Source organism: Nostoc sp. EspVER01 (assembly GCF_034530635.1).
Lineage (GTDB): Bacteria > Cyanobacteriota > Cyanobacteriia > Cyanobacteriales > Nostocaceae > Nostoc.
Map to the genome: position 1 here is coordinate 1 of NZ_JAVRCS010000005.1, position 57,671 is coordinate 57,671.

General features: G+C 41.7%; 51 protein-coding genes, 1 tRNA gene and 2 pseudogenes. 30 read left to right on the top strand and 24 right to left on the bottom strand.

Annotation, left to right across the window (positions count from 1 at the left end; all coding sequences use genetic code 11):
• Positions 1-251, bottom strand: a 251-nt coding sequence (locus tag RMX69_RS05955) for a hypothetical protein (protein ID WP_322636814.1), incomplete at its 3' end; no start/stop codon positions are given.
• Positions 252-611: 360 nt separating this feature from the next.
• Here RMX69_RS05955 and RMX69_RS05960 point away from each other — a divergent pair.
• Positions 612-1,469: an Rpn family recombination-promoting nuclease/putative transposase gene (locus tag RMX69_RS05960; RefSeq protein WP_322636815.1), complete on the top strand. Its 858-nt coding sequence runs from the start codon at positions 612-614 to the stop codon at positions 1,467-1,469.
• On the opposite strand, the gene RMX69_RS05965 is transcribed toward RMX69_RS05960, so the two are convergent.
• The 4 genes from RMX69_RS05965 to RMX69_RS05980 all read right to left on the bottom strand — a co-directional run bounded on the left by RMX69_RS05965 (position 1,455) and on the right by RMX69_RS05980 (position 6,908).
• Positions 1,455-1,793 (bottom strand): hypothetical protein, encoded by a 339-nt coding sequence (locus RMX69_RS05965; protein ID WP_289798597.1) that lies wholly within the window; start codon positions 1,791-1,793, stop codon positions 1,455-1,457. The genes RMX69_RS05960 and RMX69_RS05965 overlap by 15 nt on opposite strands.
• 141 nt (positions 1,794-1,934) lie before the next feature.
• Positions 1,935-4,460 carry a sigma 54-interacting transcriptional regulator gene (locus RMX69_RS05970; RefSeq protein ID WP_322636816.1) on the bottom strand — a complete coding sequence of 842 codons (2,526 nt, stop codon included), beginning with the start codon at positions 4,458-4,460 and terminating at the stop codon, positions 1,935-1,937.
• A 303-nt stretch (positions 4,461-4,763) separates the two neighbouring features.
• Positions 4,764-5,537 carry a Uma2 family endonuclease gene (locus RMX69_RS05975; protein WP_322636817.1) on the bottom strand — a complete coding sequence of 258 codons (774 nt, stop codon included), beginning with the start codon at positions 5,535-5,537 and terminating at the stop codon, positions 4,764-4,766.
• 141 nt (positions 5,538-5,678) lie between these two features.
• Entirely contained in the window at positions 5,679-6,908 is a 1,230-nt protein-coding gene (locus tag RMX69_RS05980; RefSeq protein WP_322636818.1) for a hypothetical protein, read from the bottom strand.
• Between the two features lie 359 nt (positions 6,909-7,267).
• On the opposite strand from RMX69_RS05980, the gene RMX69_RS05985 reads away from it, so the two are divergent.
• From RMX69_RS05985 to RMX69_RS05995, 3 genes and pseudogenes are all read left to right on the top strand, one after another.
• Positions 7,268-7,858: a chromophore lyase CpcT/CpeT gene (locus RMX69_RS05985; protein ID WP_289798593.1), complete on the top strand. Its 591-nt coding sequence runs from the start codon at positions 7,268-7,270 to the stop codon at positions 7,856-7,858.
• Between the two features lie 236 nt (positions 7,859-8,094).
• A tRNA-Cys gene (locus RMX69_RS05990) sits at positions 8,095-8,165 on the top strand.
• A 99-nt stretch (positions 8,166-8,264) separates the two neighbouring features.
• A pseudogene (locus RMX69_RS05995) lies at positions 8,265-8,483 on the top strand (hypothetical protein); the annotation flags it as partial.
• Between the two features lie 227 nt (positions 8,484-8,710).
• Here the strand turns inward: RMX69_RS05995 and RMX69_RS06000 are convergent.
• Positions 8,711-11,521 (bottom strand): beta strand repeat-containing protein, encoded by a 2,811-nt coding sequence (locus RMX69_RS06000; RefSeq protein ID WP_289798581.1) that lies wholly within the window; start codon positions 11,519-11,521, stop codon positions 8,711-8,713.
• A gap of 1,447 nt (positions 11,522-12,968) precedes the next feature.
• Between RMX69_RS06000 and RMX69_RS06005 the strand changes: the two genes are divergently transcribed.
• The 8 genes from RMX69_RS06005 to RMX69_RS06040 all read left to right on the top strand — a co-directional run bounded on the left by RMX69_RS06005 (position 12,969) and on the right by RMX69_RS06040 (position 24,952).
• Positions 12,969-13,334, top strand: a complete 366-nt coding sequence (locus RMX69_RS06005) for a hypothetical protein (RefSeq protein WP_289798580.1) — start codon at positions 12,969-12,971, stop codon at positions 13,332-13,334.
• Positions 13,335-13,752: 418 nt separating this feature from the next.
• Positions 13,753-13,884, top strand: coding sequence for a hypothetical protein (locus RMX69_RS06010; RefSeq protein WP_289798579.1), 132 nt, complete (start codon positions 13,753-13,755; stop codon positions 13,882-13,884).
• A gap of 307 nt (positions 13,885-14,191) precedes the next feature.
• A complete protein-coding gene (locus RMX69_RS06015; RefSeq protein WP_322636819.1) occupies positions 14,192-18,199 on the top strand; it encodes a DUF4912 domain-containing protein in 4,008 nt (1,335 codons plus the stop codon).
• Positions 18,200-18,391: 192 nt separating this feature from the next.
• The gene (locus RMX69_RS06020) at positions 18,392-20,368 is read left to right on the top strand and encodes a DNA cytosine methyltransferase (protein ID WP_322636820.1); all 1,977 of its coding nucleotides are present in this window, start codon (positions 18,392-18,394) and stop codon (positions 20,366-20,368) included.
• 7 nt (positions 20,369-20,375) lie between these two features.
• Positions 20,376-21,686 carry a hypothetical protein gene (locus RMX69_RS06025; RefSeq protein ID WP_322636821.1) on the top strand — a complete coding sequence of 437 codons (1,311 nt, stop codon included), beginning with the start codon at positions 20,376-20,378 and terminating at the stop codon, positions 21,684-21,686.
• Between the two features lie 240 nt (positions 21,687-21,926).
• Positions 21,927-23,957 carry an FAD-dependent oxidoreductase gene (locus RMX69_RS06030; RefSeq protein WP_322636822.1) on the top strand — a complete coding sequence of 677 codons (2,031 nt, stop codon included), beginning with the start codon at positions 21,927-21,929 and terminating at the stop codon, positions 23,955-23,957.
• A 318-nt stretch (positions 23,958-24,275) separates the two neighbouring features.
• Positions 24,276-24,602, top strand: a complete 327-nt coding sequence (gene clpS, locus RMX69_RS06035) for an ATP-dependent Clp protease adapter ClpS (RefSeq protein ID WP_094348337.1) — start codon at positions 24,276-24,278, stop codon at positions 24,600-24,602.
• A 5-nt stretch (positions 24,603-24,607) separates the two neighbouring features.
• Positions 24,608-24,952, top strand: coding sequence for a DUF2103 domain-containing protein (locus tag RMX69_RS06040; protein ID WP_289798576.1), 345 nt, complete (start codon positions 24,608-24,610; stop codon positions 24,950-24,952).
• A 29-nt stretch (positions 24,953-24,981) separates the two neighbouring features.
• Here RMX69_RS06040 and RMX69_RS06045 read toward each other — a convergent pair whose 3' ends face one another.
• The 3 genes from RMX69_RS06045 to RMX69_RS06055 all read right to left on the bottom strand — a co-directional run bounded on the left by RMX69_RS06045 (position 24,982) and on the right by RMX69_RS06055 (position 27,359).
• The gene (locus tag RMX69_RS06045; RefSeq protein ID WP_094348335.1) at positions 24,982-25,302 is read right to left on the bottom strand and encodes a hypothetical protein; all 321 of its coding nucleotides are present in this window, start codon (positions 25,300-25,302) and stop codon (positions 24,982-24,984) included.
• Positions 25,303-26,079: 777 nt separating this feature from the next.
• The gene (locus RMX69_RS06050; RefSeq protein WP_322636828.1) at positions 26,080-26,508 is read right to left on the bottom strand and encodes a hypothetical protein; all 429 of its coding nucleotides are present in this window, start codon (positions 26,506-26,508) and stop codon (positions 26,080-26,082) included.
• Positions 26,505-27,359, bottom strand: a complete 855-nt coding sequence (locus tag RMX69_RS06055) for an FAD-binding domain-containing protein (protein ID WP_322636830.1) — start codon at positions 27,357-27,359, stop codon at positions 26,505-26,507. Before RMX69_RS06055 ends, RMX69_RS06050 begins: the two co-directional genes overlap by 4 nt.
• 104 nt (positions 27,360-27,463) lie before the next feature.
• Between RMX69_RS06055 and bcp the strand changes: the two genes are divergently transcribed.
• The 4 genes from bcp (at position 27,464) to RMX69_RS06075 (ending at position 30,535) form a co-directional block, all read left to right on the top strand.
• Positions 27,464-27,943 (top strand): thioredoxin-dependent thiol peroxidase, encoded by a 480-nt coding sequence (gene bcp / locus RMX69_RS06060; RefSeq protein WP_322636998.1) that lies wholly within the window; start codon positions 27,464-27,466, stop codon positions 27,941-27,943.
• Between the two features lie 70 nt (positions 27,944-28,013).
• Entirely contained in the window at positions 28,014-28,670 is a 657-nt protein-coding gene (locus tag RMX69_RS06065) for a restriction endonuclease subunit R (RefSeq protein WP_322636832.1), read from the top strand.
• 75 nt (positions 28,671-28,745) lie between these two features.
• Positions 28,746-29,372, top strand: a complete 627-nt coding sequence (locus RMX69_RS06070; RefSeq protein ID WP_322636834.1) for a restriction endonuclease subunit R — start codon at positions 28,746-28,748, stop codon at positions 29,370-29,372.
• A gap of 5 nt (positions 29,373-29,377) precedes the next feature.
• On the top strand, positions 29,378-30,535 hold the full coding sequence (locus tag RMX69_RS06075; protein WP_322636836.1) for an IscS subfamily cysteine desulfurase: 1,158 nt from the start codon (positions 29,378-29,380) through the stop codon (positions 30,533-30,535).
• 25 nt (positions 30,536-30,560) lie between these two features.
• On the opposite strand, the gene RMX69_RS06080 is transcribed toward RMX69_RS06075, so the two are convergent.
• Positions 30,561-31,511, bottom strand: coding sequence for a 1-aminocyclopropane-1-carboxylate deaminase/D-cysteine desulfhydrase (locus RMX69_RS06080; protein ID WP_322636838.1), 951 nt, complete (start codon positions 31,509-31,511; stop codon positions 30,561-30,563).
• A 207-nt stretch (positions 31,512-31,718) separates the two neighbouring features.
• On the opposite strand from RMX69_RS06080, the gene RMX69_RS06085 reads away from it, so the two are divergent.
• The 4 genes from RMX69_RS06085 (at position 31,719) to RMX69_RS06100 (ending at position 38,557) form a co-directional block, all read left to right on the top strand.
• A complete protein-coding gene (locus tag RMX69_RS06085; RefSeq protein WP_322636840.1) occupies positions 31,719-33,449 on the top strand; it encodes a diflavin flavoprotein in 1,731 nt (576 codons plus the stop codon).
• 131 nt (positions 33,450-33,580) lie between these two features.
• Entirely contained in the window at positions 33,581-34,093 is a 513-nt protein-coding gene (locus tag RMX69_RS06090; protein ID WP_289798568.1) for a phosphate-starvation-inducible PsiE family protein, read from the top strand.
• A 151-nt stretch (positions 34,094-34,244) separates the two neighbouring features.
• Positions 34,245-35,981: a diflavin flavoprotein gene (locus tag RMX69_RS06095; protein WP_322636842.1), complete on the top strand. Its 1,737-nt coding sequence runs from the start codon at positions 34,245-34,247 to the stop codon at positions 35,979-35,981.
• Positions 35,982-36,757: 776 nt separating this feature from the next.
• Positions 36,758-38,557, top strand: a complete 1,800-nt coding sequence (locus RMX69_RS06100) for an iron uptake porin (protein WP_322636843.1) — start codon at positions 36,758-36,760, stop codon at positions 38,555-38,557.
• Between the two features lie 169 nt (positions 38,558-38,726).
• Here the strand turns inward: RMX69_RS06100 and rpmA are convergent, their stop codons facing one another.
• Positions 38,727-39,023, bottom strand: a complete 297-nt coding sequence (gene rpmA, locus RMX69_RS06105; protein WP_289798566.1) for a 50S ribosomal protein L27 — start codon at positions 39,021-39,023, stop codon at positions 38,727-38,729.
• A 29-nt stretch (positions 39,024-39,052) separates the two neighbouring features.
• A complete protein-coding gene (gene rplU, locus RMX69_RS06110) occupies positions 39,053-39,460 on the bottom strand; it encodes a 50S ribosomal protein L21 (RefSeq protein WP_289800080.1) in 408 nt (135 codons plus the stop codon).
• A gap of 565 nt (positions 39,461-40,025) precedes the next feature.
• Here rplU and RMX69_RS06115 point away from each other — a divergent pair.
• Positions 40,026-40,259: a Nif11-like leader peptide family natural product precursor gene (locus RMX69_RS06115; RefSeq protein ID WP_322636844.1), complete on the top strand. Its 234-nt coding sequence runs from the start codon at positions 40,026-40,028 to the stop codon at positions 40,257-40,259.
• Between the two features lie 294 nt (positions 40,260-40,553).
• Here the strand turns inward: RMX69_RS06115 and RMX69_RS06120 are convergent, their stop codons facing one another.
• Together RMX69_RS06120 and RMX69_RS06125 are read right to left on the bottom strand one after the other, a co-directional pair.
• Positions 40,554-42,770, bottom strand: coding sequence for a tetratricopeptide repeat protein (locus RMX69_RS06120; protein WP_322636845.1), 2,217 nt, complete (start codon positions 42,768-42,770; stop codon positions 40,554-40,556).
• A gap of 4 nt (positions 42,771-42,774) precedes the next feature.
• Positions 42,775-43,233 (bottom strand): hypothetical protein, encoded by a 459-nt coding sequence (locus RMX69_RS06125; RefSeq protein WP_322636846.1) that lies wholly within the window; start codon positions 43,231-43,233, stop codon positions 42,775-42,777.
• A gap of 317 nt (positions 43,234-43,550) precedes the next feature.
• Here RMX69_RS06125 and RMX69_RS06130 point away from each other — a divergent pair, with 317 nt between their 5' ends.
• Entirely contained in the window at positions 43,551-44,645 is a 1,095-nt protein-coding gene (locus tag RMX69_RS06130) for a DNA polymerase beta superfamily protein (protein WP_322636847.1), read from the top strand.
• Between the two features lie 54 nt (positions 44,646-44,699).
• On the opposite strand, the gene RMX69_RS06135 is transcribed toward RMX69_RS06130, so the two are convergent.
• On the bottom strand, positions 44,700-44,996 hold the full coding sequence (locus RMX69_RS06135; protein ID WP_094348316.1) for a hypothetical protein: 297 nt from the start codon (positions 44,994-44,996) through the stop codon (positions 44,700-44,702).
• Positions 44,997-45,165: 169 nt separating this feature from the next.
• Positions 45,166-46,290, bottom strand: coding sequence for a magnesium chelatase ATPase subunit I (gene bchI, locus RMX69_RS06140; protein WP_289798563.1), 1,125 nt, complete (start codon positions 46,288-46,290; stop codon positions 45,166-45,168).
• 412 nt (positions 46,291-46,702) lie between these two features.
• Here bchI and RMX69_RS06145 point away from each other — a divergent pair, with 412 nt between their 5' ends.
• Complete coding sequence (locus RMX69_RS06145) at positions 46,703-47,968, top strand: glycoside hydrolase family 10 protein (protein WP_322636848.1); 1,266 nt, start codon at positions 46,703-46,705, stop codon at positions 47,966-47,968.
• Between the two features lie 112 nt (positions 47,969-48,080).
• Here the strand turns inward: RMX69_RS06145 and RMX69_RS06150 are convergent, their stop codons facing one another.
• Positions 48,081-48,764 carry an ATP-dependent Zn protease gene (locus RMX69_RS06150; protein WP_322636849.1) on the bottom strand — a complete coding sequence of 228 codons (684 nt, stop codon included), beginning with the start codon at positions 48,762-48,764 and terminating at the stop codon, positions 48,081-48,083.
• 373 nt (positions 48,765-49,137) lie between these two features.
• On the opposite strand from RMX69_RS06150, the gene RMX69_RS06155 reads away from it, so the two are divergent.
• Both RMX69_RS06155 and RMX69_RS06160 read left to right on the top strand, forming a co-directional pair.
• Positions 49,138-49,353 carry a DUF2945 domain-containing protein gene (locus RMX69_RS06155; protein WP_094348753.1) on the top strand — a complete coding sequence of 72 codons (216 nt, stop codon included), beginning with the start codon at positions 49,138-49,140 and terminating at the stop codon, positions 49,351-49,353.
• Between the two features lie 9 nt (positions 49,354-49,362).
• Positions 49,363-49,689: a DUF3140 domain-containing protein gene (locus RMX69_RS06160; protein ID WP_322636850.1), complete on the top strand. Its 327-nt coding sequence runs from the start codon at positions 49,363-49,365 to the stop codon at positions 49,687-49,689.
• Between the two features lie 83 nt (positions 49,690-49,772).
• Here the strand turns inward: RMX69_RS06160 and RMX69_RS06165 are convergent, their stop codons facing one another.
• Positions 49,773-50,825, bottom strand: coding sequence for a hypothetical protein (locus tag RMX69_RS06165; protein WP_322636851.1), 1,053 nt, complete (start codon positions 50,823-50,825; stop codon positions 49,773-49,775).
• Between the two features lie 116 nt (positions 50,826-50,941).
• Between RMX69_RS06165 and RMX69_RS06170 the strand changes: the two genes are divergently transcribed.
• The 3 genes from RMX69_RS06170 to RMX69_RS06180 all read left to right on the top strand — a co-directional run bounded on the left by RMX69_RS06170 (position 50,942) and on the right by RMX69_RS06180 (position 52,275).
• Positions 50,942-51,721 (top strand): hypothetical protein, encoded by a 780-nt coding sequence (locus tag RMX69_RS06170; RefSeq protein ID WP_322636853.1) that lies wholly within the window; start codon positions 50,942-50,944, stop codon positions 51,719-51,721.
• Between the two features lie 197 nt (positions 51,722-51,918).
• Positions 51,919-52,062: a hypothetical protein gene (locus tag RMX69_RS06175; protein ID WP_322636855.1), complete on the top strand. Its 144-nt coding sequence runs from the start codon at positions 51,919-51,921 to the stop codon at positions 52,060-52,062.
• 51 nt (positions 52,063-52,113) lie between these two features.
• Positions 52,114-52,275 (top strand): hypothetical protein, encoded by a 162-nt coding sequence (locus RMX69_RS06180; protein WP_322636857.1) that lies wholly within the window; start codon positions 52,114-52,116, stop codon positions 52,273-52,275.
• Here the strand turns inward: RMX69_RS06180 and RMX69_RS06185 are convergent.
• Positions 52,249-52,410, bottom strand: a pseudogene (locus tag RMX69_RS06185) (formyltetrahydrofolate deformylase); the annotation flags it as partial. The gene RMX69_RS06180 and the pseudogene RMX69_RS06185 sit on opposite strands and share 27 nt — an antisense overlap.
• Before the next feature lie 82 nt (positions 52,411-52,492).
• On the opposite strand from RMX69_RS06185, the gene RMX69_RS29395 reads away from it, so the two are divergent.
• Positions 52,493-52,600 carry a hypothetical protein gene (locus RMX69_RS29395; RefSeq protein ID WP_409878171.1) on the top strand — a complete coding sequence of 36 codons (108 nt, stop codon included), beginning with the start codon at positions 52,493-52,495 and terminating at the stop codon, positions 52,598-52,600.
• A gap of 463 nt (positions 52,601-53,063) precedes the next feature.
• Here the strand turns inward: RMX69_RS29395 and RMX69_RS06190 are convergent, their stop codons facing one another.
• Positions 53,064-53,480 (bottom strand): SH3 domain-containing protein, encoded by a 417-nt coding sequence (locus RMX69_RS06190; protein WP_289798559.1) that lies wholly within the window; start codon positions 53,478-53,480, stop codon positions 53,064-53,066.
• Positions 53,481-54,282: 802 nt separating this feature from the next.
• Between RMX69_RS06190 and RMX69_RS06195 the strand changes: the two genes are divergently transcribed.
• A complete protein-coding gene (locus RMX69_RS06195) occupies positions 54,283-55,599 on the top strand; it encodes a M13 family metallopeptidase N-terminal domain-containing protein (protein WP_322636859.1) in 1,317 nt (438 codons plus the stop codon).
• On the opposite strand, the gene RMX69_RS06200 is transcribed toward RMX69_RS06195, so the two are convergent.
• From RMX69_RS06200 to RMX69_RS06215, 4 genes are all read right to left on the bottom strand, one after another.
• Positions 55,547-56,089: a hypothetical protein gene (locus tag RMX69_RS06200; protein ID WP_322636860.1), complete on the bottom strand. Its 543-nt coding sequence runs from the start codon at positions 56,087-56,089 to the stop codon at positions 55,547-55,549. The two genes, RMX69_RS06195 and RMX69_RS06200, sit on opposite strands and share 53 nt — an antisense overlap.
• 172 nt (positions 56,090-56,261) lie before the next feature.
• Complete coding sequence (locus RMX69_RS06205) at positions 56,262-56,450, bottom strand: hypothetical protein (protein WP_322636862.1); 189 nt, start codon at positions 56,448-56,450, stop codon at positions 56,262-56,264.
• A gap of 162 nt (positions 56,451-56,612) precedes the next feature.
• A complete protein-coding gene (locus RMX69_RS06210; protein ID WP_322636863.1) occupies positions 56,613-57,176 on the bottom strand; it encodes a hypothetical protein in 564 nt (187 codons plus the stop codon).
• Positions 57,177-57,233: 57 nt separating this feature from the next.
• Positions 57,234-57,650, bottom strand: a complete 417-nt coding sequence (locus tag RMX69_RS06215) for a hypothetical protein (protein WP_289798555.1) — start codon at positions 57,648-57,650, stop codon at positions 57,234-57,236.
• Positions 57,651-57,671 lie beyond the last annotated feature (21 nt).

The following is a 57,671-nucleotide window of genomic DNA, read 5'->3' on the forward strand; positions in this document are numbered from 1 at the left end:
TATCTGAATGGTTTACTTGCTATTTGAGTGTTTCTGCCAAAAGTGGATGCTCCCACTAATTTGTTGAATGCAGACCCCTTTACTTGGTCATATCCATCATCCAAAGCAGCAACGATACCGTTAATCTGCCACGCTTCTGGTTGAGGCGGTTCTTTCGCGCTTACCCAAGGCAGGGCGAGGAGGAGAGTCAACAGCAGGATAAAGAGAAAAATGAACAAGAGCGATCGCTTTTTAATTATGTGCAGATACATTTGTATAATTCGTAATTTCTTTAGTAATAAAGGCTGTTTCTGCCCTTTCTTTAGTAAGGAAAGAGAGGGGAGTTAGGTTTTTTACTAGTAAATCAGGAACCGCTACAGTTATCTTTTTACCGTCTGATAACTCAACCTAGCTAGAAATGGAATATTAATGTAATTATTACAGGAATTTAAAAAGATACGCCCAGAGTATAATAATGAGCTTGCTTGAGCGATGGTGCGTAGGCTAGCCCGCACTTCGGCTCCTTTCGACTTCGCTCAAGGCAAGCCGCTCAGTGACCATCGTAGACATCGCCTACTCAAACCACTGCACGAGATAATAACAATACCTTGTTCAATTGTTAGCGATCGTTAATGTCTTTTGATAACCTCTGCAAACTACTGTCCGAAAAACATCCTGCTACCTTTGCCAGTTGGGTATTAGGAACACCGCAAACTTCCGTCAAAGTCCTCAAAACCGAATTGAGCATTGAACCAATTCGCGCTGATTATGTCACATTTTTACAATTACAAGGACGCATTCTCCATCTGGAATTTCAAACCAAACTAGAATCTACGCCACCCCTACCCTTGCGGATGCTAGATTATTGGGTACGCTTGTATCGTTTATATCGTCTACCAATAACGCAAGTTGTCGTATTATTGCTTCCCCCTGCACCAGGAACAGTAATTGAAACTGTCTTCTGTGTCGAAACTACCCGTCATGAATATCGCGTGATTCGCTTATGGGAAGAAAATCCTGAACTATTCCTCAACGAGCCAGCTTTGTTACCCTTAGCACCACTAACAGCAACCACGCAACCTCAAGCATTGTTGCAACAAGTTGTGGGCAAAGTTAATCAACTTGAGCCAAGACAACGACCAGAAATTTCCGCGTATACCCAAATCTTAGCGGGGTTAAAATACAATCAAGACTTGATTCGACAATTATTTCGGGAGGGTATGATGCGCGAGTCAGTAATTTATCAAGAAATTCTCGCTGAAGGCGAACAACGCGGACGGGAAGAAGGACGGGAAGAAGGACGAAAAGCAGAAGGGCAATTGCTCATTCTCCGTCAACTTACTCGACGGGTGGGAGAATTACCCCAAGAGATGCTAGACCGAATTGAAACTCTCTCCTTAGAACAATTAGAAAATCTCGGTGAAGCATTATTGGATTTTCAGGCTCAAGCGGATTTAGAAGCCTGGTTTGCCACATTAGAGTTCAATTAACTTGAAGCCCCAAGGTTTGAGAGCCGCTAAAGCTATTTCTTCTTTTACACCCTCATAAGCCTCCCATTCCAACGGATGCTCTTTGGGATGTCCGTCGCCGACATTACCTGCAACTTTAATTATCGGACAGTTGGCGATGCGATCGCGCTCCAACCCTCTGGGAATTGCTAGTTCGATTTTGTGCCCGATAAACTTCGCGGTACTATCATTAGCTACAGATTCACGGATTAAACAAATATCACCAGCAGTCCCCCAAGTCGTTTGGTAAATGTGGAGGAATGATATATAAGTTGCAGGTTTGATGGATCTTTTTAGAACGTGCATTATCTGTAATCCTTACACTATGAGTCAAAAATCATAAATCATATAAGTATTTTCTATCACGTTCGTAGGGAAGAATGTTCTTAAATCACATTTTGCACCTAGTCCAGGCGATTAGAAACCGCCTGGTAGAAGATGTAAAGCTCAAAAGACGATAATCGCCCACATACTAACTCCCAAAGCGATCGCAGCTAGGTGTTGCCCAAGGAGCGATCGCAATGGTTGTTTTGCAATCTTTTGCGTTAATAACATAGTCAGCAATACGGATAAAATTATCGTTGTACCTTGCAAAAAGTCAATCACAGCAGGGTGAGCAACTAATATTGGTAATTGTTCACCACTCAAACCAAGAGTAGCGAAGGTAACAGGTAAAATCCGCCCACCTTCACCTAAACCTAAACGTAGATAGTGAGCCAAATTTCCCCCCAAAACCAATGGTAAATAGCCATAGGCAAGTTCTACAAATGATTTTGACTTCCGGTTAAAATTGAACACTTGGATCAAGCCATAAGCCCCAAAGGTAAGAGCTGCTGGAATAATTAACACTAGCAGCGATAATCCCAAGTGCTGCCAAAAATCAGTTAAATCTAGTTGTAGCCCCAACCAAGATTGCAACTCTGGCAAGCGATGGAGATAGATACCACCCAACAGCAAAAACAATAATGCTACTTCATAAGTGCGGGGTACATGAGTTGTCCACAGTTCAATACCAGGGGGACGCAAGTTGAACTCAACGGAACGATGGGGACAAGCTTTGAGGCAAGTCATGCACAGTACGCAATCTCGGTTATCTTCTAACTGCGCTGGGTGTGAGTATAAAGGACATCCATTGGTTTCCAGCCCTTCGCCCTTTTGCGGCCCACCTTTATAACACTGATATGTGGTGCAACTAGCAGAACATATCCCCTGCTGTGCCCGGAGTTCCGTCATTGAGAGTTTGGCAAATAAACCATTCATCCCGCCGATAGGGCAGAGATAGCGACACCAAAACCGCCGCTCAAAAAGGGCCGAGAAAATCATCGCCCCAGCAGTAATTAACAGCAGCAAACAAGCACTAAGGTAGGCAGTATTTTCTAAATGCCAGAGTTCTTCCCATAAGAAAATTAGGGTAAATAACCCAAACATAAACCATCCGCCCCATTTCTCGCCTTGTTCTCTCGGCCAGCGCTTGAGTTTGCGAGGCCACAGCCACAAAGAGAGCTTTTGGGTAATTTCCCCGTAAATCATGAAGGGACAAACAGAACACCAGACACGTCCCAAAAAGGGAAAGAGAAATAAGAAGAAAGGCCACCACCAAGCCCAAAATAGATTTAATACGAAATTGCGATCGCGGGTTTGCGGCCCAATAAATAACACTGCAACAATAATCGCAAAAGCTGTTGCAGTAAAACCATAATTAATGCGATCGGGCCACCAGTCACTACGTAAAAACCGCCTTAAGGAAGGATAGGCATTTAACAGATTTACCCGAAATCGTTTTTTCTTAGTTTCAGCTGGCCAGAAAATTTCTTCTGTTAATTCATTTGCACCCTCAGCTTGGACAATCGCTCTTTCTACCAGATTTTTCAATTCTTTGAGGTTGCCAGGAAAATCATAAGACTGAAGGCGACGCAGAGCTTCTGGGGTAATGTGCGGTTTCGGAACGCCTCTAGAGCGAATGTAGAGACTAGTATAATATTCAACCTGTGTCTGAATATCAGCTTTCCGCACCCGTAGCGGTGGTACTTTAATAATGTGACCAACAGAACGTTCAATTGTTGGCTGAGTTTTTTCTGAAACAATCAGAATTCTGGCTTTACTGGGACGAGCTTCGGCTACTGAATCTCCAGAACGACTGACGGGGGTATACGTACCAGTTTTGAGCAACTCCGTCACGGCAGGTAATAATTCTTCGGGCAATTCTTGAATATTGTTGAGAACTAGAGTACCTTCTCCCAACCATTCCAACAATCCTGGTTTGCCGCCAGCGCGACCAAATAAATCTGCACCGCTAGTTTGGAGAATACCACAATTTACTTTAATAATTGGTTCTCGCCGTTTGGGAGAACCAAAGTGGATCAAGGCTGCTATATTGTCTTTTTCTAACCCTGGTTCTCCGAAAATATCTACTGATTTGCGATCGGCAGCCGATAAACGAATTTGCTCCCGCAGCCGCACAGCATAGCGACTTGTACCAACAATTCCCCGTTGTGCTTTGGTAACTAAATATGGGCGCAAGGCAATAGAACGTTCTTGTTCATAGCCAAGTGCAGATGTTACCTGAGCTAATTCTTGAGCCAATTGACGCGAAAAAGCCTGAGCAATTTCAGGGTATTGAGTGACTAATTCCCGAAATTTAACAGCAGGTACAACCCACAAGTGACATTCGGTTACTGTAGTAATTGTGAATGGAGTTAATTCATCCAACAGCAATTCTTTGAGTTCAATCACTGCACCGGGGAGAAATCCACAGGCTAAAGCTGGGTTGCTTTGATTGGTGCTATTGCTTTCGAGTTGACCTTGTACAAGAATATAAAGGGCTTCTGGAGAATTGCCTTCACTAACTAAGTCAGTTTCGGCACTCACTACTTGTTCTTCAATTACTTGAGCGATCGCATTTAATACTTCAGGTGAAAGAATTCCTAAACTCGTGCGTTCTTGTAGCCATATAACCGTTTCTGGAGATGTCATATTTAGTTCTCCCTGTAGGCTGCTGTATAACAAGAATTATCCCTGAAAGGGTATGTCAAAATATCTATATTCAGTGGTTGTGCATTAATACACAATGTGCAATAGACTTCTTGCATAAATCAAAAATAAGAAAGAACCCCACCCCGCCAAAGCTACGCTTTGTCTCCCCTCCCGAAGAGCCTACGGTGTACACACAAGTCTATATCTTTCTTTATTAATGAATCTCGCACTGTGTTTTTATCCCGCCTCGGAATGAATTCCGAGTCTCATAGCCCAAGTCCACTGAATACAAAGCTTTTTAGCCTATTTCGTAGCCCCTTCAGCAGATACATTCAAACCTGTTAACCTAGCTACCTGTTCTACTGTCATCCCAGATTCAAGTAAGTTGCGTGCAGTTTGTAATAACTGCAATTCTGCCTTGTCTGCCCTTTGGCTTTCTTGTTCTGCCCTTTGACGTTCCTTTTCTTCAGGGGTTGGCAGCAACTCCCCTGCCAAATTTGCCCAGCGTAACCAAGTAGCATCAATACCTTTATAACTTCCCTGCCACAACTGCAATGCTAACCCTAAAGATTGACTCACCAATTGATTTTGAGCATTTACTGCAATAGGTTGATAAGCTCCTTTTTCATTAGAGAAACCAGCCAAATCATTAGGGTTAAAAGGGTCATACCAGAAATATTCTGGGACACGCATTTGATTTTGATAAATTAGCTTTTTCTCATTTTTGTCTGCTTGGGCTGTGCTGTCAGAAAGTAACTCAATAACTACATCTGGTGCTTTCCCCTCTTCCCAAACCACCCAACTGCGACGTTCTCCTTTTGGGACTCCCAACACAGCAAAAAAGTCTGGCCCTTTAAAGTCTTTGTTTCGCACCTGGGCCAGACTGTAGTAAACAAACATATTACCGCCGATAAACCCATCCTCTCGTTCTTGCAACCAAGGTATCAGAGCATCTATCAGCAAGTCCATCTGGGCTTTATGGCGTGCGCTTTCCATCGGGATACCGTCATCGTCTGGTAATTCTGCTTGGGTGGGTGGGAGTTGAATATCTGGTGCAGCTAGGGTAGTTTCTGACATAGCTTTTCACCTTGTGGGGAGGCGTGACGGGTATTTTTATATTAAGCGATCGCAGAAATTTCAGTTAAAGAAAGACTCAACTGAATTCTGACCGGAGGCGGAGCGTCTCCGGCTCCGCTCCTGACTCCTAAATTCTGTTTGTTAAAAATTTGCTTTCGACAGTTTTGCAATTTGCCCAGTAAAGTATGCTTCTTCATGTTTGAGTTGTTGCGCCAGTTTTAACCCTTGTTGAAAAGCTGTTAATGCTTGAGGAAATTCTTTGCGTTCTAGATGCAATTGCCCAATTTGGTCATAAGCTTGCATCATTCCGTAAAAGTTGGCGGCTTGCGCCTGTATCTGCACCAAAATTTCGCTAGCCTGCAAAGCCTCCTGTGTTTGTCCTTGGGAACGATACAACGCAATTAACTTCTGCAAAGCATCACCAGCCCGAACATACTCCTTTAATTGCCAAGCAGTGGTATAAGCTTGTTGATAATTGTTAAAAGCTTCTAGCAGTAAATTAGGATCTTTCTTAGCTAGAGATTCGTAATCTGAAGCGATCGCTAGCTTTAATTCTGGTATTTCTGTAAGCCGATTTTCATTGACATAAATTTCTGTTAGTTTGTTAAGTACATTCAATGACTGCTGTGGTTGACTTGTCTGCTCGTAAATGTAAGCCAGTTGTTGCAGATATGTTACCTCGTTTACACGATCGCCAAGAGAAGCCGTTAAACTCAACAATTCCTCGTAGATTGGCGCAGCTTTGCGATAATCAAACCAACTCAAATGCAGTTCTCCAAGTGTTTTGAGGGTTTCTAATACCGCTGTTTGGTCTTGTTGTTGTCGCACTACTAGCAAAACTTGGTCATAAGCTTCTATAGCTAATTTAGACGATCGCACATTTTTGTAAGCTTCACCTAGCGATCGCCACAATTCTAGATCGATTGGGGCAGCTTTTTTCTGAGATTGCGCCTGTTTTTGAATTGCTTGCAATCGTTCCGTAATATATTGTACTTCTTGTCCGTCGTTTAGCTTCCAGGCGATCGCGCCAACTCGTGATAATGCTTGCACTTCTGCTAATGAACCTAAAAAGCGCCGCAAACGTAATTCTCGGTTCCAAATTTCAAAAGCTGCAACCTGCTCACCTGCTTGCAGTTTCGCCGCCGCTTCTTGATTTAACGCATCTAACGCTGGTTCTAACTTTTGCCGTTCTTGGGGAGTTAACGGTTGTTTATCCTTGAGCGATCGTGGTGACAGTGGATCGGGTGTGGTAATCTCTAGGGGGCTGGGAGGAAATTTATCAGGTGGTTTCGGCGGTTTACTCTCTGCCAGTGTTAAGGAATTGCTAAAGAGTATAGTGGCAGTAGCGATCGCAATTAAGTGCCTGAGCATGGGTACTTTACTTTGCCTTAAGTGATTTGCATGAGATAATTAGCAATTATCCCCATGCCCTATTATTGACTAACTATTCTCCAGGTTTACAAGAAAAGCCCACCTAAGAGCTATGTGGCTTCAGCGTACAGATGAAAGGCAGTGTGCGGAATTTGTAAAAATAAATGCTTAACGAGTTCTAGTTATTAAGTACAAGATGTAAACAGTTTAACTTGTACTGAAGCAGCCAAATTTTCTCCAGTCAGAGCAGCTATCGTAGATATAATTTAAAAATTGCGATCGCAACCATGATTTTTGAGTCAGGGGAGTGTCAAAATAATCCTACGATAATATTTAAACAACTAGTTGATAGTTTTGTAATGACTCATTCTACTGATATCGCCACCTTAGCCCGCTGGATGGCAGCTGACTTTAGCAATCAAGAACAAGCTTTTGAAAATCCGCCTTTTTATGCCCATATCCGCGTGTGTATCCGTCCCCTTCCCTTAGAGTTGTTCTCAGGGGTAAGTTTGTTTCTCGAACAAGCTTATGATTTTATGCTCAATCAACCCTACCGGATGCGGGTAATGAAGTTAATTCCGGCAGAAAACCACATTGCTATTGAACACTACACCGTTAAAGAAGAAGAAAAATTTTACGGTGCATCTCGTGAACCCGAACGCCTCAAAGAGTTGTCTGTTGATCAATTGGAAAAAATGTCAGGCTGCAACATGATTGTAGAGTGGACAGGTAAGAGCTTCAAAGGCAGAGTTGAACCCGGTAAAGCTTGCATAGTGGTTCGTGACGGCAAAAATACTTATCTGGATAACGAATTTGAGATTGACGCTAAAGAATTTTTCAGCCTCGACAGGGGAAGAGATTTAGACACCGATGAACGTCTCTGGGGTTCTATCGCCGGCCCGTTTCACTTTCTCCGCTGGGGTAGTTTTGCCGATGAAGTAAAGGTGTAACAAGTCAGGAGTGAAGAATTACAACTCTTTTTAATCAGCTAAGAGTTGCTTGTGCTATGGTCAACCTGCAATCGAAATTTTCTAGCGATCGCCTAAAGACTACCAAAAACATCCAGTTAACCTACTATCTCTACCTCAGAATCCTATGCTATCATGGTTTAACTAGCACCCGATGACTACTAAATGGCTACTAAGATACCTTAGCAACATTAAAGTAGTTCAGCGAATCCTGCTGTGGCGGCATAGCCAAGTGGTAAGGCAGAGGTCTGCAAAACCTCCACCCCCGGTTCAAATCCGGGTGCCGCCTTTAAATAAATATAACCATTACAGAGCTTTGAAGCCCTTCAGTACTAAGGGGTTAGCCCTCAAAGATGGAATCGTAATTCAACTTGTAAAACAGGGCGTAGTCAGCGAATATCGCAAACCGTATCAATGCAGACATACTTTTATTACTCTTTGCCTGGAAGCTGATATTGATGCGAAGGATGTAGGAAGGTGGGTTGGCAACTCTCCAGAAATTATTTACAAGCATTACGCAGGTAATAAACGTAACCTACAGGAACGAGTGCCAAAAACTTGTAAAGTTCCGACTTTAAAACTCATTGGGAACTTACTGACTTACTGATGGGGGATGGCGCACAGGGTAAGCGCGTCTCAAACGCTATTGAGAAGCGATCGCTCTTGCAGGAGATGGGCAACTGCTTGATCTTGGATACATCGCTTCGCCATTTGTACTGCATAGAGTAATTATTCTACCACGTGGTTTAATAATTCCATTAATGAATCGAATGCGAGGTCCTTAATAGAACACCTCGCATTCTGAAGATTTCTATTTGACTGTGGGGTTGAGGATTAAACAACTAGAACGTTATTTTGACTTAGTGACACTCCACCAGATAGTTGTGCAAATTGTACCTGAGCAAATCCACCCGCACTACCATCTTGGTCAAAATATAGCGCGCCTGTAGTATTGTTATAGATAAATCGCTGATTGCTGGTTGTTGCAGATGTTCCAAGGGTAAAAGAGCTGGCTGAGAGTAAACCTAATGATAAACCGCCACCAAAACCAGCAGCCGATACCTGAATCAGTTCATTAGTCGCGTTGAAGTTGTAAATACTATCAACGCCTTCACTGAAGCCATTGAAAACAAAGGTATCAGTACCAGATCCTCCATAAAGGTTATCATTACCTTTACCACCTTTGAAGGTGTTTTTACCAGAAGCGCCAGAGGCTGTAAGAGTATCATTCCCATCGCCTCCATCCAGTAGATTATTGCCTGATGAATAGTCAACAATCAAGCGATCGTCATTAGCACCACCATTGAGCGTATTATTCCCAGAGACAGTATAAGCTCCATAAAAGGAATATAAGGAGGCTGAACCAGCGGCTGTGAGAGTATCATTGCCATCGCCCCCATTCAATAGGTTATTGCCTGATGAATAGTTAGTAACTAAGTTATCATCACCAGCACCACCATTGAGGGTGTTCTTACCAGAGATAGCATCGAGATCAAAATTGCCTCGGTAGTCGTCGTAGGAGCCAGAGACATCAAGAGAATCATTATCATCACCACCAGAGAGCGAATTATTACCATTTGAATAGTCAGCACTCAAGTAATCCTTACCTGTACCGCCGAGAATCGTGTTATTTCCACGTCCCCCAGCAAGGGTATCGTTGCCATTGCTCCCCACAATCAGATCATTGTAGTCTGTACCTGAGATATTTAATTGTTCGATATTCTTGTAACTCACCTGATTCGGGCCTGCTGTAATCGAACCAGCATTAGTAGCAGCATTGAATGTTGTTGTGATTCCCTGGCCGATGGAATAGTTATAGAAAGACAACAAATCGTTACCTTTTCCTCCATCTATGGTATCTTTGCCGCGATCGCCTCCGGTGAGTGTATCATTGCCATTGCCACCTACAATCAAGTCATTGTAGGCTGTACCTGAGATATTTAATCGTTCAATATTCTTGTAGCTAACCTGATTCGCGCCTGATGTAATGGAGCCAGTGTTAGTAACAGCATTGAATGTCGTTGTGATTCCCTGACCGCCGCTAGAATTACTGTAATAATAGCCTTCTAATAAATCATCACCTTTTCCGCCATCGATAGTATCATTGCCACTACTACTCCCATAGAGCGAGATAGTATCGTTGCTATTACTCCCCACAATCAAGTCATTGTAGGCTGTACCAGAGATATGTAATCCTTCGATATTCTTGTAGTTAATCAGATCCGTGCCCGCCCTAATCGAGCCAGTGTTAGTCACAGTATTGAATGTTGTTGTGATTCCCCCACTAGGATAGATATACGAAACGCTCAACAAATCGTTACCTGTCCCCCCATCTACTGTTTGAGTCGCTAAGGAAAGTGGGGAAGTATATAGGACGAAAGAGAAGGAATCATTACCATTCCCTCCATTGAAAATATTATTACCAAACTTGCCCTCGGCTTTTTTGTCGTCGTAGTAGCCAGAGGCGCTAAAAGAATCATTGCCATCCCCCCCATTGAGGATGTTATCGCCTGTTGAATAGTTAACACTCAATTGATCGTCACCAGCACCACCATTGAGAGTGTTATCACCAGAGGTAAAAGAGGCGGAATAGTCGTATTCGCGAGAGGCGCTAAGAGAATCATTGCCATCTCCTCCATTGAGGATATTATCGCCTGTTGAATAGTTGGCATCTAATTGATCGTCACCAGCACCACCGTTGAGGGTGTTATTGCCATCTGTCTTAGACGCAGAGAGATTATCACTGCCATCGTCACCAGAAATCAGGTTATCGCCTGTTGAAGAGGTAGCACTGAATTGATCGTTTCCAACACCACCGTTAAGGATGTTATCGCTTGTTGAATAATCAATATTCAAGTAATCGTTACCTTCACCGCCAAAAATCGTATCATTGCCATAATTTGAATCGTTACCACTACTGCCTCCGAAGAGTAAATCGTTGCCATTGCTTCCGACAATAAAATCAGCGTAGGTTGTACCTCTAATTTCTAATTGTTCGATATTGGTGTAGTTAATCCGATTTGTGCCAGCCCGAATTGAGCCAGTGTTAGTAGCAGCATCAAAACTCGAAATGATTCCTTTAGTAGCACGGGTGTAATATACAGACAAGTCATCCTCACCTGTTTCTCCATTTACACTTTGAGTCGTTAAGGAAGAGGGAGCAATTGTTGAGGCGGACAAATGGAAGTCATCATTACCAGCGCCTCCATTTAGAGCGTTTATACCCCGGACTTCATCGGCGTAGAAGGAATCATCGCCGTCTTTGCCTGAAACCGTATTGTTGCCAGCAGAATAGCTAATATCAAGGTAATCATCCCCTGCATCTCCACTGAGGATGTTATTTCCAGAAGAATAGGAACCATCAAGCGTATCATTTCCCTCATCACCCCGCAGCAGGTTATTACCAGTACCACCACGGAGAGAGTCACTATCCGTACCACCACGGAGAGAGTCGTTATCCGTACCGCCAAGGAGAGTATCATTCCCTGGACCACCAATAAGGGTATCATTTCCGGCATCACCGCTTAAAAGGTCATTGCCATTTTTACCATCGACGATATCATCACCTACTTTAGCGTTAATTGTATCTGCGTCCTGGCTACCCAGTAGAGTATCCTTGCCGTTGGTTCCAATGATATTCACCATAACTCTTACCTTCCTGAATCGATATTTTGAGTAACTTCAGCTATTAACTTGTTAATGTTGTTTAAGGACAAACAGAAATCATCGAGAGTTAATGCTTTCGACATACTTTTATGTCACCCTTAAGGGCTAGCAATTTTCTCGAAGATTTACCCTATTGATAAGCTTGTAAGCAGGACTTGTCTAACTGACTTGAAAAAGGCAAGAGGTGAGGCAGCCCCCGTCTTGGCGGTTTCCGTCGATGGGGGACTGCCGAACCCGAAGGGCAGGAGGTTCAAAGTTAAAGTCTTTACCTATTCCCTATTCCCTATTTCCTTTTTCATTCGTTATTTGTGTACCAGTAATAATGCTATTTACGACTATCTAAGTCTTAAGCATTGTACATATTTATGAGCGTGTATTTAGAAAAACAGATGGTTTCACGCTTTTTTTATCATTTTTGATCCGCAGATCAACCCAGCAATCATTGACAAAGTCCCGAAAAATCAAGCTTGAATGCCTAAAACCCACACTTCATATTTCTTATCAAAGCGTAGCCCTACTGTCGTAAATATAGAGAATAATTCACTTTCGATAGGGAAAGAATTTTTATGCAATTGTTGTGGGCTATTGCCCGTGGGTGTGTAGCTTAAAAATAAGGAACATCTAAATAACACTTTGATAACCATATCTGAATATTTACTGAGATGTCCACACTTAAAGACATATCTTTGCATACTCTTCACATAATTTGCCAATCAGTATAGTGTCAGTACTTATCTTTATGTATTCTTCATGTCTTGATAACCACCAATAATTCCGAATGCAGCAGCTAAACATCACCTAAGTAGTTGTTTGATCTGCTCGTGTAGCGTGTCTCCCCCCCCTAGTAGACAAGCAAGCTGTAAGAGTTTTTAAAATCTGGGGTTATGCTGCGAGGTTTTGACGACGAGTTACAGGAGTTGAAAGCGATGCCCCAAAGTGGGAACGCATTGGAGCATGGGCACGTTATCAAGAGCTACTTAGGTATGATTATCTCCCAAACATACCCGCATAGTCCATCCTAGCGATCGCACAGAAATTACTGAGGACGGTGGATCTGAAACTGGACTATATTAGTAGATTTTGAACAAAAATGGATTTTTATTAAAAATAACAGTCGCCAGGGAATGAAAGCGTATTAAATAATGGATTTCTTTGACCATGCCAATTTAAACAAGAATGCAATATCAATTATATAGATAAGACTGTGGGGACATGATATCAATGCTTACCCTACGGGCGTACCTCACGTAAACGGGAACTACTATAAATAAATGTAAAGAATAAGTTGGCATTGCATAAACTTTGCTTTTTACCTTGATGAATGAACTAAGAAGCTAAAAAAATGAAGGTACAAGATTGAAAATATCTTGTTATCTCTTTGAATTAGCTGATTTAACAACAATATAATTCTTCTACAGGAGAAAAAATGAGTACATTAGAGCAAAGTCTTAGTCAATTTAGAGCTTTACCAAAACCAGAGTCATCTCGATTAATTGATTTTGAAGAAGCAGAAATTCGTCCTGGTATAGTAAGTGGCACTTATATTTTAGTTGTCAGAGGGACGAAACCATACTTGAATTTGGAAGTGAATCTTGTACCACTTGTATACGTCCAGCAACCTGAATATTGGGGAGTTGAGGTCGTTGGCACTTTGCCCGGAATCGGACTACCAGCTACCGCACCTTATACAGTTTCTCTGCCAGTAGATGGTATTCGTGGCAAACAAGGCATTGAAGTTATTGGTGCTAATGGTTCCAAGCAACTGCCTTTTCTAGAAGTTAAGCATTCCTAATTACCGAGATGAATATGTGTAGAACCACCATCTGAAAAGCTGTTACAAAAGCTTAAGAATCGTCCGAAAATTTATTTTCAGGCTAATAGCTCAAGTTGGTTTAAACAGACTAAGAATATTTTATTAGTCCGTTTAAACCAATTCTGATTTAAAAATGCAAAACCCGAGCAGTATTGAAACCAATTCTTGAGAGGTTGTTTGAAAAGTCTAATTTATTACTTGCCTCGGTGATTGGAATTCGCGGCTATACAAACAAAACCCACACTTCACCGCCTGCGTGGATTTCAAATTCTTTGAGTCCGCGTAGCTACGCGTAGCTTGCTTCTCCGTTCGCGTAGCGTCCCGTAGGGAAGGAGTACGTTTGTGTAGCCGCGATTTCTAATCGCCTGGTATATTTGCAAAGGTGAGATGCTTCCTAATGAAACGAGTTTCAAAAGCCTTGTATGAAAATGTTCTAGGAACTGGAATTTCTACTCAGCACGGGCTAAACACCCCGCTACCGCTAACAGCACTCAGACTCAGCACTACTGAAAATAATATTGTTAAATAATATTGAATTTGCTACACTTTACCAGTTTTAGTAATTCAATAATTCATAATTGTGGCCATAAACTACTAACTTGGTATAAGTTGCAATATAACTTAGAAAAATTTATAGTAAACAGACTTTGGCAATTAGAGTATAAATTATCATGCTATCCAAGCTAAAGCGAAGTATAAATCAGCATAAGTGTTTTGAAGCAATTAGAACTAAAGATAACTCAGATGTATAATTAGCCCGTCTCCTCCATTATCTTTATAAAGATCGCGATTTAGGACTGGCAGGCTTTCTATTTTTTACTTTAATTAAGGGGCTTATGTGGCAACAAGAAAAAAAAGATACTTCGATAGTCAGACTGTTATTATGGGTTGCCCTAGCTACAACCCCGATGGCAGCATCTCTGGTGGTATCAGCACCGATGCTGGCACAATCTACACCTGAAGCTACCTCTTCGCCACTGCCACAAACAGTGCAGAATGAACCGATAGTGCGGATTGACGGTTCCAGTAGCTTGAGTGCAATCAACCAAAGCCTGAAAGAAAGTTTTGAAAAACAGTTTGTTGGTAAAAAGGTTGAAGTTGCTGCTAACGGCACTGAGACAGCGCTGAAAGATTTGCTAGATGGCAAAATCGATATAGTCGCAATGGGGCGTGGGTTGACGCCAGCAGAAAAAGCTCAAGGACTAGAGCAAGTTCGTTTGCAGCGTGAGAAGATTGCGATCGTGGTTGGTGCAGAGAATCCTTTCAAAGGAAGCTTGACTAGTAGGCAATTCGCTCGGATTTTTCGGGGGCAAATTACAAATTGGTCGCAACTGGGAGCGCCTTCAGCCAAGATTCGATTAATCGATCGCCCGAACACGAGTGAAACTCGCAATACTTTTCGTACTTATCCAGCCTTCAAAACTGCTGAATTTGCCACAGGGGCTAATGCTACCCAAGTAAGTGACGATAATACCGCAGAAATCATCAAACAACTGGGCAAAGACGGCATCAGCTATGTGTTAGCTAATCAGGTGTCGAAGTTGAAAGGTGTGCGAGTTCTGCAATTACATCAAGCCTTGCCAGCTGATGCGAGATATCCCTTCTCGCAACCTTTAGTTTACGTTTATAAAAAAGATCAGAGTTTAACCACAGTAGATTTTCTGGGCTTTACCCTAGCACCAGCAGGACAGCAAGCTATAGAAAGAGGTAGAACTGCCGAAGCCGAGGCGATCGCAGCCAGCGTATTACAACCTGCTGTTGCAGCTTCTCCAGGTGTCGTTTCAACACCAGCGCCTACGCCTTCCCCTAGTGCCACTAGTTCTGCATTTGGCGACCAACCCTTTGTGGCTGCTCCCCCACAAAGCGATCCAATTGTAAATAGAGAAACACCATTGTGGTTGCTGCTACCTGTCTTTTTTATAACTGTAGGTGGATCTGTACTTTGGTGGATTCTGAAAAAACGCCCATTGCCCACCGAAGAAACAGACAATTTACCAGAATCAAATCCTCATCCACCCAATGGAGAAACGGCGGCGCTCAATGCCAGCACAACTTCCTCCCTGAATGGAACGACGCTGGAGGAGCAGCCAGTACCGCATTTCCAAGAACAAGAAACCCCCGATCGCACTCCTTTCAACATCTACGCTCAAACACAATCCGATCTGAACCAAAATGCTACTCAGGGGACAGGAAATTTAGTACAAGAGACAAGTAATGGTACTTCTAATCTCTATGAAGGCGCGACATCGGGCGTAGCTAATGGCTCAGAAAATAACAATTTGGGAGCCGCAGCTTTAGGTGGTGCGGCTATAGCAACAGGCATCGGGACGGCTACCTGGTCTACCTTTAACAACAAAGAAACAGAACCAAATGCAATTGATGAGACAGTCGAGCTAAATAATTATACGGAGACATACACTCCTGATGCTGATGAAGTTGCATGGGATATAGAAGCTCCGGCGGCTGTAGTCAATACTTCATATCCTTACCCAGGTAATATTCCAGAAGAAGTGTCTAATGTGGAACTGCCTTCATCTGAGGTGACAGCCCCACTCCCAGAATTACCAGATGTGCCACAAGCATCATCTGATTTTGGATATTGGGACACAGCCATTAGTGAAGATGAGGCAGATGATGAGCTTCAGGCAGAATTGAACTGGCTAGAGAGTATCACCTCAAATGAAGATACAGCCTCAGTAGATGAATTGCCCTTAGCGGAGTCTGGCGAAGTGACAGCCGATGAGGAAGCATCAGAGACAGATACATCCTCACTGCTCGATTTACCGGAATTTCCAGAAGATGTATTGAGTAAAGATGCATTGAATGTGGTAGCGGACGCAGCCGAACCCACTTTAACTTTGCCAGAGGCAGAACTTCCCGCCGAGCCGCCTGTTGGGGAAGCTAACTCCACAGATTTGGCCGCAGCCGCAGCTTTAGCAGCGGGCGCAGGAGTTGGTGCTTGGGCTAGCACTTTCGGATCGGATGCTCAAAATGAAGCGATGTCTACGACGGGCTATGCCTACGCAGCCGAAACAACTAGTGGTTTGGTTGATACAGATGAAGAAAGTAGTATTGTACTCACACCGCATACTTATACATCGGCTCATGTCTCTTGGGAGATTCCCCCAGCCAAGAAAGCAGAACTGTGGCAACAAGGCGGTACTCAATTGGTAGTGCGGCTGTATGATGTGACTGGCATTGATTTGAGTTATCAAACTCCGCAACTGGTGAAGCAGTATGAATGTGCAGAGACAGCACACGATCGCGTTGTAGAAATTCCCCTCAATGATCGCGACTACATCGCTGAAATTGGCTATATCGCTTATGGCGAACACTGGTTATTCATCGCCCGTTCTGCAATTGTTCGTGTCTTCAGTCCTGTGAATCCAGATCCGATAGTTGATGATGTGGCAATGGCAGCCGAAACAGCTATTGGTTTGGTAGATTCTCAAGAAGAAAGCAGTATTTTGCTTACACCCGATACTGATGGATCGGCTCATGTCTCTTGGGAGATTTCCGAAGCCAAGAAAGCAGCACTGCGGCAACAAGGCGGCTCTCAATTGATCGTGCGGCTGTATGATGTGACTGGCATTGACTTGAGTTATCAAACTCCGCAGCTGGTAAAGCTGTATGAATCTGAGGAAACAGAAAACGAAGGATTGGTGGACATTCCCCAAGGCGATCGCGACTACATAGCTGAAATTGGCTATCTCGCTGATGGCGAGCGCTGGTTATTCATCGCCCGTTCTGCGATCGTTCATGTCTCCAGTCCTGTGAATCCAGATCCCGTAGTTGATGATGTCGCAATTGCGGATAAAACAGATGTTGATTTGGTAGATGTCCAACAAGAGAGCAGTATTGTCCTCACACCCCGCACTTTCCAATGGGCTGAAGTCTCTTGGGAGGTTTCCGAAGCTCAAAAAGCAGCACTGCGACAAGAGGGCGGCTCTCAATTGGTAGTGCGGCTGTATGATGTGACTGGCATAGATTTGAGTTATCAAAATCCTCAGCTTGTCCAGCAGTATGAATGTGAAGAGACAGCACACGATCGCTTTGTAGAAATTCCCATCAGCGATCGCGACTACATAGCTGAAATTGGCTATGTCGCTGATGGCGGTCGCTGGTTATTCATTGCCCGTTCTGCGATCGTTCGTGTCTTTAGTCCAGTGCCTACAGAGCCGACGACAAAAGATCCCGTCGTTGAAAATGTAGCATTAGTCAGCGAAACAGCTATTGCTTTGGCAGATGTAGAAGCAGAAACGGCTCCAGAAGAGAGCAGTATTGTCCTCACACCCCGGACTCCCAAGTGGGCTTATGTCTCTTGGCACATTTCTAAAGCTCAGGCGGAAGCACTGCGACAACAAGGCGGTTCCCAATTAGTAGTGCGGCTCTATGATGTCACCGGCATTGACTTGAGTTATCAAAGTCCCCAGCTTGTCCAGCAGTATGAATCTGAAGAAGTAGCACGCGATCGCTTTGTAGCGATTCCCGTCAGCGATCGCGATTACATGGTTGAAATTGGCTATATTGCTGATGGCGATGCCTACGGCGATAAACTACGTTGGTTACTTATCGCCCGTTCTGCTAACGTCCGGGTTTTCAGTCGTCCCCACGGAGATTTTTGGTTTGTGGCTGATGCTGAGTTAATTATTCACGGAGCAACTCAACCAAATACCAACGTAAACATTGGTGGTCATGCCATCAAAGTTAAACCCGATGGTACTTTCCACCTACGTCTTCCCTTTTCAGATGGTTTAATGGACTATCTGATCACGGTAGCTGCTGATGGGGAATCCACAAGAACTATCCATAAGAAGTTCTCTCAGGAAACTTCCGAAAGCTAACATTACGCTGAGTTATCCCCTCTCACCCTACACAGTTTCCCCTTTGAGGTCAGTGTGGTCAGAGGGGATTTTATTATATATAGCAGTTTTCAGATGGATAGAATACACTACTCTAATCCTTAATCTTCTAGTCCTTTTCCTTTATTAAAGTGTATTTTACACAACCGACAAACGTTATATTTAGGTTACGCAATGCGACAGTTATCTCTTTCTTTAGATTTGTCTAGCTCCGAGCCAATTAATACAACTTGGTTCCAAGATATTTTAACCATTCTTAGAGTCAGCCAAGAACCAGCATGGACTGACAATTTTGGTAAATCTCTCCGCCAATGGTTGATGCAACAGGGGCTTACTCCCATTAAAACACTCAGCTTATTTTCTGGTGGTGGTGGATTAGACATTGCATTTCATGATGCTGGCTTTGAAATCATTCAAATGGTAGAGCTTGAAGCTAAATATGTTCAGACTTTACAAAGGAATTCTTTACCAGAGAAATGGCTAGAAGGGTCTGAAGCTGTCTGCATTGATATTAAAGATTATTTACCTGAATTTCATTTGACAATAGATTTTATTATTGGCGGCCCTCCTTGTCAAACTTTTTCTGCTGCCGGACGTAGAGCTGCTGGAGTCTCTGGAACAACTGATGCTAGAGGTACACTATTTCAAGAATATGTTCGTATTCTCAATATACTTAAGCCGAAAGGATTCTTATTTGAAAATGTATATGGAATAACTGGTGCCAATGGAGGAAAAGCTTGGCAAGAAATTCAAAAAGCTTTTAGAGAAGTTGGCTATAATATTTATTTTCGGATTCTTGATGCCGCTGATTATGGAGTACCGCAACATCGAGAACGCTTATTTATTGTTGGATTAAAAGAAGGCGAATATTTATTTCCCTATCCTACTCATGGACCAGATTCTCTAAATAAAAATTCTTATTATTCAGCAGGAGAAGCTGTAGAAGGAGCTGATATTTCAGAAATGGAAACAGGTATAGGCGGACGTTTTGGACATCTACTCGAACATATTCCACCTGGACTCAACTATAGTTTTTATACAAAAGAGATGGGTTATCCTAACCCAATATTTAGCTGGAGATCAAAGTTCTCAGATTTTCTGTACAAAGCAGATCCAAAAAATCCAGTACGAACAATTAAAGCAAAAGGAGGACAATACACCGGGCCTTTCAGTTGGGAAAATCGTAAGTTTTCAATTGCAGAGCTAAAGAGATTACAGACTATTCCTGATGAATATGAACTTATTGGAAATAGGCAAGTTTCTATTGAACAAATTGGAAATTCAGTGCCTCCTCAACTTGGTCGAATATTGGCTCTTAGTATTCTAGAACAAGTAATTAAATTTAAATTACCTTTTCCTATAACTTACTTACCTGAAAAGAAAAAACTAGGTTTTCGCCAGCGTAAAAGAAAGTTAACCGAAATTTACTCTCAAAAGGCTAAATCTGCAATTTTAGATTTGCATAAAACAGGAAATTTTTTATCTATACCTCGTTTTAAATATGAAGACAAAGGAAAAATGATCAGATTTTTATCTGCTGATTTTTCTTGGACAACAGAAGAAACTTATGAAGGTGTAAAAATTTATATATCCTACAATTTGAATGATTCATGCTGGCTGTTCACAGCAGATATTAATGATAAATGCGAAGAAGAAGATCAATTCGTGATAGATATTAATCCGTCTTGCGGTCATGATGAATGGGTTCTGGGAACGTGTTCAGTTAAGCTTTGTGCTAAAGCTCTTGATACACAGTTATATACATCTCTTTGGAAAGCTTTTGAAGAAAAGTTAACTGAAGCTACAGGAAAAGCGGATTTAGTTCAGTTATCTGGATATTATCAATACAATGCCCGAATTAGTGGAATAATAACTTTTCATCCTCAGTTGAAAGTTAAACCACTTTGGCGTGTAATCCAATGTGTGACAAGGTGTATTGGTACTGCTACTCAACTTTCAGCTACAGAGCTTGCAGACCGATGGGGCGTGAAAGCAGAGGATGTCTTCTCTTATCTTCAGTCTATGCGAACTATGGGCTACGAAGTTAGAAATCACAACACAAATCCACAAATTCCCAAAGGTGAGTATTTGATTCCTTACGCCTTTCCTACACTAAACCCTAAAAGCGTGCAACTTCGCAAAAGTCTATAAACAGATCATGAATGAGATACACCTGAGAGTCTATACAAACAGAAGTGAGTTGGTTTTACCTGATGGAACAATCCAATACTTTCAAGAAGGAGGAATGAGTCAAGCTGCAAAGATACGGTACAAGAAAATAGCAGTAGAACTATCTACAGGTTACTTAGAAAGACAAATTTTATTTTGTAGAGATTATTCATCGAATCTTGATTTATTGACATTGAACCAAGCACATAAATATCTTTTAGATAGACTTGTACAGTCAGTGACTAGCGAAGTTGGTAGAGCATTAGTGGGTTTATCAATTCTACAGTTGTGCGTTAAGGCAATTGAGCCAGAGCAGAGTATTAGGCTACACAAAGGGAGTACGGCTATAAGAGACTTTTCTTGGTGTGATGGTATCTCTATGCGTTCTCTTGATAAGCAATATATTACACCTGTATTACGAAAATATGAACTTCTAAGATTGAATGCGGATGGTTTCATGATGACACGCAGTTTAGCAGAAAATTACCCGTATTCATTTGTATATAAAGCCAACATGAGAGGCGCATGTTCTGAGTGGGTAAGTCTTGTTGAGGTAATTGAGAAAGACGAAGTAGTTTCTGAAGTAGCACTGCGCTATCTTCTTTCGCAACTACTCAATCAAGCAGATAACTTTAGAAGATTAGCTTTACAAACTATTGAAAATCTGACTTTATTTCTCGGAGCAACAGTTGTTAATAAAGGCATTTCATTAAGTCTCATACTGCGTCACATTAATCAATCTGATTATGCGGCTCGTTTAATGGAGATAGCTATGCATAGCTTAATGCAGGCTATGCAAGAACACCAAGTTTTTCACAGCAGTTTGCTAAAACCACTTTCACAAATGCGTTCAGCCAATAAAAAGCATGGCAATGTTGGTGATATTGAACTTTTAGAGGATAGGCAAATTGTGGAAGCTTGGGATGCCAAGTATGGTAAGTCATACTTGCGAGATGAAATTGAGGAATTATCAGAAAAACTCGAAGTACATCCCAGCGTTAGAAAAGCTGGTTTCGTTACAAGTCTTGAAACTGAACGAATTGATGAACTGATGCCTAGATGTAATGAAATTGAAGAAATATTTGGGATATCCCTTGAAATAGTTACTTTTAAAGAATGGGTAGAGCTACAGTTCGCTCGTACATTGGCGGATGAGGCTGCAACCGAGCAAGAACTTGCTTCTACTTGGCTCATAGCTTACACAGAATCTTTAGCACAGCGACGTAGGGACATTGCTCCAATTGATGAGCCATGTTATCAATGGCTGCTTAAACTAAACGAGACTCTGAGAATTGAATAGCTGAATGCTGCTCATATTCAAGATTTGGCTCAAATGAGGAATTCAACAAGTTACTCACACTTAATTATCTTAAGACTTTTACCTAATCGAGTATGCGATTCGCATCAAAAGCTTCAATCTAGGCTATACGCTATGGCCTGTAGGTTTCCCCTCTGTCTCCTGAAAAATTACTTGAGTTAGACATTTCCTAAATGCTAACGTCTACAAGGTGACACAGGATTTGGAGCGGTTTTTTTAACTATGAAGCATAGACACAAAGTAGCTTTTAGCTTAACATCGTTGATCGGTCTTAATTTAATCTCTAGCTTAGTCGCGTTTAATCAGGCCATCGCCACACCACCGAGAACCCCAGACAAAAGTGTAAATTGCGAGATTTTAGTTGTGGGTGGTGGACTTTCTGGTGTAGCTACAGCTTACGAGGGCTTGCTAGCAGGACGAACAGTTTGTCTCACAGAAATTACTGACTGGTTGGGAGGACAAATTTCTGCTCAAGGGACATCTGCATTAGATGAACGACCAACCCAACGTTCCCAACAATTTTATTCTCGCGGTTATCTGGAATTGCGAAACCGCATTCAGCGTAAATACGGTGAGCTTAACCCTGGTGACTGTTGGGTAAGTGACTCGTGTTTTCTTCCCCGCGATGCTCACACCATTTTGACCCAGATGCTCAAAGATGCCGAAAAGAAAGGCAAAGGAAAGTTGCAATGGTTTCCCAACACGGTAATTAAAGATTTAGAAATCGCTGCTGATGGCAAAATAATTAATGGTGCGATCGCAATTCAATCTCAACCACCAAAAGGCGCACCACCTCTCAATACTTTTACGTTATCTCAAAGTATTGAAGATGCCTATCGCTACGAAAACTCATCTCGGTTGACTAAAACTATTGTCCGTTTCATCCCCAAGGCAGCAAAAGAGGATGCTGCTAAATGGTATGTCATAGACGCTAGCGAAACTGGAGAAATTATTGCCCTTGCTGATGTTCCCTACCGATTAGGTATTGATGCCCGTTCTTACCTAGAACCTTCTGCCTCCAGTGCTAATAATGACCCCTATTGTCCTCAAGGCTTTACCTACACCTTTGCAATGGAGGCCACTAAGGAACCGCAACCGCAGACAATGCCTGCATTTTATCCACAATATGCGCCATATTTCAGCTATGAATTGAAGCGACTGGCTAACTTTGATTTAGTTTTTACCTATCGTCGCATTTGGAGTCCAAAGAAAGGGAAAGCAGAAAAATTTGGCGGTGTAAGTTTTACTGCGGCTACACCAGGTGATATCTCCATGCAAAACTGGACTTGGGGTAACGACTACCGCCCCGGAACAGCCCAGGATAACCTAATTTATACTCGGCAACAGTTACAAGGTACTGGACAGTTAGAACCAGGGGGTTGGATGGGAGGACTGCGGACAGAAGCCCTCCGCAAGGCTGAGGAAAATGCCTTATCTTTTTATTACTGGTTGGTAGCTGGGACTACGGATTCTCAACTAGGGGATGGTGTAAAGCAGCCGCAAACTAATAACCGCTTTGTTTCCGGTTTAAATTCACCAATGGGGACAGCGCATGGTTTATCAAAATATCCCTATATGCGAGAAGGACGACGGATTATTGGCCGCCCTAGTTGGGGACAAACCGGAGGTTTTGGTATCTGGGAAATTGATATTTCCCGCCGAGATTATAATGACGAGTATTACTCCAAGACTCTGCCAGCAGATATGTATCGTCGCCTACGAGCAGCAGTTGCAGGTTTAGAAGCAGTATCAGTAATTGAGGGTAAAGTTCCACCAGAGAAAGCAATGCGACGGACTCGTTCTACCATCTTCCCCGATGCTGTGGGTATTGGTCACTACGCCATAGATTTCCATCCTTGCATGGTGAATAGTCCCCCAGAAGCCCCTGGTAACACAGAACGTCCAGGCGAAAGACGTGGTGCAGGTCTTGCTTATCCCTTCCAAATTGCTTTGAGAGCGATGATTCCCCAGAAAATTGATAATTTGCTCGTAGGTGGCAAAAGTATTGCAACTAGTCATATTGCCGCTGCTGCCTATCGGGTACATTCCTTTGAATGGTCGGCTGGCGCAGCTGCGGGAACTATTGCTAGTTTTGCACTCAAAAATGCGATCGCACCTTACCAACTAGTTGATGATTTACCTAAACAAGAGCCACAACTAGAAGCACTCAAACGGCTTTTGCAACAAAATGGCAACCCTACCGCCTTCCCAGATACATCTATTTTTAACGAAAACTGGGATAATTGGAAATAGGGCATTGGGCATTAGGGATTGGGCATTGAATTCTTCGTAATACAAAATACCTAACTCCTAATATCAAGTTTGGGTGGTTATTTGTAATAAAATCTATCAATGTAGGTTGGGTTGAATGGCAGTGAAACCCAAAATGAACACAGATTAAATGTTGAGTTTCGTTCTTTAACCCAACCTACAAATATTACAAGTGTTTAACCAAACTTGATATAACTCCTAACTCCTAACTCCTAACTTCCCAGTCCCCAATCTCCAAACAATGAACTAAACTAATTACTTGTAGTGTAGTTTTGTAAAATTATCTTGACCAATTGTTTTATGGTTATGACACTTTCAGCAGATGTTTACGGGATGTCCACAGCACCAACTATAGCTCCTGAACGGTCTAATCAAGTTATCCGTAAGACTTATCCGAATTACAAAGTGATTGTATTAAACGATGATTTTAATACATTCCAACACGTGTCTGAATGTTTGATGAAATATATTCCAGGGATGAGTGGCGATCGCGCGTGGGATCTGACTAATCAGGTACACTATGAAGGTCAAGCGATCGTCTGGGTCGGGCCCCAAGAACCTGCGGAACTCTATCACCAGCAGCTGCGCCGAGCAGGTTTGACAATGGCACCTCTAGAAGCAGCTTAATTATTATGGGCAAACCCTCCGTAGATCCTCTCCGCACGGCTTCTCTACGAGACGCTACGCGAACACAAAAAGCTGCCAGACTGGTTTGGAATCACTCAACACACCTTTCTGGTCTTATCCCCATTTTAGAACGTCTTTGTCAGCAAGATGGCATCCAAACTGTGACGCCGGGAGTGATTGGGCGATCGAAGGGTCATTGTCCAAAAATGCAACTACGCGTCTCAGTACCCATTCGCGGCGGCTATAAAGTCATTGCACGGCAGGGGAAAACGGTACAAGAGGTCTTTATTTTAACGACTTTACCCCAAGATCAACTAGAAGCTGCATTAGCGATCGCTATGAGATGTTAATCGCATACTCCATGCCCAATCCCCAATCACTATTCCTCAACCCGATGTACTGCAAATTTATGTAGCGGCAGACTAACGATGCAAGAAAAAGTTAAGAAATATGACAGAGCCGTAGTTATTTTCAAAGTCATGACTACAGATTCCCAGCCAGGTAAAACTATTTTTTCGATGCCAAAAGCTACACAGTAAACTAGCCAGTAACTAAAGCTCATTCTAAACAGAATTCGCTCTGTTTCTTCCATCTCATTTGTTTGCTGCTTACTATTCCACAATAACAACAGTCCAATAATGCAAGCGACAAAGGAAACAGCAACTACAGATTCGTGACAAAATATATTTAACGAATGCATTTGTGTTTATTCCCACATTTTTTCAGTTGAAACTCAGTCTAAAGGAATATTCCTTGCAGAGATACAAATTATTTACAAACCTCAATAGATTTAATACTGCTGAGTGAAAAATCTCACTTGCAACTCAGCACTTGTAACTCGATTAACCTGCAAGACTAGTTGCCAAAATTGAAGCGTTTGCAACAATTGCTCTTTCATGTATAAGAAAGGTTTAAGTATTTCCAAGAAATGTATAAGCAAGTGTTGGAAAGGCTTAATACTTTGCAACAATTACTCTTTGATGTATAAGAAAGGTTTAAATGATTGCAGCAATTGTTGTAATTAACTTATAAGTTAATCTTACTTAAAAAATCAATCAAAATCTTTTAAGTAAAATTAACCGCCCTCATCCCCTAACCCCTTCTCTCAATTTGGGAGAAGGGCTATGGTGTACACACAAGTTATGGAATCACTACCAGTCTTTGAATTACCCCACCCTAACCCTCCCCGTATGTATTGGGGAGGGAACTAGATTTTCTTGTTTCCCCCCTTGGAAAGGCTACGGTGTATACACAAGTCGAAAAAAGCTTGATTTTCCATTGTTTTTTCGTTTATCTCGTTCCCATGCTCTGCATGGGAATGCCTGATTTAGAGGCTCTGCCTCCTGTCAGACATTGAGTCAAAGACTCAATGAATGCGTTCCCAGGCTCCGCCTGGGAACGAGGAAAGTCCTATCAAGCTAGGTTTTTAGGGTAATTTGACTTGTGTGTACACCGTAGCCCAATTTATAAGAGGAATTTAGGGCGAAGGCTTTTGATAAACATAATTTTGAGCCACTTTCCAATAGCGCGAGAAACGTTTCAAGTCAATATAGCCGTCATAGTCAAAAAATGGTTCTACCTCTAACACTTCCACTGCTATAGAACGCTCCATTTGATTACAGATATCATCAAACCGGGGACTGGGACTATCGGCTGTGACAACTAAATTGGCATCATGTTCTTGAGCAAAAGCTAAAATTTCTTGTGCCACATTGCCACGGCGAATAACAACAGGTAACTCTAGCAAACATTCGTAAATGAAGGTGAGACGTTTAAGACTCAATTGCCATTCCTCTATCAAAGCCTCATCCCAAACCCAGATAGCTGGGGCATCGGGGTATTTTTGCAATGTGGGATTATATGGACTGAGACAATCTCCATGTACCCAAACAATTGGTTTATTCATTTTTTACCTTTCTTTCCACGCTGCCAACTTTGGCTATTAGGTTGTTTACTAAATTCCCCTTTAGGAAAAAGTCGCTGTTCTAATTCTTCATAACTGCCTTCAAAATCACAATGACCGTAAAGGGGACATTTCTGGCAATAAACGCCTTTGGTGTAGCGTTCTAAATTTTCACGGTTGAAAAAATACGGTTTATGACTAAACGTGCTAGCAACCCACTGCCATGACATATTATTACTAGCAGGATCTCCATCTAAAAGGTGTTCAAGAAACCATTTGGCTCCTGCTTGCCAACGAATACGCCGCCAATGGACAACATAAGCCGCTAGCCACATTCGCGCGTGGTTATGTAAATAACCAGTTTCTCTCAAATCACGGCTAAAACTGTCGATGCAAACTCTGTCGGTGCTTCCTTCTCTCACATCTTGCGGCAATTCGGGTGCATATTCAGCCACAGTGTAACCAGTTTTGTACTCTTCCTGGTCTTTCCAGATTTCATCCCCCAACTTTATATACAACCGTTGCCAATAGTCGCGCCAGCCTAATTCGTTAATTAGTTTTGTAGCATCATCTTGGTGCTGTACTTGGTTGAGGATATAATCTCGAATTTCTCGCAAACTCAAAACGCCATAGCGGATGTAAGGCGAAAGTCGCGTGACTGCGCCTGTGAAGAAATTACGTGTTTGGGCATAGCGAAGGGGATCGATTTTTTGCAGCGCTGTTTGTGCCGCTTTGCGTCCCCCCAGAGTTTCGCTGATGTGGCGATCGCGTTGTGCTGCACCTGGAAATTGTTCACGCAGGTAGGCTACCAACTCATCGCGGTTGGTAAATTCGCGTTGCATATCTTTAGTCATTGTCAGCAAATAGGAATGGGTGCGTAGGCATAGCTCAATCTATGTACAATTGTAAAGCGATATCTACGATGGGCTACGCCTACACAATCTCTCACACCCTCATCATGAGCAACATTCCCCAAGTCGGACAACCAGCGCCAGATTTCTCCACCCCTGACCAAAATGGCAATTCGGTCACTCTCGACGACCTCAGCAGTCAGTGGGTTGTCCTCTACTTCTACCCTAAAGATGACACACCGGGCTGTACCACCGAAGCGAAAGATTTCACCGAGTTGTATCAAGACTTCAGCAAACTGGGAGCGAAAATCTTAGGCGTAAGTCCCGATTCAGGTAAGTCCCATTGTAAATTTATCAGCAAACATAACTTGTCAATCACCCTTTTAAGTGACCCAGAACATATTTTGACAGAAGCTTACGGTGCTTGGCGATTGAAAAAATTTATGGGCAAAGAATATATGGGTGTTGCTCGGTCAACCTTTCTAATTTCACCTGATAAAATCATTGTATATACTTGGCCTAATGTGAAAACCAAAGGTCATGCTCAGGCAGTTTTAACTAAATTACAGGAATTAGCAGCTACGTAACGCGGCTGGATGCTAGAAACTGCGTGACAATTAAAGTCAGGAATTAGACTTTTTGCAAGTTGAAATAAATATGATTCAAGTCATCCAAGCCCAAAATGTTACTTTTGCCTATTTAAAGAAAAAATTTGCTCTCTATAAATCTGAAGATGAGCAATTTTTTACAGAGTGGTTTGACTATATCCCTGAAGTCTCCGAATTAGAAAAGCAATATTTAGACAGAGTTAAAAATAACTATCTTAACGTTCTTGAAAATGCTCCTCTTTTAGAAGAAGCAGTAAAATTGGTAGTATTATCTCCGTTGTTAGATTTAGCTGGTTTTTATCGTCCTCCTTTTTATATTGCTACAGAAGAAAGTGTAGAAATTAGTGAAGATTTTATCATTGATGATGAAGTAACTACCGAAGATACTAAAGAAATTATTAAAGGTAAAATTGATGTCTTAGTTCTCCAAGATCAGCTATGGTTATTGATAATTGAATCTAAAAGGTCTAGTTTTTCCTTGGCAAAGGCGATTCCTCAAGCACTAACTCATATGTTGGCAAATCCTCAGCCTGATCATCCTACATATTCCTTAGTAATGAATGGAGAAGATTTTCAATTTATCAAGTTGATAAAACAAAATAAACCAATATATGCTTTATCTGATAGATTTACTTTATATAGACGCGAAAATGAATTATATAAAGTTTTGAATATATTAAAAAAGATAGGTCAACTTTTAAGTTAATTTTCTTTGCTATTTTTATCTAGATTAATACTAGGACAGTTTCGTAATAGTTATATTGCATCTTGTAAATAAATTATGGTTCAATTTATCCAAGCACAAAATATCGGGCTTGCCTATTTGGAAGAAAGATTTAGCCTAAAAGTAGCCGAAGATGAGGCATTCTTCACAGAATGGTTTGAAAATTTACCGGAAATTACAGATTTAGAAAAGCAAAATTTAGACAAAGTAAAACTTCATTTTCTCCGTTTAGTCAAGCGACCTCCTTTGTCAGAAGAAACGGTGAAATTAGTAGTTTTATCTCCTTTACTCAATTTAGCTGGATTTTATGATGAGCCTTTTTATATGAGAGGCGAGGAATCAATAGAAATTTCTACGGAAGATGAAGGAGAAATCATTAGAGGTAGAATTGATGTTTTAGTTATTCAAGAACAATTCTGGTTGTTAGTAATTGAATCTAAAAGGGCTAGTTTTTCTCTTTTAGAAGCCGTACCTCAAGCACTTGTTTATATGTTGGCTAATCCTAGTCAAGACAAACCTACTTTTGGATTAGTAACAAATGGTAGTCATTTCATTTTTATAAAACTGACTAAACAAAATATACCAAAGTATGCATTATCTGATGAATTTAGTCTGTTGAGGAGAAAAAATGAACTGTATCAAGTTCTAAGCGTATTAAAAAATTTGAGTCAAAGTTTGAGTTAATAATTATGTCGATTCGTCCTATCTACCTTGATTGTCACGCTACTACACCCGTAGATGAACGGGTACTGGCAGCAATGCTTCCCTACTTCACAGAGAAATTTGGCAACCCAGCAAGTATTAGTCATATTTATGGTTGGGAAGCAGAAGCCGCTGTGAGGCAAACGCGAGAAATTTTAGCAGCAGCAATCAACGCCACACCAGAAGAAATTGTGTTTACGAGTGGTGCAACAGAAGCAAATAATTTAGCTATAAAAGGTGTTGCCGAAGCTTATTTTAAAAAAGGTCAGCATATTATTACTGTTGCCACTGAACATAATGCAGTTATTGATCCTTGTAATTATTTAAAAAGTCTCGGTTTTGAAATTACTATTCTCCCTGTCCAAAAAGATGGATTGATTGATTTAACTGAGTTAAAAAAAGCTTTCCGTCCTGAGACAATTTTGGTATCGGTGATGGCTGCAAATAACGAAATTGGCGTATTACAGCCTTTGGCAGAAATTGGCGAAATGTGCCATGAACACGATATCATTTTCCATACCGATGCCGCCCAAGCTATTGGTAAAATTCCCTTAGATGTGCAAGCGATGAAAATTGACTTGATGTCGCTAACAGCACATAAAGTATATGGCCCCAAAGGTATTGGAGCGCTGTACGTCCGCAGACGCGATCCCAGAGTAAAACTAGCTCCCCAGCAACACGGCGGTGGACATGAGCGGGGGATGCGCTCTGGTACATTGTATACACCGCAAATCGTCGGCTTTGGGAAAGCTGTAGAAATCGCTTTGGCGGAACAAGAAACAGAAACCCAACGCCTCACCCAGTTAAGACAAAGATTGTGGGAACAGCTTTCGCAAGTTGAAGGAATTCATCTCAACGGACATCCGCAACAGCGATTGGCGGGAAACTTGAGTATCAGTGTTGAGGGAGTGGATGGTGCGGCACTTTTGTTAGGATTGCAGCCAGTAATGGCCATATCTTCTGGTTCTGCTTGCTCGTCGGCAAATACTGCACCTTCTCATGTTCTCACAGCATTGGGACATTCAGAAAAGCTAGCTTATGCCTCAGTGAGGTTTGGCATTGGACGCTTCAATACCCAAGAGGAGATTGATATTGTGGCGAAACATGCGATCGCTACCATTCAAAGTTTACAAAATAAACGGTAAGAACCCTAGCAGAGATGTAACATTGCTACGTCTCTGAGATTTTAGTAAACTTCTGAAAACGCTCCTCCATACCGGCATTGCCTTGTAAGCCGCCTGTGTGTACCAGCAACAAGCGATCGCCTTTACAAAAAAATCCCTGCTTTAGTAAATCCATCACTCCGTAAAACATTTTGGCAGTATATACGTAATCGAGAGGTACGCCATGTTCCTGTGTAAACTGCCGGCTGAATAGTAGTAACTCATCGTTCACTTTTGCATAGCCGCCGAAGTGATAATCACATACTAATTCCCAGGAAGCGGGAGAAGTATATGGTGCAGGTAAACCAGAGGTGAGGTAATTTGTCAATAAAGTTTCGATTTCTTGGGCAAGAAATGCCCCATTTTTCAATACGGGAAATGCGATCGCTCTTTGCGTTTGATCCAACGAAAGCGCAATCCCCGCCAGTGTGGTAGCCGTACCGCAAGCAACGCATATATGATTAAATGCAATCGCATCACCAATAATTATCTCTGTGCAGCCGCGCACACCATTTAAATTACTCCCGCCTTCGGGAATGATAAACACTTCGCCGAAACGTTGTTGCAGATATTCCTGTAATGCTGGTGTGTTGCGCTGTCGATACATCTCGCGGTTCAGGTACACAAGCTGCATACCCTGCTGTACAGCAAAACTCAGCGTTGGGTTTAATGGTAGCTTCTCCTCCCCACGAATTACGCCGATGGTGCGAAAACCGAAAAGATTACCAGCCGCCGCAGTTGCATAGATGTGATTGGAATAAGCACCGCCAAAGGTTAACAGCGTTGTGAAATTTTTCTCTCTGGCTTCTAAAAGGTTGTATTTCAGCTTGAACCACTTGTTGCCGTTAACCCACGGGTGCATCAAATCCAGGCGCAGCACATACATATCGACACCAGCGTGACGGGCGATTTCGCTGTTTATTTTTTGTATGGCAGGAGGAAAAAATATTAACGACATCCCTAAAGATTCTAACTGATTATTTATATTTTCTCACATTTATTATTGATGGTAAACATTGACTAATTCAATGGTAAATCAATCTAAATGATGAATAAAAGTTTCTGATGATTAGCTTTAGAAATTGGCATTTTACTAATTGAGTATTTCAGGTAAATATAAGAAACATCAACCTCGCTTCATATAACAATCTTTTTGGAGAAAACAATGGTTGCACTCATAGAGCTTACTCAAGCTACTCCCAACCCAGGACGTTTGACAGTTGAAACTGTTGAAATTGCTCCTCAAACGACTGCTATTCGTTGTCTAGACTGGGATAGAGAACGTTTTGATGTCGAGTTTGGTCTACGGAATGGTACTACTTATAATTCTTTTTTAATTCAGGGAGAAAAAGTTGCTTTAGTTGACACATCTCACCGTAAGTTTGAGGAATTATATCTTGAGATAGTGGTGGGATTAATCGATCCAACTAAAATAGATTATTTGATTATTAGCCACACAGAACCCGATCACAGTGGCTTAGTGAAAAATATTTTGCAATTAGCTCCTTCCATTACTATTGTCGGTGCTAAGGTAGCTATTCAATTTTTAGAAAATATGGTTCACCAGCCTTTTAAATCAATGCAGGTGAAAAGTGGAGAGCGATTAGATTTAGGCAACGGGCACGAATTAGAATTTATCTCTGCACCTAACTTACACTGGCCTGACACAATCTTCACTTATGACCACAAAACTAGCACTCTCTACACCTGCGATGTGTTTGGGATGCACTACTGTGATGACCATACTTATGATGAAAATATCACCTTACTTGAGGAAGACTTTCAATATTATTATGATTGTTTGATGGGGCCTAATGCTCGGTCTGTCCTGGCAGCTTTAAAGCGAATTGAAAAGTTAGAAATAACAACAGTTGCTACAGGACATGGCCCTTTATTAAAACACTATATATCTGAATGGCTCGGACGGTATCAAAACTGGAGTTTAGAACAGGCAAAAACAGAGACTTTAGTAGCTCTATTTTATGTTGAAGATTACGGTTATAGCGAGCAGTTAGTCCGTACTATAGCTCATGGATGCGCGAAAACAGGTGCGGCGGTAGAATTAGTTCCTCTCAATAGTTCAGAACCTCAAGAAGTTCGAGAATTAGTTGCACAATCTTCTGGTTTAGTAATTGCAATGCCACCCCAATCTTCGGTGATGGTTCAAGCGGCTTTAAGTACGATTTTAGCTGCTGTTCACAAAAAACAGGCTGTTGGTTTATTAGAGTCTGGAGGTGGAGAAGATGAACCCATTTATCCTTTACGTAATAAGTTTCAAGAATTGGGATTAACTGAAGCTTTTCCACCTATCTTAGTTAAGGAAATTCCTACTCAAGCAACGGAACAGCTTTGTGATGAAGCGGGGACAGATTTGGGTCAATGGTTGAACCGCGATCGCACCATAAAACAGATAAAATCTATCAATACCGAGTTAGAGAAAGCTTTAGGGCGGATTAGCACAGGATTATACATTGTTACCGCCAAAAAAGGAGAAATTCAAAGTGCAATGTTTGCTTCTTGGGTGACACAAGCGAGTCTTGAGCCTTTAGGAGTTGCGATCGCAGTATCTAAAGATCGGGCAATTGAATCTTTAATGCACGTTGGCGATCGCTTTGTTTTAAATGTTTTAGAAGAAGGCAAATATCAAGGATTAATGAAACATTTCCTCAAACGTTTTGCTCCTGGTGCAGATAGATTTGCGGGAGTGAAAACATATCCAGCTAAAAATGAATCGCCCGTTTTAGCTGAAGCTTTAGCTTACATGGAATGTGAAATCACTAGCCGCATGGATTGTGGAGATCATTGGGTAATTTATAGTACAGTCCAAACTGGAAGGGTCGCCAAACTAAATGCACTTACCGCCGCTCATCACCGCAAAATTGGCAATCATTATTAAATAGTCATTTGTCATTGGTCATTCTCCTTGTCCCCTTGCCTCCCTTATTTTCCCTGCTTACCACAGACGCGATGAATCGCGTCTCTACCCATTCTTGTACAGACGCGATGAATCGCGTCTCCCAAAAAACTATGTATAAATCTGTTGAAAATACCCCGATTAGCATGTACGAAATCAATCGTGGTCGCGTTGTGCGAACCTTGGAATTTATCCAAGATGTGATTGTGATTTGTTTGTGTATTGGTTTATTTAGCTTTATGGTGCTTCAGGTGAGAGATATGTTTCTCTCCTTACTTCCACCTCTAGATTTTCATGCTGTTACTGCCGATATTCTCTTTTTACTTATCTTAGTTGAGCTATTCCGATTGTTAATTATTTACCTACAGGAACATCGAGTATCTATTGGGGTAGCTGTTGAAGTTTCCATTGTTTCCGCTTTGCGAGAAGTCATTGTTAAAGGTGTTCTAGAAACAAGTTGGAGTCAAGTTTTAGCAACTTGTGCTTTTTTATTAGTCCTGGGAGTACTATTGTTCCTCCGAGTTTGGCTACCCCCTACCTTTGAAGGTATCGATCCCGAACAAGAGATATCTAAACGCTATAAAAGCCGAGCCAAGTCTGAATTAATACAAAACAATGGTCATTAAAAATAGGGAGTAGGCTTGCCATGAGCGTAGTCGAACGGGAGTGGGTAGAGACGCGATTAATCGTGTCTGTAGAAAGGAGAATCTTCTGCCATGTCCAACACCCAATTCCTAATTCCTAATTCCCAATTCCCCATTATTAACAGAGGTTATTATGTCTGTCGCTACATTAACACCCAACCATAGCAGAGATGTACAAGTTGCTGAAATTGGTAAAAATACTCTGATTTTGCGATCGCGGACTTGGGACAGATTAAAATTTGAGGTGGAATATTCCCGCCAACGAGGGACTACAGCAAATTCTTATCTGATTCAAGCTGATAAAAAGGCTTTAATTGACCCTCCCGGCGAATCTTTTACCGAAATTTACCTTGAGCAACTTGCACAACATCTAGATTTCATCTCCCTCGATTACATTGTTCTCAGTCATGTCAACCCGAACCGCAGAGCAACCTTGCGAGTATTGCTCTCTCTGGTTCCTCAAGCTACTCTCATTTGTTCTCGCCCCGCCGCCAATGCTCTCAAAACCGCTTTTCCCGAATTTGAATCACCTATTCAAGCGATGCGATCGCAGGATACTCTAGATTTAGGACAAGGACATCTTTTATCATTTATCACCGTACCGACTCCCCGCTGGGCGGATGGACTTTGTACTTATGATGCCGCCACAAAAATTCTCTACACAGACAAACTTTTCGGCGCTCATATTTGCGAAGATACTTTGTTTGATGAAGATTGGAAGGGTTTAGATGCGGAACGTCGTTACTATTTTGAATGTCTCCATGCCCCCCAAGCGAAACAAGTCGAAGTAGCTTTAGATAAAATATCGCTTTTGGGAGCCAGATGTTATGCCCCAGCACACGGGCCAGTTGTGCGTTACAGCTTGAGTCGTTTTACTTATGATTACCGTCAATGGTGTCAAGGACAAAAATCTCAAGAATTGAGTGTCGCTTTGCTTTATGCTTCTGCTTATGGAAATACAGCAACTCTGGCGAATGCGATCGCTCAAGGTTTGATCCAAAATGGAGTTAATGTAGAATCGATTAACTGTGAACTAGCCGATTCTGCGGAGATTAACCGCATTGTAGAATCCTGTGATGGTTTGATTATCGGCTCACCCACATTAGGCGGCCATGCACCAACTCAAATTCAAACTGCTTTAGGAATAGTTCTCTCGGTGGCGGTTAAAACTAAGTTAGCAGGGGTGTTTGGTTCTTATGGCTGGAGTGGCGAGGCAATAGATTTAATCGAAAGCAAGCTCAAAGATGCTAATTATCAACTAGGGTTTGAAACAATTCGGGTGCGTTTCAGTCCGACTCCTGAGATTCTTCAGCAGTGTGAAGAAGCCGGTGCTTTTTTTGCCCAAAACTTGAAGAAAACCAAAAAACTGCGGACTTCCCGCCAGATTGTCACAGAAACCCATGTAGATCGTACCGAACAAGCGGTGGGTCGGATCGTCGGTTCTCTGTGTGTTGTGACAACTCGTGATGAAGAAACTCACAAAGGGGTTTTAACTTCTTGGGTATCTCAGGCAACTTTTAACCCACCAGGAATTATGATTGCGATCGCTAATGAGCAGAATGCAGAGTTAATGCATCATCCTGGTGATAAATTTGTGCTAAATATCCTCAAAGAAGGAAGAAATGTCCGACGCTATTTTTCTCGTCATAGCACTTTAGGAGATAATCCCTTTGCAAATCTTGCTACAAAAACGGCTCTGAATGGTTGTTTGATTTTGAATGAGGCATTAGCCTATTTAGAATGTACAGTGCAAAATCAGCTAGAATGTGGCGATAGATGGTTAATTTATGCCGTCATCGATCGCGGTGAAGTGTTAGAAAATGATGGTGTCACTGCTTTGGAGCATCGAAAATCTGGCAGCTATTATTAATCTGACTGTTCACTCTTGGCTAAAAAACCTCTTTCTTTGTAAAGCTACGGTATATACACAAGTCTTTTAGAGTTGCAATGGCATTGTTTTAGCTAACAATGCCATTGTTTCGTCTGAAAATAAACTCATTATTGATTGCACGAATGATATCATGTCCGCATAATTAGTTATGATTTCCACAGTCATTGCACCCCACCCCCAGCCCCTCCCCGCTCTTCGGGAGGGGAGACAAAGCGCAGCTTTGGCGGGGTGGGGTTCTTGGGGTTTAGTAAGTAATCAAGCGGACATGATATGAGCGGATTATATATTTTAATATTATCAAAAAGCTACTTATTATAATATTATTTAATATAATGACTATTATTTGTATTATATAGTAAAAACATTAAAAATGTTTATTTTTGTAAAAAATACATGGTAAAGTAGCACTTATCAAAACTATAGTGTATCTATAAAGTTTAAGTAGTTTAAAAATTACAAAAAGCATTTTTTAAAATAATGAAGTCCTTACTCATGACTAAGTAATTGTTGAAATTTCAATTTTGAGCTTGATAAAAGCTACAACTATTCTCAGCCGATGCATCGACTGAGATATTCCTATGTGAACTCTGTACAAAGTAATTTTGTGCAGCATAAGTTCGCATGTTTAATCGGCAAACTCCCAACAAAAAGAGTATTTAATTCTTGAGAGATTGTTTTTGCTGGTTAGCTTTAACTTGTGAATAATTAGTATTCACAAAAAACGTGGTGTTTTCTTTTGTGTGTGAGGAATGGGTATGAATTACTACAATTTAATGTATACGGGAAGAGTCAGTTGCCTGTGCTTACTTACTGCTTTAATTTCACTGGGTGCATCTCCAGCAAATGCTCAACTCAGTGCAGACAATCCTGTAAACAATCTTGATAGCGCAGACAAAGACAACAGTAGCGTCTTTTCAACTAATTCTAATTTTCAAGAATCGAATGCGATCGCTCAAGTAAACTCTGTATCTCAACTATCTGATGTTAAGACAACAGATTGGGCTTTTCTTGCACTGCAATCGGTAGTGGAACGTTACGGTTGCATTGTGGGATATCCTGACAGTACTTATAAAGGAAATCGCGCCTTAAGCCGTTATGAATTTGCTGCGGGATTGAATGCTTGCTTAGATAGAATCAACGAACTGATTGCTACTAGTACTGGTGATTTAGTTAAGAAAGAAGATTTAACTACTCTCCAAAAACTTCAAGAACAATTTGCATCTGAACTTGCAACATTGCGTGGTCGAGTAGATGCCTTAGAAACTCACACAGCTACCTTAGAGAAGCAACAGTTTTCTACGACAACTAAACTTAATGGCGAAGCGATTTTTTCTTTGTCCACAGCCACAGGTGGAGAACCAGGCAGCCAAGATGCTAAATTAGCCTTCAATAATCGCGTCCGGCTCAATCTTACCAGCAGCTTTAACGGCAGTGATTTGTTGATTGTTGGACTCCAAGCTTACAACTTTAGATCGAGCGGTTCATTTTATGAAAGAGGAACCATTCAAGGCCAATTATTGCCAAATTCAAGTTTTCTTGGCGCAGGTTCAACCAAGTTAAGCTTTGAACCTCAATTTCCTGGCTTTAACGCCCAGACATTACAACCTGATGGCGGAGCAAACTCAGTTAGTCTTTACAAGCTAGCTTATGTCTTACCGTTGTCTCAGAAATTCGTTGTCTTTGGTGGAACTAATGCAGAGATTACAGATGTTTTTCCTGCCATCACTCCCTACGCCAGCGATAGCCAAGGTGCAATCTCTCGATTTGCAGGTTATAACGCTGCTGTCAGAATTACAGGAGGCACTTCTGGTACGGGTTTATTAGCGGGTGCTGGTTTTTTGTGGAATCCTTCAAAACAAGTAGGACTCGGAGTTATCTATGGTAGTGGTTCCGCTCCAATATCAGAAGATCGTGGTCTTTTGAACACACCTTTGGGAGCAGGTGTCTTTAACGGCACACAAGCGATCGCTGCCCAACTAACCCTCAAACCAATCTCAACTATTGATATTGGCATCAACTATGCACACAGCTACCACACAATCAATATTCTAGGTACAGGCTTGGGTAGTGCAGATATTGCTTCTATTCGATTTACTCCCAATGCAGCACAACTAGCGAGGTTTGGTGGTGACGCGACACTAGCAACTCTTGATGAGCCAATCAATGTAAATTCTGTGGGTGCAACGGTAACGTGGCGGTTTGCGCCGAAAACATCCTTGTCGCTATCAGGTGCATTGCTTTTTGCTAATCTCTCGAATGTAGATGCCTCAACAACCTTTAGTAGCTGGTCGGCTGGGTTGCATTTTAGAGATATATTCCATGAAGGGAACACCGCCGCCGTTATTTTTGGACAGCCACTTTACCGAGAATCTGTAGCGGGAATTGCTTCTCGTCCAGAAGACGCGACTCCCTATCATTTAGAAACATTTTATAACTATCGGGTTAATGACAATATCTCCATTACCCCTGGTGTATATTTCATCTTCAGCCCGGAAGGGTTTAGTACTAATGACACAGCAATTGTAGGCGCACTTCGCACAACTTTTACTTTCTAGTAGTTTACTTTTGTGACGCAAGCGGGGTAAGGGGGAAGGGGGAAGGGGGAAAGAAATAAAATTTTCCCTTTCCCTTTAACCTTTACCCTTTTCCCTAAGAATGCAAAAATATATTTTTGCAAGAGGTCTCTTAACTTGGCACCAACCGCAGGATACTTACCCTAATACTCTAACTTGCTACTGCTTCAGCAGGGGCTGTCTCAGCAGCAGTTATGGGTAAATAAACACTAACTTTTTTACGAGTTTTGCCCTTTCTCTCAAACATTACAACACCGTCGATTAAGGCAAACAAAGTGTCATCGCTACCAATACCGACGTTGTTACCAGGGTGGAATTTGGTGCCGCGTTGACGCACGAGAATGTTTCCTGCACGTACAACTTGACCGCCATAACGCTTGACACCCAGACGTTGGGCATTAGAATCACGACCGTTGCGTGTACTACCTGTTCCTTTCTTATGAGCCATAATTTCCTCTTGTGTATCTACTTCTTTTATTATTCAGCAGCGGTTTCAACTTCTTCAGCAGCGGTGTTATCTAGAACTGGGGTTTCCTTCTCCGGTTCTCCTTGGGCAGCAAACACTGCACCGTTGAGGGTGATGGAGTCAATCATAAGTCTGGTAATTTCCTGACGATGCCCCCGTTTTTTGCGGGTTTTCTTTTTCGGCTTCATTTTGTATACCAGGACTTTACGACCTCTGTAATGTCGCATTACAGTCCCTTCTACAGTCGCACCTGTTACTAATGGCTGTCCAATGGTGACTTCGCCATCGTGCTGCACGAGTAATACGGAATCTATTGTAACTTTTTCATCTGGTTCGATCGCCAGCAGTTCAATGTCGTAAAACCGCCCTGGCTCTACTCGTATTTGTTTGCCGCCAGTTTCAATAATCGCGTAGGTCATGGAATTGTCCTTGAGGTTGCCGTACAGGTAGCTGGTTTTTATCTCCTGTAGAGATGCTTTTGCCAGCCTTTGTAATATGTCTACCTGATCCGAGCAGGAATTAGACAGACAATCTAACATACTATTTTATTCATAGGCGTCAAGTCAAGCTCTAAATTGCTATCTGGTCAGCCTGAAGATGAGAAATCAGTTAATTACTTTGTGCGATCGCTCATTTTCCAAGAGTGGGGAGAAATTAGCCAACTGTCGTCATAAGTGTAGACATAGAGCGTTCGTTGTAGACATCGCCTACTCGCACGAATGTAAATTGTATTTATAAGAAGTCAGAACAAATACTTTTAAATAAAAATTGCTACTATCTGAGGGCTGAATCTTCCAAAAATTAACATTAGTTAGTATTAGCTTAAAAGTTATATTTTGTTATCAAAATCAACACATTCTTATTCTTTGTTTTAAGATGAAATATACGGTGTCTCATCTAGAAATCCTTTACAAAAGTTAGTGAATCCTCAAGAGTTAAACTATCACATTCAAACCTGATATTTCAAACAGGAGATTGATTGTTATGACACAGCAAAATGCTGCCCGACTTTTTCAAGCTGTAAAACAAGATCAAGCGTTACAGCAAAGACTCAAAGCAACAGCCGATCCAGAAGCCTTCATCAAAATTGCTCAAGAGCGTGGCTATGATTTCACCGCCAGAGAACTGGATAGTGAAATCAGCAAATTATCTGAAGAAGATTTAGCCGCCATTGTCAACCCAGGATGGGGGAATAGACGCCACATTTATCCTAGATAATTCTTGTTCTAGGAAACCGAAAGTATAAAAAAACTGAATTGACAAGTTTTGCTCCATAAGGGGATAGCGTTGCATCATCTCCTTTAGGGGCATTTCTGTTAAACTAACTACAGTTTTGTGTAAAACGTGTAGCGTTTTTAATGGAGGGAAACGCATTAACATTCCAGGACAATTCATTGGTATTTCATCGGGATGCTTTAACAATGAAAGCCAACTCATTAACAGGGTTTTAGCAATTTTTGGTGATGGCGACAAGGCAGAAGCTAGAGGCGTTTATAATTGTAAGCCCAGCATCTACTTCCCTACTAAAGCCCGAAACTGCTCATCCTTGCGGATGTTATCAAAATCGGAATCTGTTTTTGCATCCTCCCGAAGCTTTGCATCTAATTGGATTGCTTGTTGCAAATTCTCGATCGCTTCCTTGAACTCTCTTTTTAAGCTGTAAACACCAGCTTTATTGTAGTAAGCAAAAGCAGCGTTCGGGTTGAGTTCGATCGCTTTGTTGAAGTCTGCAAGAGCTTGGGTGTAGTTGCCCTGCTTAGTGTAAGCTGCCCCGCGAGCATTGTAAGCACCAGCATAGCCTTGCTTGAACTCGATGGCTTTGTCGTAGTTCAAAATAGCTTGACTGTAGTTACCCTGATTGTAGTAATCACTTCCCCAATTGTAGTAAGCTTCAGAAAAGTCCCTCTTGAGTTCGATGGCTTTGCTGTAGTCTGCAAAAGCTTTAGTGAAGTTACCCTGATTTCCGTAAACATTCCCCCGACCGTTGTAAGCATGAGCATCGTTGGGGTTGAGTTCGATGGCTTTGTTATAGTCTGCAAAGGCTTGGGTGAGGTTGCCTTGCTTTGCATAAACATTCCCTCGATTGTTGTAAACTATACCAGAGTTCTGATCAAGTTCGATAGCTTTGTTAAAATCTACGAGGGCTTTGTCGAAATTGCCCTGCTCAAAGTGAGCCATGCCTCGATTGTTGTAAGCCTCAATAGAGTTCTCATTGAGTTCGATAGCTTTATCATAGTCTGCAAAGGCTTTGGTGTAATTGCCCTGACCAACATAAGCAACTCCACGATTATAGTAAGCCTCAATAAGGTTGGAATTGAGTTTGATCGCTTTGTTGTAGTTTATGATAGCTTGGGCAAAGTCGCCCTGAGCGACGTAAACATTCCCCCGACCGGTGTAAGCCTCAGCATTGTTTGGCTTGAGTTCGATAGCTTTGTTAAAGTCTACGAGAGCTTGAGTATATTTGCCCTGGTTCCTGTAAACAATCCCCCGACCGTTGTAAGCTTCAGCAAGGTTCGGATTGAGGTTGATGGCTTTGTTGTAGTCTGTAAAAGCTTGGGTATAGTTGCCCTGCTTTGCGTAAGTATTACCTCGATTGTTGTAAGCCTCAACAAAGTCCGGCTTGAGTTTTATGGCTTGGTTGTAGTCTGCGATCGCTTCGTTGAAATTGCTATTGTTGTAATAACAAACCCCACGGTAAAAATAAACGGCTTCTTTATTTAGAGTAGATACATTGGTTTCTGATACCTGATGTAAGGCATTTTTGAAACGGGGGATGGCTTCCTTCCACTCTCCTGCGGCATATCGCACCATGCCTAGTGTAAAAAGTGTAAAATAATATGTTTGGTTTTGATTTGTTTTAAGCAGGAAACCGAAAGAATTAGCGTTAGCGGTTACTGGAGTTGATTCAGTTTTGAGGGATCTGATGTCTTGTACAGTTTCGCCTTTCTGTTTAGGGAAATAGGTTGGCGATCTAAGTAGCTCAAAATTAACAGTCATGTCAGAATCAGGGACATTACTGTACCAACCCCAGATGACAATAGTTGCTTTCTTCTGCTCTCCTTCTGCACGAGCAACGTCGCTGCCTTTCTGGTCGGGAATGGTTTTTCCTAGAGGTTTCACCGCGACATCTGAGTATTCTTTAGTAACATACTCCAGATCTCTTCTAAGTCTTGCACCCACTTTATGCTCTTCTTCACTCGATCCGTCAAATTCAGCAACTAGCACAAGAACTTTGGGCGGAGGGAGCGATCGCCACACGAAAAATCCGCCAAAGGTCAGCAGGGGAATGGCGAAGATTCCGACAATTGCTAAACGACGTGTTCGTTGACGCGATCGCTGCTTAATTTGTTGTGCTTTCACCAACTCCGAGTCAGACTGCTCAGAGCTTGGAGCGCTTTTATCCTGAACTTCCGGTTTCCAGAACCAGGCATAGTACAGGCAAGTCAGCGATAGCAAACCACTGCCAATGATTATCAGCAGCAGTGTCGTAAAATCAGCACCGTTCTGCCATAAGCGAATGAATCCCCCAATCAAACAGGTGAGATACGCCGAGTTTGCCACAAACTGAACAAAACGTAGGTGATGACTGTTGAATGGCAGCCCCAGATACACAATCTTTTGAACAATCTGACCAATCTGGATGTCTCGTGCTATGACGTTGTTAAAGGCATTTTGATTGATTCGCTTGTGAGAATGATTTGCTTCGGAAGGATCTTTATCAGAACGCATGGTACTAGCTCTCCTGAGACAAATTGCCCAACCTGATATTTTGCGCCTTCACATCGGTGAACATTTCCTGCTCCACCGAACTGGCGCGACTCGCCTTCTGGGTTATATTTTCAGCTTCCAGGTTGCCCGATACCTCAATACCCCTGAATATCATCTGACGCACTACGTCAGATGCTTGCAATTGAGCCAGCAAATCGTTTAATTCAGCAGCAAATCCAGCATCCTCTTCCATCTGTGCCGCTAACTCTGCCTTCACTAGGTTAACGTTTGCCTCAGTGGGTTGCTTCTCTGCCCGTGTCAGCAGTCCTTCAGTTCCTGCTGCTTTGAATTTATTCCTGACTGTTGTAATTAATTGACTCACCATCTTGGAAACGCCTGTCCCCAGTGATTTTCCTCCTTCCTTCACCGCTTCTGAGAAGAACACGGTGGCGATCGTTGTAGCAGTAAATGTGATTGGCTCCACGTTTACAACCCCTCAGAAAATCACTGTATTTTACCTTGAATTGCGCGATCGTCCTTGAAATTTCAGTAATTTTTCCAGTGTATCAAGCGAATAAACAGTTTTCTCCCTCACAGTTAAGTGTTGCGGCTTGCAATTATAAACGCCTCTGCCTTGTCATCACCAGAAGTGCATTTTCCTTTTTGCTTATTTCAAGCAAATAATACAAACAAAGACAACTTAGTATTTGTCATTTTTCATTTATCCCGCTACCCCTCTACTTTCCATCTCGCCACCTGCTTAACTCATGAGTTAGGATGACTATATTTTAATCAGGTGATATGAAAAGAATAGAAGTTGAGCAAAGAACTATTTTAATTGGTTTGGCTGGTAGCCACGGCTATGGTTTAAATCGTCCTGATTCCGACTTTGATTATCGGGGAGTATTTATTGCACCCAAAAGGTACTATTTGGGATTCGATCGGATAGAACAAAAAGATACTGGTTGGGATGAACCAGGAATATTTCCATTCGTTGATGGTAACAAAGACACAGTTATATATGAATTAAGAAAAATCCTCCAGTTATTAGCAGGTGCAAACCCCAATGTTTTAGAATTGCTCTGGTTAAATAACTATCCTTTTTTAAACGCAGTTGGACAGCATTTAATAGATCGTAAACAGTTATTTTTGAGCAAGAAGGTAAAACATACTTACACTGGTTATGCTTTTGCCCAAATCAAAAAGATGGAAACTCATCGGAAGTGGTTGTTAAAGCCACCGCAAAAAAAACCGATACCATATGATTTCGCTATAGAAGATGAAGCACCTCTGAGCAAAGATGAGCTAAATGCTTTTCTGGAGTATCTTTATAATTTAATCAGAGGACGGATTGAGTTTTTAGAAGAAGCAGAACAATTATATCAATTGCTGACAGCAGATATTGATTTTAAAGGAGTGTTAAAACAATATACTTTACCTGATGAAACTTTGGAATATACCCAAAAGTTAACTAATAGCCGTAAAGATTTTATTCGTCTGCTTCAGAAAAGTCAAAGCTATCAAATAGCTTTAAGAGAATGGAAGGCTTACTTATCTTGGCAGGAGAATAGAAATCCGGCTAGAGCAGAAATGGAAAGAAAGTCGGGTTTTGACCTGAAACATGGGATGCACTGCATTAGATTGTTACGCAGTGGAGTAGAAATATTGCGGCGAGGTGAAGTGATTGTAGATAGGAGAATAGCTGGTGATGTTGAAGATTTAAAAGCTATTTTAAAAGGTGAGTATTCTTATGAACAGGTGATGAAAATAGCAGAAGATTTGGTCGCCGAAATGGAACTTGTGTGCGAACAATCTGCGCTACCTCATAAACCTGATTTGGAGCAAATTAATGAGTTATGTATGGAATTGGTGGAAATGCAAAAATGGAGTCATTAGTCATTGGTGCTTACAACTAACAAAAAACAAAGGACTAATGACTAATGACAAATTTTAAAGAGTGTACATTAAATCAGCAAAGCCATAGAGGCTGATGATGAGTAATAGGGATGCTGTTAGTTGGGTAATTCGTGTTTGGGGTGAGGGAGCGATCGCTTCCCGCACTAAGATGGAAATAGATGCCCCAACTACTAAGCTCAAGCCTAAGATTAAATAGGGTATGTCAGGTAAAATACTGGCTATTGCCAGCATTGCGATCGCTAATAAGAGCATCAATAATTCTACAAACCTGGGCGGGTTGTATTGGCTAGATAGAACAAAGCTGTTGAACCAAAAAGACCAAAATCTCATATTTCAGTACTGAGTTAGAAGTTAGGAGTTAGGAGTTAGGAGTTATATATAGTCAGTGCTGAGTGAGGAATTAAATAAAGTTGTGAGATATGAAGCAGCTTTCCATTCAAAACTCTTAACTATTAATTCTTCACCGGAGGCGGAGCATTTCCGGCTCCGCTTCTAACTTTTAACCCCTAGCTCCTAACTTTTGACCTGTGCCGTTCTTTTGTGCAGTATCACTTTCTGGTAGTTCGACGCCAAAGACGCGGCTAAAAACTTTGGCGACTTTATAGCCAGAATCAATCGATTCTAAAGGGTCTTTCCGCAGTCTGTGACGCAAGCATAGCGTAATTACGCGATGAATATCATCAACTGTAACTTCAGTGCGTCCTTCATAAGCTGTTAACGCTTTGGCGGCGCGGTTACTAACAATATCACCCCGCAAACCATCCACATCTAGTTCTGAACAGACTTCAGAAATTTTCACCCGCAGATCGTAGTCAATTTTCACTTCTGGCAAAAGCTGTTGAGCATTGACAATTTGCTGTTGTAATGCTTCTTGCTGGGGTTTGTAATTTTCGAGAAATACTGGCGGGTTTTGGTCAAAATCCGCCCGTTGTTCCACGATTTGCACCCGCAAAGCTGGTTCTTTGACGGTGTGAATTTCTGCGTGCATCCCAAAGCGATCGAGCAGTTGAGGGCGTAGTTCGCCTTCTTCGGGGTTTCCAGAACCCACAAGCACGAAACGCGCTGGATGACGAATAGAAATACCTTCTCGTTCTACAGTGTTCCATCCGCTGGCAGCGGAGTCGAGTAATACGTCTACAAGGTGGTCATCTAGTAAGTTGACTTCATCCACATAGAGAATGCCCCGGTTAGCCTTTGCCAGCAGCCCTGGTTCAAAAGCTTTGACACCTTCAGATAAAGCTTTCTCGATGTCGATTGTGCCACAAACTCGGTCTTCTGTAGCTCCTAGCGGCAGGTCTACCATTTGAACTTTTTTGTGAGCTACGGGAATTTCCGCCCCTTGTTCTAACAGTTGGCGGACTTCATCGCTCATCAAGTCGGGGTCGCTAGGATCGCTACTGAAGGGGTCATTAGCAACCACAGAAATTTCTGGTAGCAGATCCGCCAGCGCCCGGATAGTTGTGGATTTCCCGGTGCCGCGATCGCCCATAATCATTACACCCCCAATTTTGGGGTCAATCACGTTCAATAGCAGCGCCAGTTTCATTTCTTCCTGGCCCACAATTGCCGTAAAAGGAAATACTACGCGACGCGCACTTGCCGTGGATTGAGCAGTTGGACTCACTAAATTACCTTAACAATATTTTTCTTATTACAGTTCTTTATTGTGACACAGGTAGGGCGTGGGGGAATGTGAAGATCGGGAGTAGGGAGTAGGGGGGCAGAGGGCAGGGAGCAGGGGGCAGGGGAGCAGGGGAGATGAGGGAGATGAGCGGACAAGGGGATAAACAAAACTCCTAACTCCTAACTCATTACTCCTAACTCATTACTCATTACTCAGCACTCCTAACGCCCAATGCCCCATTCCCTATTCCCCATTCCCCATACCAATATCTATTGGGCACAAATGCTTATTAGCTGCGTCAACTATCTTAATTTGTCTGTTTTAGTTTTTTTGGTGCAAAAGTTCCATAAGCAAGGAACGAACAACTACCAACTCATCAATTCTGTACTAAGCATAAATACTTGTAGACTATATGGTTAGTAGATTCAATCGTAAAAGCGAACAATGGCGTGTGTGGGTAGCTAATGCATCATTCAAATTTATGAAATCACCTTTTATTGTCCAAAGTCGGCGGCGACTACTCAAGTCTTTTTTTCCCATTCTCATTTTAATATCGTTTATTAGTGTATTGTTGGTGGACAGTTTCACCCCTGCCATCGCACAGTTACCCCGTCAGGAAATTCGCGGGGTTTGGATGACCACTAATGATTTTGACACCCTCAAAAATCGGGACAAGGTGCAGGATGCAGTGAGTCAACTGCGGCGGATGAATTTCAACACAATTTATCCTGTGGTGTGGAATTCTGGCTATGTAATGCATCCTAGTGCGATCGCACAACGTGCAGGCATTCAACCTTTTGTCTACAAAGGTTCAGATGGACATGATATTCTCGCAGACTTGATTAACCAAGCCCATCGTAAAGGATTGCTAGTGATTCCCTGGTTTGAGTTTGGTTTCATGGCTCCCCCAACCTCAGAACTAGCAATGAATTACCCGGATTGGTTCACACAAAAGCGGGATGGTAGCCAAACTTCAAACAGTGCAGCTGGTGAGGTAATGTGGCTTAATCCGTTCCATCCAAAAGTGCAACAGTTCATCACCAATCTAGTGCTGGAAACTGTTACTCAATATGATGCCGATGGCATTCAGTTTGACGATCACATGAGTTTACCTCACGAATTTGGTTACGACCAATATACAGTTGCTTTGTACACCAAAGAAACGAAGAATCCTCCCCCAAAAAATCCCCAAGATGCGACATGGGTAAAGTGGCGAGCAGATAAGATTACGGCATTCATGGTAAAACTTAATCAAGCTGTGAAGCAGAGAAAACCCCAGGCGATTTTCTCTGTTTCTCCTAATTACTATGATTTTGCTTACAAGTTTCACTTGCAAGATTGGCTGAGTTGGATGCGACAAAATATTGTGGACGAGTTAATTGTGCAAATTTATCGTCCCGATCTAAAAAGTTTTGTGGCAAATATTTCCCGCGCAGAAATTCAAGAAGCGCAGCAAAGAATTCCAACTGGAGTTGGCATTATGACAGGGTTACGAAATAACCCAGTTCCCATACAGCAAATTAAGTCTCAGGTGCGGGCTGCCCAAGAACGCGGTCTTGGCGTAACCTTCTTTTATTATGAAAGTCTTTGGAACGATGCTCTAGAATCTTTAACTGAGCGACAAGCTGGATTTGAAAATCTTTTTCCATCTCCTGCACTCCGGGCCAGAGTTGAATAACTTTTCTGTTTAAGATGATGTTAATGAGTTCGTAGTAAGGACTAAAGTCCTTTTTTTTTTAAGCACTAAAGTCCTTGCTACAAACTCTTCATTACTAGCTTGATATAACTTCCTACTTGCCACTCCCTACTCCTAACTCAGCATGGCAATCTTCTACCGAAGTGCGTTGTCGCATGGCATTAACTAAAGCCTCGTAGCTAGACCAATTTTCTTGCAGTAGAGTTTTTGCCTGGAGAGCATGAAACCGCAGTTTTTGCTGATAAACTGATTCAGAAAAGCCTAACATTGTCAAGACTCCGATCAGCTTGCTTTTATCATCAGTTCCACCCTCAGCATTATTAAAAACCAGGGTTTCAGCAGCAATACCCGCCATCCAAACAGTGCAGTAGCGGTCTAGCATTTGGGCGCTGATTTTACCCACTTCTAATTGAGATGCTAATTCGCCATCATCAAAGCTAACGCCGCCTTGTCCAGGTTGCCCCTGTTTCCAAGCTTCCCAAGCGCTGAGTGTGTAGCCGGTAACGGGAATACCCAACAGGTAAGCAACTAAGAAATGCCCAGCTTCGTGATGGACGATGCGATCGCGGTGTTCTTTTGAAAAACCAGCAATCCAATCTACAAAGATAGTACCACCCTTGCCTTGCAGGCTGAAGCTATCTAATGTCGCTATGCCTAAGATGGTGAAAGTAGCAAGTGCTGGTACTGCCGGAGATAAGTTGAAGAATGGTCCCACCAGTACCGATAAGGTCATGAGAAAGATAGATATTGCAACTAAATTTAGGCTAGTTTGGCTCATTGAGAGTTTTCTGACAATCTGCTTAATCTTTCTTTATTATGAGGCGAGCGCACAGCTTTTGTCTCAATCTAGTAGTTCGCTTTCGTGAACGCAAGCGGGGTAAGGGGGAAAGGTTTGGTATTTTCCCTTTCCCCTTTAACCTTTTCCCTTTTCCCTTTTCCCACCTCTTGCAACAAGCACTTTTGCAAGAGACTCCATGAGTGGAACTCACAAGGAACAATAAAAATATCTCTTCCCCAGTCCCCAGTCCCCAGTCCCTATTTTTAAGGCAGGTCTAATGGATGTTTTCTCTATCACTAGAATGATGGCTGCTTTTCCAGTCGCAGACATAATGTGACCTTAGTAGGTATAAAACATCAAATAGGAGATGAATGTGGCTGAACAGTTCAAAAAAGGCGATCGCGTTGAATGGAACACTTCACAAGGTAAGACAACTGGCAAAGTTGTAAAGAAGCTGACTTCACCTACAGATATTAAAGAACATCATATTGCTGCAAGTGAAGATAACCCTGAATACTTAGTTGAAAGCGATAAGACAGGAAAACAAGCTGCTCACAAGCCTGATGCTCTGAAGAAAGTAGAGGAGTAATGCTTAGTCATGAGTAAAGATGTTAAAGCGGTGATTGACGAGTTTCATCAAGCTGTCAATATGACACCTAAAGAACTAGAGTCTTGGCTAGATACGGATGAGTCACAAACTGTCGGGCAAAAAGATGGCAACGATGAGTCAATCGGTCATAAATCTGGACGGCGTATCATCCAACTATTGCAGAAAAAGGATGATTACACCAACGACGATCTTTCGCACATGAAGAAAGTTATTAGTTACGTCCACCGTCATCTTGCACAGAAGCCATCGGGTGATTTGGAACACACACGCTGGTGCTATTCTTTGAAGAATTGGGGACACGACCCAATTAAGTAAAGTACTTTGTAGCCCGCCATTTAGGTGGGCAAATTTTAGCGATCGCAGCCCTTGTTAAGAACTGAAGCCTGTAAGGAAGGCAATTAAACAATAGTGCATTTACTGAGAATCACTTCCAACCCATTCTGTACCTGCTCAAGTTCTTCGCGCTTTTGGTAAATCCACATCTTTTCAGCCTCACGTTGTTCCAGAGTTTCGTTGTGAGCTTTTTCCTGCTGTTCTAGGAGGTTTTCGTAAAGTGCGATCGCTTCTGCAATTACTCGGCTGGCTGATTCAACTCGGTTTTCAAAGACTGAGTTAACTATTTCATTTAATTTCTCAAATATTTTATCCATTGATTCATCGAATTTTTGAAATCCTAGTTCAAAAATTTTACCTTTTATTTGGTCTTTTATTCCATCGAAATCTAGCATTCCTAAACCAAACGAACCTGCAATTGCAGCAGCTACACTTGCAACAATTACGGCAATAAAACCAAGTCCTGTAAATACTATTAATCCAGCAGCTAAAGCACCACCTATTCCAACACCACCGCCAAATCCTCCCATACCCGTAAAGTCATCATTTATACCATTAATTGAAATTTTTAACTGTTTACTAAAATGTTTACTAAAATTAGTTTGTATGTTGTTGTCTAAGCCGTTCAACTCACCTTGAATTGCATCTAGCTCATAAGCAATACTAATATCTAAATACTTCAGATTTTCTTGTAAAATTACCTCCTTAAGTTTCGCATTTCCCCATTCATCTATTTCTGTCGATAAGTCTCTAATAAATTGATTTGTGTAATCTCTAATCAGTTTATCTTGGCTAAAAACAGGGCTGTGTTCAGAATTCCAATATTGGCTCTTTTGAACCATGCGATCGCCCAATCCTTCACGCCACTCATCCCAAGATTCAGCAGTTTGCTCAAATACTTTGTCTATCAATTGATCTGCCAATAGATGGATTCTGACATCGCGCCCACTGGCTTCTCCTATTTTTTCTAAAATTTTCTGCTTTTCTGCTTCAGAAATTTGTATTTTTCCATCTAAAGTACCATTCGATTTATATAGCCCATCTAAACCTTTTTCAATAACTCTATTTATTTGACTAATAGAGTGCTTAATTTTTACTCTTCCACTATCGAACGTCAAAAACTTCTCAATAGACTGGGTAAAATTTTGGAACGCGTTGAAATACTCTAATCGAGCAAGTAGCCCAAGATATCAAATTTGAACAACATCGCACGGCTTTAGTGAGGGCGTATGGAGTGTTTATCCAGGCGATTAACCGCTTCCGTTCAGCGATGCAATTGCAAGATTTCAGCCGGAGAAACGCTGAGATTGATGGTGTCAGGGGAATGTTGTTTGCGGCTTTAGCAGATTACAGCAATCCGCATCTACTGGAAGAAACCTGTGCAGCTGGTCAACTACGCAGACTTGAGTGCGCTTGGGCAATTGAACAGGCGATTGTTGCAACTTATCAAGTGCAGAATGAAGTTTCAGCAGTGAGCGATCGCCTCATCTTACTCCAAGATAAAATTTGTAAAGATGCTCTCACTGTGATTAATCGCTGCGAATCACATGATGAGCTTGATTTTCTCTTTCCCGAAATTATCCGCATTAAAAATCATGATTTAGCGGTATTGGATTCGTGGCAAAATCATGTTGATTGGATGCGTAGTTTACTGCCGCAGGCATCGCTTCCTTCATCAGATTTAAAACTTTTAAGTATTGCTGATTTTAATAGTCCACAGACTCACTACTCCACAATCAATGTAGCAGAACCGCCAGAACAATTAGTATATGAGAGTTTAGCTGAAAAATCTCATTTTTATTCGCTTCGTGACCAGTTACTATTTATATTCGAGCCTGAACTACGTCGAGAGTATGAATTTTATATTAGTGAACAAGCTGTAATTACTGGTTATAAAACATTGGTTAAATCTAATTTACAACAGGCATCAGACCTAACTGTTGGTAATCTTTATTACTACTTTAAAATCAAAGATGAATCGAAAGATGAGACAGAGTTAGTTTCAGCTAAGTAAAACATCTACGGCAACTCTTGAAACAAGTATTTTTCTAAAGTCCGCCTACGCGGACTTTGTTTGTATATAGCAATCCTATATGAGTTGTGATAAATCTAGATAATGCAATAACTATTAATAGGTAAAAAACGAGTCAAACTAAATTAACCCCTGAAGAGTGAAAGTAAAATAAAATTATCCTCCACTTAAACTTCATCATGGCTATCCCAGAACTCGAACAACAACTCCTTCAGCTTTCCCCCAACGATAAGCTGTATATGATCCAATTCCTTGCTCAAAGCCTGACCACACACAACACCCACCCAGACCAACCCACCAAACTCTCAGAATTTTTCCGTTAATCACCCCTAGCTGAACTCACCGAAGAACTCGACCTTAGCCGAGGCTTGACATTGCTAAAAACCCTCATTGAGTCCCTACAAGCAGAAACCCAAATTGAAACTCCAGAATATCCTCTGACTAAATTCTATGGATGTATCGAAGATGAAACATTCTTCCGCCATCCCCAAGGACAACAAGAACGCGAACCCATATACCAATACACGATTTTGTAAGTGCGTTCGCACCGCTCTTGCTAATACAATTCTCTCCAAATCTTTGCCTTTTCTCACCAAATCATCAACTTCATCATGGTGACTAACTCGCACCACATCCTGTTCAATAATTGGGACTGCATCTAAATCAGCAGTGCGATCGCGCTAACGAAAGAATAAGGATTTCATAATACGTCTTGGTCAGCTATGGGTTGTCACTTTGGACTACTTATAGTTGTTGTCGCATACAGCGTCTATAGAACAATGGAGGGTTGGGCGAGAGTTCCGCCTAAGGGTGCGGGAAGCTTTTGAAGCAAACAATATTCAGATTGGTAAACTGCAATGAATCGCTTACAACGCAGATTTAACAAAGAGTCATTACTAGATTACTTATGTCTATAAATATTCTTCATATACAGTGCTGTATGTAAATAAAGCACGGCGAGTTTGAGGATGAATTTAGAAAGTTAGTAGCAATCAATTCTAAAGATAAAATATTAGAATTAATTGCTATGAGAAATTTGGCGTTGTTGAATCAGGATATGAAAATCAAAAACTTCATTTCTCAAACTCTTACTCTCTGCGACTCTGCATGAAATAAAGTCATATTTTCAATCAGCAACGCCAGAAATATTCTCGTTTTAATTGTCTAGTAAGTATCTAGGCATAAATAAATTTATTGTTTGTAGTAAGGACTTTAGTCCTGATAATCCTTGCTCTGAGCGATAAATCGCTCACTACAAACTAAAAGTTTATTTTATATTTAATTATGTCTACTTACTTACGCTCTCAAAATCAAGAAATCGATTTTATTCGCCACCATCGCTGAAAATAATGTTGTCGCTACGAATCCAACCAATTGCTCCCGATTTCGGGAATTTCACTCGACACCAGTTAAGCTGACTACCACGTCTATCTTTATCTTGAACGCATTGCAAGTTTTGGACGCGATCGCCACCTAAACCGTAGCCCTTAGTAGATGAGTTGATAGTTGGTCTTGTACGTAGATTAACTCTTCTTGACCGTCCTCCAGACAGCCTCGCCCAATTAGTTCTAGCGATGAGATCAGGTTGGCTTAACTGGTTTACAACAGAAGGATTTGAGGTTGCATAAACATCATTTATTCCTTGCGCTTGTTCATGAAGAGCATTTGCTTTCACCGGAAAAGTCACAACAAATGATGCTAAAGATACAACAGTGGTAACAAGTAATGTTTTAAGTTTCATGGTTTTTTACCTAGATAAACATTGACAAATTCAGACTCAGTTAGCCTGTATTAACGCATATTTGCATCGGAAAGAAAGACGAATTTTATCAAGCAGAAGCACAGTTTTTATTTCTAGCTTGTTGTCAGATTTGCTCATTAAGCTTGCCCATACTGTAAAAAAACAGAGAGTAGAAGCCTGAAAATTTTAGACATATCTAAATTTCCCATGTTTTCTTCTTGATTTCAAGTGCAGATAAATCAGTTAATATACTTCCAGACAAATTAGCTAGAAAGCACTACAATCATTAGACCTGACTTATCTAAAAGTTAGATCATAACTTTTGCTTTACAAGCTTTTGTACTCATTTTTTGATACTTCATCTTTAGATAAATTTAAATATTTTTTATATATATCCTTTAATATCTATTTATCTTATATTTTTTGTTATCAAAATATAGTGTTTTATTTCTTGGGCGATTCAATAACTATCACTTAAATCAGTTAAGAAGTAAATCACTTTAATCCAAACATCATATACATCATTTAAGGTGAGAATATCACTTTTAGATTACATATATACGCAAAACTTTTGTATTTCTTTATTTTTTAAATCAAGCTGTTATGAGAAACTAACCATTAGTTTTTAATAGTTTGTGAATGTATCAAAATCCTAATTTAGCTGAACCTGAAGCAATTAACCACAATAATTATTTCAAAACCGAAAAGCAAACATTAGCTTCAATGTCACTTCCAGAGCCAGTCAAATATTTAATGAAATTAAAAAACTGGCAATAAATATATATTGATATTGACAATAAACATGAAAAACAACAAGCAATTTCGTATCTCCCCCTGGTTAATCAGCAGCACCATCATGGTAATGGGGATTTACACCACATCCTGTAGCACTTCTGTAGGACAAAAATCGAATAGCAACACAGCCGAACAAGTTTCTAATAACCAGTTCCCCCTAGGCTTTTCGGTAGAGAAAATGGATACCTCGGTAGACCCGAAGCAGGACTTCCATCGGTTTGCAGTCGGGAAGTGGCTCGATAATACTAAGCTTCCTCCTGACAGACTAGGCGTAACAGGGCTTTCCCTACTGGGAGAGAAAGTTTCCAAGCAATTAGAGCAGATAATTAAACAGGCAGCTAAAAAAAGTGGCAAGGCTCCTAAAGGAAGTCCATTGCAACAGGTTGGTAATTTCTATGCTTCGGGCATGGATGTGAAACGGCTAGAAAGCTTGGGAGTCTCTCCCCTGAAGCCAATGTTCGATCGAGTTGAGGCGATTGATTCGCCGCAAGCATTAGCGAAAACCATTGCCCAATTGCAGAAAAAGCTCAACGTTCCAGTTATTTTAATGGTTGCGATTGATGTCGATCTTGAGGACACAACAACCAATACCATCGCCATAATTGGTGGTTCTCTGGGCTTACCATCCCAGGAAGATTATTTGAGTGCAAATAGGGCTGCCATCCGCAAAGCCTATTTGGATTATTTAACAGCCACCCTGGAAATTGCTGGCGATTCTCCAGAAAAAGCATTAGCCGCAGCTAAGAAAATTTTAGAAATCGAGACTCGCATTGCTAGCAAGCAACTTACCCCTATCGAGCAAAGAGATCCTCAAAAGCGATTCACAAAGATGTCGTTTGCCAAGCTTCAGTCTTTATTGTCAAATTTAGATATGAAGGCCTATTTTCAGGAGTTGAGATTACCAGCGAAAGGAAATATCACTGTAATAGATTCCGGTTCCTTGGCAGAACTGAACCAGATACTGAAAGAATATCCAATAGATGACATCAAGACCTATTTCCGTTGGGGTTTATTGAATCAAAATCAAGCCTACTTAACCCCAGCATTTGACAAGCCTTCACTTGCTTTTGCCAAGGCATATTATGGAAACGAATACGAATTACCGCCACGTTCTGAGCGCGTGTCCACTGTCATCTCTACAAAATATGGTCATCCCTTGTCTCAGCTCTACATCAAGAAATATTTTTCTTTGGAAGCGAAACAACGCGTAGAGGAGATTATAGGGCAAATCAAGAGTTTGTTCAAAGCACGGTTGGCAGCAAACAAATGGCTCACTGATACCACCCGTAAATCAGCACTGGATAAAATTGACCGGGCGCAATGAGCCTTCCGCCGAGATGGATTTTTCCCTGTGTACCACGGATTTCGACCTGAACCTCGGAATCGAAGTCGCTAGTCGTTGACTCTATGCGATTACTTGGTTCGTAGCGATGGCGGCGGTTGTTCCATTCATATCCATTGCGATTTGCGATAGCCGGTTTGCGACCTTCACCATAGCAGACCAACGTTAGATTTTGGCGCGACGCGCTGCCATTGTGATTGTCAGATGTGCCTTGTTCTCGCAAATAGGTATCGATCGCTTCCTGGGCTTCGCGAATTTCTGTTGAACTACAGGATCGCCCCTGTTGAAGGATCTCTCCCTGAGCGTTAAAAAGGACAGTGCAGCCACTTCCCGATCGCATACCAGTTACACTCAGATTACCGTTGTCCAAAGTGTCAATCACTGCTTGAGCGTTAACAGGATGAGTGACTGTAAGAGTTAATAAACCTACAATAGTAGGGGCTAATATTCGCAAGCTTTTCATTGGTTGCATTGAATCTAGATGAATTTGTTGGGAAACTTTACCATTGACAAAAAAGACGTTATATCATGTCCGCCAAATTACCCATAATAAAATAACCCCACCCCCAACCCCTCCCCGCCTGCGGGGAGGGGAGACAAAGCACAGCTTTGGCGGGGTGGGGTTCTTCGGGTTTAATAAGCAATCAAGCGGACATGATATTAATGGCATTGACCGCAATCATGACAAACCAAAAAACATTCATCATTTCTGGTTCGCCGTAGGTTATGCCCTTGAAGTTTTTCATGTAGAACATACCAATTCCCATGACAGCCGTATAGAGGCAGGCAGCTAAGATAGCGATTTTGGGTTTTGAGAATGAGTTTGAACTCATGATTTTTCGCTCCTGTCTAGATTTGGGAATGACCGGATTCTGGCTAACTTCAAGGGGGGTACTTACCAACATCAAGACGCTTGTTTGGCAAATTGGGGTTTGGCTAGCGGCGAACCATAGAGAATTTTGCCAGTGTCAATTGGTTTAGACACAAGAACGGGATTATTTATGGCAGTGATGCCAATCAACGTAAAAGATGTTTTGATAGCGACCGTTTGAGGTGACGATTTCTACACATTTACCTGAGTTGCCTTCAACCCAGAACGAAGCAACCGAAGTTTTTGACACTCTTTGGTTGTGGCGATAGGTATATCCCCGCCGCCGCACTTCGCCCTCTGCTTGACCAGCCCTGGCTCCTACTAGGTCTGGCAAGGGACGGGAAGACGAATTACTGGTTTTTTGAGTACGGGGTCGATCTCCGCGATCGCAATCTGCTGTAGTTCCGGTATCAACTAGGGAGACATAGCGACCTTGTTCTGTCCTCACACTAATGCACCGACCTGTTTTAGTTTGAGTCCAAAAGCTATAAGTAGAATCATCAGATTTCTCAGCCCAGCGAAACTTATAGCCCCGCTTCTGGAGTATGGATTCTCCGTCTCGTCCGCGTACATTCACTAAATCTTGAAGTCCACGAACGGGATCTCCAGCATTTTGAGCCTGGGCATTGAGGGCAATTGTGATGATTACGGAACTCACGATAACAGGAATTAAACGGTGTATTTTCATATTGTCTTTTCACAGTGCAAATATCTTAGAAATCGTTACAAAAGGACTGGCTTTCACCTAAAGCGCCCCTTCATTGGTGTTAGAGAAATAGTAGTTGTAAAACTCAGTCCCCGTTTTGTTGTTAATCACGACAACCTGCTTAGTACCTTGGTCATACATTACACGCACCTGCTCGTCCTCGCCAATGAAGCTATTGCCAGATTTCCGCTCCAGATAGCCGTGGAAGATAAATTCGCCTTCCGTAATTTGGATGACTATTGTATTTTTATCGATTACTGTCATGTAGGTGACAGGTTTAGAAGATTGGGAAATGATGATAGAAACAGCTTCAGGTTCAAAGGTTTGAGCTTGGGCAGAGCTAACTAGCCCCAACATGCTCCAGAAAAGACTACCAGCAGTGACAAAACAAAGAGCAATGAATGTTTTCTCTATGCTTTTCACGGCGATTACCAAAAGCGAATTTGAAAGCTTCATACCAAGAGAATCTCTTATTTA

What these genes read in the sequence shown, in the direction of transcription:
- RMX69_RS05960 (WP_322636815.1), top strand. Translation starts at nt 612, where the DNA reads ATGTCTTTTGATAACCTCTGCAAACTACTGTCCGAAAAACATCCTGCT.
- RMX69_RS05965 (WP_289798597.1), bottom strand. Translation starts at nt 1,793, where the DNA reads ATGCACGTTCTAAAAAGATCCATCAAACCTGCAACTTATATATCATTC.
- RMX69_RS05970 (WP_322636816.1), bottom strand. Translation starts at nt 4,460, where the DNA reads ATGACATCTCCAGAAACGGTTATATGGCTACAAGAACGCACGAGTTTA.
- RMX69_RS05975 (WP_322636817.1), bottom strand. Translation starts at nt 5,537, where the DNA reads ATGTCAGAAACTACCCTAGCTGCACCAGATATTCAACTCCCACCCACC.
- RMX69_RS05980 (WP_322636818.1), bottom strand. Translation starts at nt 6,908, where the DNA reads ATGCTCAGGCACTTAATTGCGATCGCTACTGCCACTATACTCTTTAGC.
- RMX69_RS05985 (WP_289798593.1), top strand. Translation starts at nt 7,268, where the DNA reads ATGACTCATTCTACTGATATCGCCACCTTAGCCCGCTGGATGGCAGCT.
- RMX69_RS06000 (WP_289798581.1), bottom strand. Translation starts at nt 11,521, where the DNA reads ATGGTGAATATCATTGGAACCAACGGCAAGGATACTCTACTGGGTAGC.
- RMX69_RS06005 (WP_289798580.1), top strand. Translation starts at nt 12,969, where the DNA reads ATGAGTACATTAGAGCAAAGTCTTAGTCAATTTAGAGCTTTACCAAAA.
- RMX69_RS06010 (WP_289798579.1), top strand. Translation starts at nt 13,753, where the DNA reads ATGAAACGAGTTTCAAAAGCCTTGTATGAAAATGTTCTAGGAACTGGA.
- RMX69_RS06015 (WP_322636819.1), top strand. Translation starts at nt 14,192, where the DNA reads ATGTGGCAACAAGAAAAAAAAGATACTTCGATAGTCAGACTGTTATTA.
- RMX69_RS06020 (WP_322636820.1), top strand. Translation starts at nt 18,392, where the DNA reads ATGCGACAGTTATCTCTTTCTTTAGATTTGTCTAGCTCCGAGCCAATT.
- RMX69_RS06025 (WP_322636821.1), top strand. Translation starts at nt 20,376, where the DNA reads ATGAATGAGATACACCTGAGAGTCTATACAAACAGAAGTGAGTTGGTT.
- RMX69_RS06030 (WP_322636822.1), top strand. Translation starts at nt 21,927, where the DNA reads ATGAAGCATAGACACAAAGTAGCTTTTAGCTTAACATCGTTGATCGGT.
- clpS (WP_094348337.1), top strand. Translation starts at nt 24,276, where the DNA reads ATGGTTATGACACTTTCAGCAGATGTTTACGGGATGTCCACAGCACCA.
- RMX69_RS06040 (WP_289798576.1), top strand. Translation starts at nt 24,608, where the DNA reads ATGGGCAAACCCTCCGTAGATCCTCTCCGCACGGCTTCTCTACGAGAC.
- RMX69_RS06045 (WP_094348335.1), bottom strand. Translation starts at nt 25,302, where the DNA reads ATGCATTCGTTAAATATATTTTGTCACGAATCTGTAGTTGCTGTTTCC.
- RMX69_RS06050 (WP_322636828.1), bottom strand. Translation starts at nt 26,508, where the DNA reads ATGAATAAACCAATTGTTTGGGTACATGGAGATTGTCTCAGTCCATAT.
- RMX69_RS06055 (WP_322636830.1), bottom strand. Translation starts at nt 27,359, where the DNA reads ATGACTAAAGATATGCAACGCGAATTTACCAACCGCGATGAGTTGGTA.
- bcp (WP_322636998.1), top strand. Translation starts at nt 27,464, where the DNA reads ATGAGCAACATTCCCCAAGTCGGACAACCAGCGCCAGATTTCTCCACC.
- RMX69_RS06065 (WP_322636832.1), top strand. Translation starts at nt 28,014, where the DNA reads ATGATTCAAGTCATCCAAGCCCAAAATGTTACTTTTGCCTATTTAAAG.
- RMX69_RS06070 (WP_322636834.1), top strand. Translation starts at nt 28,746, where the DNA reads ATGGTTCAATTTATCCAAGCACAAAATATCGGGCTTGCCTATTTGGAA.
- RMX69_RS06075 (WP_322636836.1), top strand. Translation starts at nt 29,378, where the DNA reads ATGTCGATTCGTCCTATCTACCTTGATTGTCACGCTACTACACCCGTA.
- RMX69_RS06080 (WP_322636838.1), bottom strand. Translation starts at nt 31,511, where the DNA reads ATGTCGTTAATATTTTTTCCTCCTGCCATACAAAAAATAAACAGCGAA.
- RMX69_RS06085 (WP_322636840.1), top strand. Translation starts at nt 31,719, where the DNA reads ATGGTTGCACTCATAGAGCTTACTCAAGCTACTCCCAACCCAGGACGT.
- RMX69_RS06090 (WP_289798568.1), top strand. Translation starts at nt 33,581, where the DNA reads ATGTATAAATCTGTTGAAAATACCCCGATTAGCATGTACGAAATCAAT.
- RMX69_RS06095 (WP_322636842.1), top strand. Translation starts at nt 34,245, where the DNA reads ATGTCTGTCGCTACATTAACACCCAACCATAGCAGAGATGTACAAGTT.
- RMX69_RS06100 (WP_322636843.1), top strand. Translation starts at nt 36,758, where the DNA reads ATGAATTACTACAATTTAATGTATACGGGAAGAGTCAGTTGCCTGTGC.
- rpmA (WP_289798566.1), bottom strand. Translation starts at nt 39,023, where the DNA reads ATGGCTCATAAGAAAGGAACAGGTAGTACACGCAACGGTCGTGATTCT.
- rplU (WP_289800080.1), bottom strand. Translation starts at nt 39,460, where the DNA reads ATGACCTACGCGATTATTGAAACTGGCGGCAAACAAATACGAGTAGAG.
- RMX69_RS06115 (WP_322636844.1), top strand. Translation starts at nt 40,026, where the DNA reads ATGACACAGCAAAATGCTGCCCGACTTTTTCAAGCTGTAAAACAAGAT.
- RMX69_RS06120 (WP_322636845.1), bottom strand. Translation starts at nt 42,770, where the DNA reads ATGCGTTCTGATAAAGATCCTTCCGAAGCAAATCATTCTCACAAGCGA.
- RMX69_RS06130 (WP_322636847.1), top strand. Translation starts at nt 43,551, where the DNA reads ATGAAAAGAATAGAAGTTGAGCAAAGAACTATTTTAATTGGTTTGGCT.
- RMX69_RS06135 (WP_094348316.1), bottom strand. Translation starts at nt 44,996, where the DNA reads ATGAGATTTTGGTCTTTTTGGTTCAACAGCTTTGTTCTATCTAGCCAA.
- RMX69_RS06145 (WP_322636848.1), top strand. Translation starts at nt 46,703, where the DNA reads ATGGTTAGTAGATTCAATCGTAAAAGCGAACAATGGCGTGTGTGGGTA.
- RMX69_RS06150 (WP_322636849.1), bottom strand. Translation starts at nt 48,764, where the DNA reads ATGAGCCAAACTAGCCTAAATTTAGTTGCAATATCTATCTTTCTCATG.
- RMX69_RS06160 (WP_322636850.1), top strand. Translation starts at nt 49,363, where the DNA reads ATGAGTAAAGATGTTAAAGCGGTGATTGACGAGTTTCATCAAGCTGTC.
- RMX69_RS06175 (WP_322636855.1), top strand. Translation starts at nt 51,919, where the DNA reads ATGGCTATCCCAGAACTCGAACAACAACTCCTTCAGCTTTCCCCCAAC.
- RMX69_RS06190 (WP_289798559.1), bottom strand. Translation starts at nt 53,480, where the DNA reads ATGAAACTTAAAACATTACTTGTTACCACTGTTGTATCTTTAGCATCA.
- RMX69_RS06195 (WP_322636859.1), top strand. Translation starts at nt 54,283, where the DNA reads ATGAAAAACAACAAGCAATTTCGTATCTCCCCCTGGTTAATCAGCAGC.
- RMX69_RS06200 (WP_322636860.1), bottom strand. Translation starts at nt 56,089, where the DNA reads ATGCAACCAATGAAAAGCTTGCGAATATTAGCCCCTACTATTGTAGGT.
- RMX69_RS06205 (WP_322636862.1), bottom strand. Translation starts at nt 56,450, where the DNA reads ATGAGTTCAAACTCATTCTCAAAACCCAAAATCGCTATCTTAGCTGCC.
- RMX69_RS06210 (WP_322636863.1), bottom strand. Translation starts at nt 57,176, where the DNA reads ATGAAAATACACCGTTTAATTCCTGTTATCGTGAGTTCCGTAATCATC.
- RMX69_RS06215 (WP_289798555.1), bottom strand. Translation starts at nt 57,650, where the DNA reads ATGAAGCTTTCAAATTCGCTTTTGGTAATCGCCGTGAAAAGCATAGAG.